39 protein-coding genes and 1 pseudogene (2 of these 40 running past the window's edge) are annotated in these 57,671 nt (G+C 52.4%); 17 read left to right on the top strand and 23 right to left on the bottom strand.

Annotation, left to right across the window (positions count from 1 at the left end; genetic code table 11):
• Positions 1-389, bottom strand: partial view of a PaaI family thioesterase gene (locus TURPA_RS21495; protein ID WP_014802286.1) — the 5' portion only. Its footprint begins 250 nt before the window's first position; 389 of the gene's 639 nt are visible here — the first part of the coding sequence; its start codon is at positions 387-389; the stop codon falls past the left edge of the window.
• A gap of 86 nt (positions 390-475) precedes the next feature.
• Here TURPA_RS21495 and TURPA_RS05440 point away from each other — a divergent pair, with 86 nt between their 5' ends.
• Both TURPA_RS05440 and TURPA_RS05435 read left to right on the top strand, forming a co-directional pair.
• On the top strand, positions 476-1,294 hold the full coding sequence (locus TURPA_RS05440; protein WP_014802285.1) for a TrmH family RNA methyltransferase: 819 nt from the start codon (positions 476-478) through the stop codon (positions 1,292-1,294).
• A gap of 84 nt (positions 1,295-1,378) precedes the next feature.
• Positions 1,379-2,656: a response regulator gene (locus tag TURPA_RS05435; RefSeq protein ID WP_014802284.1), complete on the top strand. Its 1,278-nt coding sequence runs from the start codon at positions 1,379-1,381 to the stop codon at positions 2,654-2,656.
• Here TURPA_RS05435 and TURPA_RS05430 read toward each other — a convergent pair.
• The 5 genes from TURPA_RS05430 to TURPA_RS05410 all read right to left on the bottom strand — a co-directional run bounded on the left by TURPA_RS05430 (position 2,653) and on the right by TURPA_RS05410 (position 9,439).
• Positions 2,653-3,240 carry a TetR/AcrR family transcriptional regulator gene (locus TURPA_RS05430; protein ID WP_014802283.1) on the bottom strand — a complete coding sequence of 196 codons (588 nt, stop codon included), beginning with the start codon at positions 3,238-3,240 and terminating at the stop codon, positions 2,653-2,655. The genes TURPA_RS05435 and TURPA_RS05430 overlap by 4 nt on opposite strands.
• Before the next feature lie 14 nt (positions 3,241-3,254).
• Entirely contained in the window at positions 3,255-3,950 is a 696-nt protein-coding gene (locus TURPA_RS05425) for a hypothetical protein (RefSeq protein WP_014802282.1), read from the bottom strand.
• A gap of 282 nt (positions 3,951-4,232) precedes the next feature.
• Positions 4,233-6,665 (bottom strand): transglycosylase domain-containing protein, encoded by a 2,433-nt coding sequence (locus tag TURPA_RS05420; RefSeq protein WP_014802281.1) that lies wholly within the window; start codon positions 6,663-6,665, stop codon positions 4,233-4,235.
• A 6-nt stretch (positions 6,666-6,671) separates the two neighbouring features.
• Positions 6,672-8,795 (bottom strand): adenylate/guanylate cyclase domain-containing protein, encoded by a 2,124-nt coding sequence (locus TURPA_RS21490; RefSeq protein WP_014802280.1) that lies wholly within the window; start codon positions 8,793-8,795, stop codon positions 6,672-6,674.
• Positions 8,792-9,439 (bottom strand): GNAT family N-acetyltransferase, encoded by a 648-nt coding sequence (locus tag TURPA_RS05410; protein WP_014802279.1) that lies wholly within the window; start codon positions 9,437-9,439, stop codon positions 8,792-8,794. The genes TURPA_RS21490 and TURPA_RS05410 overlap by 4 nt, the downstream gene beginning before the upstream one ends.
• Positions 9,440-9,645: 206 nt before the next feature.
• Between TURPA_RS05410 and TURPA_RS05405 the strand changes: the two genes are divergently transcribed.
• From TURPA_RS05405 to TURPA_RS05370, 8 genes are all read left to right on the top strand, one after another.
• Positions 9,646-11,193 carry a porin family protein gene (locus tag TURPA_RS05405; RefSeq protein WP_014802278.1) on the top strand — a complete coding sequence of 516 codons (1,548 nt, stop codon included), beginning with the start codon at positions 9,646-9,648 and terminating at the stop codon, positions 11,191-11,193.
• Position 11,194: 1 nt separating this feature from the next.
• Positions 11,195-11,920 (top strand): LamG-like jellyroll fold domain-containing protein, encoded by a 726-nt coding sequence (locus TURPA_RS05400; protein ID WP_014802277.1) that lies wholly within the window; start codon positions 11,195-11,197, stop codon positions 11,918-11,920.
• Positions 11,921-11,959: 39 nt separating this feature from the next.
• On the top strand, positions 11,960-14,071 hold the full coding sequence (locus tag TURPA_RS05395; protein WP_014802276.1) for a glycoside hydrolase family 97 protein: 2,112 nt from the start codon (positions 11,960-11,962) through the stop codon (positions 14,069-14,071).
• A complete protein-coding gene (locus TURPA_RS21485) occupies positions 14,068-15,261 on the top strand; it encodes a GGDEF domain-containing protein (protein ID WP_014802275.1) in 1,194 nt (397 codons plus the stop codon). Before TURPA_RS05395 ends, TURPA_RS21485 begins: the two co-directional genes overlap by 4 nt.
• 40 nt (positions 15,262-15,301) lie before the next feature.
• Complete coding sequence (locus TURPA_RS05385) at positions 15,302-17,434, top strand: penicillin acylase family protein (RefSeq protein WP_014802274.1); 2,133 nt, start codon at positions 15,302-15,304, stop codon at positions 17,432-17,434.
• Between the two features lie 192 nt (positions 17,435-17,626).
• Positions 17,627-17,836 carry an addiction module protein gene (locus tag TURPA_RS05380; RefSeq protein WP_014802273.1) on the top strand — a complete coding sequence of 70 codons (210 nt, stop codon included), beginning with the start codon at positions 17,627-17,629 and terminating at the stop codon, positions 17,834-17,836.
• A complete protein-coding gene (locus tag TURPA_RS24315) occupies positions 17,836-18,138 on the top strand; it encodes a type II toxin-antitoxin system RelE/ParE family toxin (protein ID WP_014802272.1) in 303 nt (100 codons plus the stop codon). The genes TURPA_RS05380 and TURPA_RS24315 overlap by 1 nt, the downstream gene beginning before the upstream one ends.
• Before the next feature lie 123 nt (positions 18,139-18,261).
• Positions 18,262-21,348, top strand: coding sequence for an adenylate/guanylate cyclase domain-containing protein (locus TURPA_RS05370; RefSeq protein ID WP_014802271.1), 3,087 nt, complete (start codon positions 18,262-18,264; stop codon positions 21,346-21,348).
• Here TURPA_RS05370 and TURPA_RS05365 read toward each other — a convergent pair.
• Positions 21,345-23,189, bottom strand: coding sequence for a hypothetical protein (locus tag TURPA_RS05365; protein WP_014802270.1), 1,845 nt, complete (start codon positions 23,187-23,189; stop codon positions 21,345-21,347). The genes TURPA_RS05370 and TURPA_RS05365 overlap by 4 nt on opposite strands.
• A gap of 142 nt (positions 23,190-23,331) precedes the next feature.
• A complete protein-coding gene (locus TURPA_RS05360) occupies positions 23,332-23,703 on the bottom strand; it encodes a sulfite exporter TauE/SafE family protein (RefSeq protein ID WP_014802269.1) in 372 nt (123 codons plus the stop codon).
• A 269-nt stretch (positions 23,704-23,972) separates the two neighbouring features.
• Here TURPA_RS05360 and TURPA_RS05355 point away from each other — a divergent pair, with 269 nt between their 5' ends.
• Positions 23,973-24,602, top strand: a complete 630-nt coding sequence (locus TURPA_RS05355) for a hypothetical protein (RefSeq protein WP_041948325.1) — start codon at positions 23,973-23,975, stop codon at positions 24,600-24,602.
• Positions 24,603-24,670: 68 nt separating this feature from the next.
• Here the strand turns inward: TURPA_RS05355 and TURPA_RS05350 are convergent, their stop codons facing one another.
• From TURPA_RS05350 to TURPA_RS05290, 12 genes and pseudogenes are all read right to left on the bottom strand, one after another.
• Complete coding sequence (locus TURPA_RS05350) at positions 24,671-25,888, bottom strand: DUF445 domain-containing protein (RefSeq protein WP_014802266.1); 1,218 nt, start codon at positions 25,886-25,888, stop codon at positions 24,671-24,673.
• A complete protein-coding gene (locus TURPA_RS21480; RefSeq protein WP_014802265.1) occupies positions 25,885-27,753 on the bottom strand; it encodes a PP2C family protein-serine/threonine phosphatase in 1,869 nt (622 codons plus the stop codon). The genes TURPA_RS05350 and TURPA_RS21480 overlap by 4 nt, the downstream gene beginning before the upstream one ends.
• A gap of 86 nt (positions 27,754-27,839) precedes the next feature.
• The gene (locus tag TURPA_RS05340) at positions 27,840-29,957 is read right to left on the bottom strand and encodes a hypothetical protein (protein ID WP_157210406.1); all 2,118 of its coding nucleotides are present in this window, start codon (positions 29,955-29,957) and stop codon (positions 27,840-27,842) included.
• Positions 29,958-30,046: 89 nt separating this feature from the next.
• On the bottom strand, positions 30,047-30,991 hold the full coding sequence (locus TURPA_RS21475; protein ID WP_157210405.1) for a hypothetical protein: 945 nt from the start codon (positions 30,989-30,991) through the stop codon (positions 30,047-30,049).
• Between the two features lie 50 nt (positions 30,992-31,041).
• A complete protein-coding gene (locus TURPA_RS05325; RefSeq protein WP_014802262.1) occupies positions 31,042-32,139 on the bottom strand; it encodes a hypothetical protein in 1,098 nt (365 codons plus the stop codon).
• On the bottom strand, positions 32,127-34,646 hold the full coding sequence (locus tag TURPA_RS05320) for a hypothetical protein (protein WP_014802261.1): 2,520 nt from the start codon (positions 34,644-34,646) through the stop codon (positions 32,127-32,129). Before TURPA_RS05320 ends, TURPA_RS05325 begins: the two co-directional genes overlap by 13 nt.
• Positions 34,643-37,657, bottom strand: a complete 3,015-nt coding sequence (locus TURPA_RS05315; RefSeq protein ID WP_157210404.1) for an NHL repeat-containing protein — start codon at positions 37,655-37,657, stop codon at positions 34,643-34,645. Before TURPA_RS05315 ends, TURPA_RS05320 begins: the two co-directional genes overlap by 4 nt.
• 70 nt (positions 37,658-37,727) lie before the next feature.
• A pseudogene (locus TURPA_RS23975) lies at positions 37,728-38,609 on the bottom strand (metal-dependent hydrolase).
• Positions 38,610-38,616: 7 nt separating this feature from the next.
• Complete coding sequence (locus TURPA_RS05305) at positions 38,617-42,447, bottom strand: P-loop NTPase family protein (protein ID WP_041948320.1); 3,831 nt, start codon at positions 42,445-42,447, stop codon at positions 38,617-38,619.
• Between the two features lie 107 nt (positions 42,448-42,554).
• Positions 42,555-43,337 carry an enoyl-CoA hydratase/isomerase family protein gene (locus TURPA_RS05300; protein ID WP_041948319.1) on the bottom strand — a complete coding sequence of 261 codons (783 nt, stop codon included), beginning with the start codon at positions 43,335-43,337 and terminating at the stop codon, positions 42,555-42,557.
• Between the two features lie 55 nt (positions 43,338-43,392).
• A complete protein-coding gene (locus tag TURPA_RS05295; protein ID WP_014802257.1) occupies positions 43,393-44,892 on the bottom strand; it encodes a Kelch repeat-containing protein in 1,500 nt (499 codons plus the stop codon).
• 215 nt (positions 44,893-45,107) lie between these two features.
• A complete protein-coding gene (locus TURPA_RS05290; protein ID WP_014802256.1) occupies positions 45,108-49,127 on the bottom strand; it encodes a hypothetical protein in 4,020 nt (1,339 codons plus the stop codon).
• A 263-nt stretch (positions 49,128-49,390) separates the two neighbouring features.
• On the opposite strand from TURPA_RS05290, the gene TURPA_RS05285 reads away from it, so the two are divergent.
• Positions 49,391-50,200 (top strand): enoyl-CoA hydratase/isomerase family protein, encoded by an 810-nt coding sequence (locus TURPA_RS05285; RefSeq protein WP_014802255.1) that lies wholly within the window; start codon positions 49,391-49,393, stop codon positions 50,198-50,200.
• 96 nt (positions 50,201-50,296) lie between these two features.
• Positions 50,297-51,379, top strand: coding sequence for a helix-turn-helix domain-containing protein (locus TURPA_RS21460; protein ID WP_014802254.1), 1,083 nt, complete (start codon positions 50,297-50,299; stop codon positions 51,377-51,379).
• 64 nt (positions 51,380-51,443) lie between these two features.
• Here the strand turns inward: TURPA_RS21460 and TURPA_RS05275 are convergent, their stop codons facing one another.
• Positions 51,444-52,184, bottom strand: a complete 741-nt coding sequence (locus TURPA_RS05275) for a hypothetical protein (protein WP_014802253.1) — start codon at positions 52,182-52,184, stop codon at positions 51,444-51,446.
• 219 nt (positions 52,185-52,403) lie between these two features.
• On the opposite strand from TURPA_RS05275, the gene TURPA_RS05270 reads away from it, so the two are divergent.
• Genes TURPA_RS05270 through TURPA_RS05255 form a run of 4 tightly spaced genes read left to right on the top strand, consistent with a single transcriptional unit; the run spans position 52,404 to position 56,347 of the window.
• Entirely contained in the window at positions 52,404-53,501 is a 1,098-nt protein-coding gene (locus tag TURPA_RS05270; RefSeq protein WP_014802252.1) for a helix-turn-helix domain-containing protein, read from the top strand.
• Between the two features lie 22 nt (positions 53,502-53,523).
• On the top strand, positions 53,524-54,468 hold the full coding sequence (locus TURPA_RS05265; RefSeq protein ID WP_014802251.1) for a lysophospholipid acyltransferase family protein: 945 nt from the start codon (positions 53,524-53,526) through the stop codon (positions 54,466-54,468).
• A complete protein-coding gene (locus tag TURPA_RS21455; protein ID WP_014802250.1) occupies positions 54,452-55,534 on the top strand; it encodes an AI-2E family transporter in 1,083 nt (360 codons plus the stop codon). Before TURPA_RS05265 ends, TURPA_RS21455 begins: the two co-directional genes overlap by 17 nt.
• A 36-nt stretch (positions 55,535-55,570) precedes the next feature.
• Positions 55,571-56,347 carry a menaquinone biosynthetic enzyme MqnA/MqnD family protein gene (locus tag TURPA_RS05255; RefSeq protein ID WP_014802249.1) on the top strand — a complete coding sequence of 259 codons (777 nt, stop codon included), beginning with the start codon at positions 55,571-55,573 and terminating at the stop codon, positions 56,345-56,347.
• A 25-nt stretch (positions 56,348-56,372) separates the two neighbouring features.
• Here the strand turns inward: TURPA_RS05255 and TURPA_RS05250 are convergent, their stop codons facing one another.
• Both TURPA_RS05250 and TURPA_RS05245 read right to left on the bottom strand, forming a co-directional pair.
• The gene (locus TURPA_RS05250; protein ID WP_014802248.1) at positions 56,373-57,077 is read right to left on the bottom strand and encodes an SCO family protein; all 705 of its coding nucleotides are present in this window, start codon (positions 57,075-57,077) and stop codon (positions 56,373-56,375) included.
• A protein-coding gene (locus TURPA_RS05245; RefSeq protein ID WP_014802247.1) for a toxin-antitoxin system YwqK family antitoxin crosses the window boundary here: on the bottom strand, positions 57,074-57,671 show its 3' portion. It continues 26 nt past the right edge of the window; the window shows 598 of its 624 coding nt (coding positions 27-624); the start codon falls outside the window, past its right edge; it ends in the stop codon at positions 57,074-57,076. The genes TURPA_RS05250 and TURPA_RS05245 overlap by 4 nt, the downstream gene beginning before the upstream one ends.

The raw sequence follows: 57,671 nt of genomic DNA, 5'->3' as shown, positions 1-57,671 counted from the left end.
CGCACGAAAACGCCCGTCGCTTCGCAGTAGACCGTATCGTCTTTGTAGATGCGCGCATTCACCATCGCGCGCCGCGTTTCGAGCCGGTCGATCTTTGCCTCGCAGAGGTAGTGGCCCGCGAGCGGCACCGAGCGCCGGTACTTCACCGAAAGATTCGCCGCGAGCACCGGCAGGCCATTGTACCAGCACGCGCTGCCCATGGTTTCGTCGAGAATGCTCGCGAGAAATCCGCCGTGTGCGTGGGCTTTTGGGCCTTCGGCCCCGGGGTGAGGATTAAACTCCGTGACGAAAGATTTATCGTGACGCAAATACATCCGCACTTCTGAGAGTGTCTTGTTCGAGAGAAAGGTCGAACTCCAGTGTCTGGGAATTTCAATCGCTGCGCTCACGTGGCAATGTAGCGAACGTTACAGGGGTGTAAACCTGGTGAAGCCCGTTGACGGTATGAGCCAGAGCTGGTCTCTCAGCAAGAAACATGGCGAAGCTGCTCATCAGTTCTATCGAATCATTCGACACACCTGAACTCGAACCCTACCGCACCCTGCGCCAGGTCGATGAGCACGAGCAGGCGGGCATCTTCGTCGCCACCAATGCGAAAGTTGTTCAACGGCTTCTCGCAAGCCGCTTCGGGGTCATTTCTGTGCTGCTCACGAAAGAATGGTTTGCAGCAATAGAATCAGCGCTGCGCAGCCGCGTCGAAGATGAAATTATCGTGTACATCGGCGACAAAGTGCTCCTGGAGAAAATCACTGGCTACCACGTGCACCAAGGCGCACTCGCCGTTGGCAAAATTCTTGCGCAACCGAATATCGACACCCTGCTCGCGAGCTCTTCTCGGCCGCTGCTTGTCGCCGCCGTTGAGGGTATTGCGAGCGCCGAGAACCTCGGTGCGATTGTGCGCAGCTGTGCCGCGTTTGGCGCGCATTTTCTTATTGTTGGTGAAACCTGCGTCAGCCCGTTTCAGAGACGTTCAGTCTCAGGCTCTATGGGTAGCATATTCGAAATGCCGATTGTGCGCAGCGAGAACCTGCTCGCGACCATAAGCCGGTTGCGCGCCCACGGTGTACGGTGTCTGGCGACCGATCTGAGCCCCGATGCAAAGAAGCTGTCAGCGGTAGATCTCTGCGGCGACGTCTGTTTTGTTTTTGGTGCAGAAGGGCCGGGCCTCAGCGACGCGGTGATTTCTGCGTGTGACGAGATCGTTGAAATACCCATGCCCTCGCACATGAATTCGCTGAATGTCGCAGCGGCGGCAGCCGTATTTCTGTACGAAGCGGTAAGGCAACGCGAATGAAGCTTCTCAGCCGATTGTGATTTGACTGCGGTTTCGGTAAAAAAGCTCGCATTGCTGGCGCAGAATAGCATTTCGGCCAGCCGTATGCACGCGACATTCATGCCCACCCGAATGCACCGCGCGGTGACGTATCTGGTCGCCCCTCTTTTGCTGAATATTGTATTCTTTATTGTTTATTTGCAGATTGGCATTCATGTATTTGATGCCGCAACCCGGGTGTTGGCCGAAACTGAGCGCAGGCTCGCACTGCAGTTGTTGCGCCTCGGCGGGTTCGCCGTCCCTATTTTGTACGTTTTGATACGTACACGACTTCTCAGCCGTTCCATTTCAGGGCACGAAGTTGCCCTATTGATCTTCTCTGCCTGGCTACTCGCAGGCACGGGTGATATTTTGCGCCTGATGACCGCGAACATCATCAGCAATCTCACCGCAATTCTGCACGGCGTGAAAATTGCCTCATTTGCCATCGCTGCGCTTTTTGGCACAGCGATGGTGGTTCAGTACTGCAAGCGCAAAATTCTCAAAGAACGGCATCTGTTTTTAGAACGCTCGACAATCCTCATTTTGTTTAGCGTCGCGTACGCGGCCGTGGCGCTCATGGTTCTCGCGGTGCACATCAGTAACGCCCAAAACCAGACGGGTTTCTACGCGGGAGCGGCGGCTGTAATTGCGATGCTGGTCGCGCTCAATATATACGGATTTATACTGTTCCGATCATTTTACGCTTCGCTCGGCCAGCGCGCATTTGCCGTGAAGTCTCAACAGTTGCCACTTGGCACACCACCTTCGGCTTCAGCCGAAAAACTGCAGGCGGCCTACGCAGAACTTTTTGCCGTGATCGAGCTTTTGGGTGACAAGAACCAGAACCGGGCAACGCTGCAGAGCCGGCTGCGCCAGATTGGGCTTGAACTCAAGCGTCAATCGCTCGCTGCCGAACGTTATGCCGGGCAGGTATTGCAGCAGCCAAGGCAGACAATTCGCGTCATCGATCATACCCGACCAGCCCGCTTTTTAATCATCGACAGCAATTCCGTTAGCCGACGCGTGCTTTCAGAGCACCTCACGCCGCACAGTGAGTGCCGGGCCGATACCGCAGAAAGCGGCAAAGATGGTCTGCATGCGAGTCTGAGTCTGCACTACGATGTCGTGTTTATTGGGCTCGATCTCAGCGATATGTCAGGGCTTGAAGTGGCGCGCATCATTCGCGAAAACGGCAGCGGGGCGATTCTTGTCGCCTGCGCCGATGCCGGCTGCGCACTCGAGCCTGACGCATTGCTTGCAGGCTTCAATCGTTATGTCGAGCGGCCATTTGATCAGCATGAGATTGCGCTGCATCTCGAAAGTATATTCGAGCGTCGTTAGCGCTTTTCCGCCGCCGATTTGGCAACCGCTGCAAACTCAGCTTTGAGTTGCCTTAGATATTTCTCGTCGCGCGAGGCGCGGTAAAGCATCACGCAGCCTGTGTGAACAATCAGAATTTTTCGTGCAACTTCGGCGGCGTACCGGCCCTGAGGATAAAATTTCTGGTAGGCCATTTCTTGCACTCTGAGCCACTGAGCCTCTACCTGACCAAGCGTTACCTCAAAATACGGACGTTCGTCTCCCGCAAGCTCGCTCGCAAATGCGGTAAAAGGGCACCCGTAAAACTCACCGCGCCGCGCCAGCATTATCAGCGCAGTCGCCCAGCTCGACAGGTATTTATCCAATGAGCCGGCACGGGCCAGCAGACTGTCGAGCATTTCGAAGAGCATGTGGGCACGATATTCAATGTAGGCATTGCCGAGCGCATTTTTCGATTCAAAATGGTAATACAGCGCTGGTTTCTTGACGCCGACCACGCGGGTGATTTCATCCATACCGGTGTTGTTAAAGCCGTGTCGGTAGAAGAGCGCACCGGCTTTCTCAAGAATAATTTGCCGTGTCGGTGATGGAGCAGTCGCTTTCATGCGGACAAAGTTATTCAGGCAGCGCCGCGGTCTTTGTCAAACAAGAACGCCGCCCGTTCAGCATGGTGTGCGCGCATGTAGTCTCGGTATTCACCAAGCTTGAAGGCGAACGGGTAACGGTCACGGTTCCAGAAGTGAATTGCTTCGCCGATCTGTTGCCATGGTATACCGATGCGGCGATGGTATTTATAGACCAGCATCTCCATGTCGGCGATGCCTAAAAAAGCATTTTCGTTTCCCGCAAAGTCTTGCGTTAACCCGCGCAGCAGCAGGTCAAAAATAAAAATCGATTGCGTGCGATCGATCTTGAACTCCACCAGTGCTTCTTTGTTGATAGCCGTGCGCCAGCCGTTGAAGACATGCGTTACTTCGCTCGCGCCGAGGTCTTGTACTGTCTTTCTCAGATCGAGTCCGTACGCCTTTTCGGTGGGCAGCGGCGCCTCATGGCCGCCGAGTTCACGCACGATAAGCCCCCAGGTACCGACGAGTTTGCCAGAGGCGTGCCTCACACCGCAAACCCGCGCCCGCGAAAAGTTTTCATATGCAGCCGGAGCTATCTCTTCCATGGGTACCGGGCCGAAAGCTTCGTTATAAACCGTGTAGACATGGCGATTGAACTCTTCAATTGCATCTTGACCGAGCAACCAAAGCTCAAGCTCGCCAAAGCTTTCTAATCTTTCTGATGTTTTGCCTGAAAGTCCTGTCGTCATAAAACCTCCGCGGTTGGCTAATTTGGATTCACTTTATACCGAACGGTATGTATATAACGGACCGTCAAGCGAATTCGCACTCTACGTTGCCGGCCAGAGTATTCCCGATTACTGAATGCGGCTACCCGTTTCCCAAAAAAGGAAACTGTTAGCAGGCTCCCGGAACCGAAAAAGCGAAAAGCAGCAAAGTCGCTTGCTTGCAAGCGACGACGCGCTTTAGCAGTCGTTTGCTCTTGCAAACGACGAGGCTTTTCGCTTTTTCGGGAGTTTTTCCGGAGCCTGCTAGTTATATAAATCGGGAACTTCGACCGGGTTCTCGTCAAGCTCAACGGCGCCGATGCCCCCGAGTTCTGCCTTCGGTGGCGCAACTGGCGCCGTGGCATCTGTGCGCGTGCCCACCACGGTCGTTTCGGGCGGCAGAGAGGCGATGTATGCGCTCGTGCGCTCTGCAAGTTCAGTTTCATTTTCTGCAAAATACACCTGACCGGCAACAGGAAACTTACACGGGTATTCGGGTTTCAAGATGAGCCCGAGCTCACCACAGATGTCGAGTTTTACAAAACCCGATTCAAGCGGTGGCAGAAATTGCCGGTTCTCGGGGTGCAGCTGCACATATTGTTTTGAGAAGTCTTTCCACACTGCGCCTGCGGTGCCGCTGCCCGAACCCGCGAACGGCGCACCCCGTTCATGCCCGACCCAGATGACGCTGATTTGTTGCGGCAGAGCGCCGACAAACCATGTGTCGCGAATGCCTGAGCGGTTGTTCCACTTCGCTTTTGCCGCAGAGGGAGATTGCACCGTGCCGGTCTTGCCGCCTGCGATGCCGCTCACTTCTTTTGCCGTTATGGGCATCGTGCCCTCGCTCGAAATTACGGCCTGCATCAGGTTCAGCACCATGGCGCAGGCTACCGGGTCGAGCAGGCGCTCGCGCGGCTTAGTTTGGTCAGCGGTGTAAATCGCATTGCCGTCGAAATCTGTGACTTTCAAAATCATCACGGGTTCAACTGCATAACCGCCCGAAGCGATCGTCGCATAGATGCGCGCGAGTTCAATCGGCGAAAGTTCAATCGCACCCAGAGCCATGGCAAGATTTTTGCGATCGCCGACGCGCTGCGCCATTTCTGCCTCGGTAAGGCCGGCTGCGCGCGCCATCGTGTCGGTGAACTTGCTCATGCCGATCTCTTGCAGCAGCGTTACCGGAATCGTGTTCATTGACAGCGCGAATGCCTGGCGGGCAGTCACTTTGCCCTTGTAACCTTTGTACCAGTTCTTCGGCGAATACCCGCCGATCTTGATGGCCTTGTCTTCGACGATCGTTGATGGGTTAATAATCTTTTCTTGCATCGCCAGGGCGTAGACCAGCGCCTTGATCGTTGAGCCGGGTTGCCGGTAGATTGAAAATGCCCGGTTTATCGGCGACGAACTCTTGTATTCATAACCTCCGACCAGACTTTCGATGTAGCCGTTCTCAGGGTTGAGCCCGACATAACTGCCGTTGATGCCGTCTTCGATCAGTTGTACCGTTTCAGCGCCGGCTTTGTTGTTCTTTGCCAGTAGTTGCTGCTTTTCTTTCTGCAGCGTTTTGCGAATCTCGGCCACCCGATTGCCCAGCAGCTGCGCGGCTGGCTCTTGCGTGCGCACATCGAGCGTTGTGTCGACGCGCAGCACGCGGGTTTTCAGGTCGTCGGTCGTGTAGTTACGGTGCAGAAACTTTTCGACCTCATTCAAGAAATCGGGCGCGCGGTTGAGTTTGAAGTTGCGTGCATAATAGTACTTACCAATTTTCGACGAATAGAGAATTTTTTCTCCCGCGGATTTTTCCAGTACTGAATGCTCTTCGCGAAACTCGCGCAGCATGCGCTCGACATCGACTCGCCTTGACTGCTGTACAACATACGGGTGTTCAGCCATCAGCTTGAGCACAAGCTTTTGCCGGGCCAAAGCCCGTTGCATTGAAGCCGCAGGGTTATAGACCGACGGGGCGGGCACAATGCCGACCAGCATCGCCGCTTCGGCGAGGCTCAGGTTGCGCGCAGCCCTGCCAAAATAGCGCCAGCTCGCATCTTCGAAGCCGACGCTGAGCATGCCCAAATAGACTTTGTTCAGGTAGATTGCCAGAATCGTGGGTTTGTCATATTTACTTTCGAGAAACCATGTGCAATAGAACTCCGACAATTTATTGAAGATGCTGCGTTTGCGAATTTTCGTCGTGTCGTTCTGCGACTTTCCCTGTTCGGCGGTTTCGACCTCGCTCAGAATAAGCTTCGCGAGCTGCTGCGTGATCGTGCTGCCGCCCTGAACGTCGCCCGAACGCAGCGAAGCGAACAGCGCACGGGCGATCGATTTGAATTGTACTCCGCCGTGGTGGTAGAAATTGCGGTCTTCAGATGCCAATAGCGCCCAGACGATAGCCTCGTGCTGCTTGAGGTTGTCGGCGCGAATCTCGCGCTGCCCCGCGCGTTTCATTTCGCCAATCAGTGTGCCATTGCGGTCGAAAATCTGCAATGGGGTTTTATCGCGTTCTGTGAGCTCGCCCTTCAGTTCGGCTTCAATCGAGCCCAAAACCTGCAGGGCCATCGCCTTGCGTTGGCTCCACGAAACATAGGAGCCGACCAGCAGCGCCGTTGAGCCGACGAGCGCGATTGCGGCCGCGGCTATGATTATCTTCCATTTTTTGGCGAGAGCCCAGTTGAGAAAAGCTTTTAGTCTTTCCATAAAGGCTTATTTTGATTTGTGTGAATGAGTGCCATCCCAGTCGGCAGCCAGTTCGGCAACCGCGAGTTCTTGGCAGCGGCGAACGTAGAGCTTTGCTATCTTGTCGCCGCCGACAGTTGCGTCGATTTGACCGAAAAGACTCTGCGCCGATTTAAACTGGCGCGCATAATATTCTTGCAGCGCAGTCGCCCAGCGGCCTTGCATCGCTTTTTTCTTTTCGCGCACGGCAATGTTATCCGTTGCGAAACACTCATAGATCGTCGTCGGGGCGAGCTTACCCTTAACCCGTACGCGATCGATTTGCCTGAGGTCAAAAGCTGAGGGGTCGCTAAGTTGCCCCACCACCTTGTCGGTTACAATCATATCGACTTTGTAGAGTTTTGTGAGGCCCTCGATGCGGCTCGCGAGGTTTACTTCGTCTGATAGTACGGTGCCGTCCATACGCTCAGGGTTACCGACGGTGCCGAGGGTTAGCCGTCCGTAATTGAGGCCGATGCCGATGCTGATCGGCTTGTAACCGGCTTTAGCTCTGTCACGGTTGTATTCGACGATGTCTTCGAGCACCGCGATGCAGCCTTTGACGGCTGCATCCATATTGCCATGAAAGAGCACCATGATCGCATCGCCGATATATTTGTCTATGTAGCCCTGGTGCTGCGAGAAAATGGGCGCGAGTCTAAACAGGTATGAGTTTACGAAACGAAACAGGTCGTCGGGCTGCATCGTTTCAGCAAGCGTCGTGAAGTCGCGAATATCTGAGAACATGACACCCATGTCTTTCTGCACCTGATCGCCGAGGCTCACCTCGGTGATTGATTGCTTGTTGAGCTGCTGCAAGAATTCGAGCGGTACAAAGCGCGCATATGCCCGCGTCAGCAAAGCCTGCGATTCGAATGCCTGTCTCTGCGCTTCTTCTTTTTCATGCCATACTTTCGATAGTTGTATCGCGAGCGCCATTGCCATCGAAAATATCAGCACAAGAAAGCCAATATCTGACATCTTGATAATGGGTAAAAAATCGAGGTAAGACAGCCCTTCGGCGGCCACGCACAGAAAAAAGAGTAATCCCCCCGCTGCGACAACGCGAGAGGCAGCGACGCCATTCTTGTAGCCAGACCAATTGAGCCAGATAAAGCGAATCATCGCGACAAGAATCAGCACGACGTGCGCCGGCAGCTGGTAGATGACATAGAAGCCTTCCATGCCTGGGACAAGAAAGTGAACACCAAACAGCAGTGCGCCGAGGCCGCAGGCGATGTCGATCGTTCGCAAGAACCAGTCTCGCTTTATGGAAAAAAAACTGTGGCCGAAGTGCAAGAGTAGGGTCGGGAAAAGAATCACCGTTGTGTGCATGAAGATCATGTTCGCAACATAGTTGTCGAAAAATTTATAGACCATTGCCTTCATGCCCAGAGTAAATGCACCCTGACAAATCGCCAAAAGGCCGAACCATAGAGCTGCATCTGCATCGCGCCGGGCGAAATAGAGAATCAGGTAATAGAGACCGATAACAAAAAAGGCCCCTGCCATGAGCGAAAAGAGCACGAACGTCACAAAATGTCTCTCATAGATAATCTCTTTTGGGCCGAGAAAAAAATCCAGCCCGGCAAAACCACCGCCTATGCCGCCGAGACTCGCGATTCGTAGCGCGAGCACGTTTGTTTTGGGTGGCGAGGCCAGTAATGCTGCGGATAGCTCAAAGTACTGAACATCTTCGCGCACATGCTCTGCTTTGCCCGTGCCACCGATTTTGCCGACTGTGCCGATAAGTTGACCATTCAAAAAGAGTTGGTACGCTGCGGTGAGTGCCGGCAATGCGAGGCCGATATTTTGACCTGCAAGTTCTGGTGCAACGGTGAAGTTCTTGCGGTACCACGCTACGCCGTCGTATTCAACACCATAGAAGCGCCATTCGCGTTCGAGCGGCAGCGTTTTCCATTTTCGATCGTCAAAGTCGGGTTTCGCGTAACTTGCTGAATCGCTTGCCTCGAACTGCCAACCGCTGTTCATATCGATCATCTTGCCTGCAGTGACATGCACCGGCGCGGGTGGCTGTGTTTCTGGCGGGTTGTCGGCAAACAGAGACCCGACGCACAGAATGACTATCAGAGACTTATTGCTTAATTTCATCGTTTCCTCTTTTTCGATTTTTGCGGGCTGCGGCGCATGTGCCAGATAGTCTTCAACGTATTGCCCTGCAGAATTTTATACTCTTCAACGCTTTTGAATCCGAATGCCTCATAAATCGGCAGGTTGACGATATTCGAATTGTCGAGCCAGCAATCTGTGCCGGTTTCATCTGCTTCTTTTAGCACAGGTTCAAGCAAAGCGCGGCCAAAGCCTTTGCCGCGGCTCTCGGGTGCGACCGCGAACTGCCAGAGATACCAATAGTCTTTGCCCGAAGAGAGTCGGGTGCGGTTCTTGCGCGTAGCCGCCATAATGTTATTGCTTCGCCACGCAGACGTTAAACCCAGATGCAGCGGCGCGGTCAAAACACCTGCCCTGATTTCATCGAGAAATGAGATCTTCTCGCCGGGTTTCAACCACGCAGCGACACCCTGCAGCGGGCTGCCAATTTGGTGCGTGACACCTTGCCGCTCGCAGATACGCAGCATGAATTGCATCATCCAAACGAGTCGGCGGTGGTAATGCCTTTCTTTCGGCAGCAGATAGTGATAGATAGGATCTTCAGCGAACGCGCGCGCCATTACCTTTGCCGCGTCTGCCCGCGCATTTTCTTCAAGTGACCTGATCTGAGGCTTAGCCTTCGCCATCGGGACGCAGTCTCAGAACACTGCTCAGCTTGCAACCCCTTACAGGTTCCTCAAGGCGGTATCCATGAGCAGACAGCAAGAACCGAAAAAGGGGAAAGCAAGCCGTTTCGGCTTCTCTATGCATCGTTTTTTCGGGCAAACGACTGGCTTTTTTTACCTTTTCGGGAGTTTTTCCCGACCCTACTACCGCTGGAATCGAATTCTGAATGCTGTTTGACCGCGCATGGCGCGCAGCGGCGGTTGCTGCACCGACCATGAAACTGCTCATCATTAGCATGGCAATAGTGTCAGTACAGGCTGCCGCCCCTGTCTTTGCTGAGACACCCCCACCTGCAAAACCGAGCGAACTTGCCCGAGTGGCAATTCTCGAATTTCAAGACAACACGGGCCAGAAGAACTATGGCTGGGTGAAAACATCACTGCCCGATGCAATCAACAGCTCGATGAAAGACCAATTCGAGTTTCAGCGCGCCGAGGTGACCGGTGCTAGCAAAAACCTGGAGAAAGCGAAGCTGTCAGCCGGCGAGGTCGATGCGCAGAATGTGAACGCGTTTGCCGAGCAACAAGGTCTCGACATCGTCATCTTTGGCAATTTTCACTACGAAGCGAAAACCCGCATGGCGGTCTTCACGGCCGAGGTCTACCACCACAAGGGCAAGCGTGTGATTGGTACGGTCGTACAGCAGAGCAAGCTCAACAACGACGTCTTTGGTACGATCGACACGATCAGCAAAAAGATCGTCGAGCACATCTACCGCTTCAGCCTTGACCTGACCGAACAGCAGGTCGTCGCCAAAACAGAGCAGAGCGTCAGGCTGCTTGTGCTCGTGCCAACCTGGACGAATGACGCTCAGAAAAAGGCGGCCGTAAGCGAGCTTGAGGTGCAAAAGAAAGAGCTCCGCAAAAAATACCCCGCAGAATTTCTGACGATCTTTGAATTCTTCAACGTTAAAAAGACGCCAGCGGCCGACCAGCAGCAGATCGAAGGTTTTGCGAAGTCGCGCAACGACGGTGCCATCTCAGAGTGGCTGAAGGCGCAAAAGGTAAAGAACGCAATGATTGTGTTCGTGAGCGACAATAAGGTGAGCCTTAGGCCCGTCGTCGAAGGTAACAGCAAGCCACCCGTCACCTATGCGGTCAGCGCGAGCGCTGCCGAGAAAGCCGGCACAATCGACGCCGCCGTCACGGCCAGCGGCATGGGCGTCAATCTGCAGAAGACGACACTCAAAAAAGACCCCGGCATTCGCGACCGTTTCTCGCTTGCGGGCGGCATGTTTCTGCTCGCGCCGATCGGTACCGGCAGCGACAAGATGAGCGCAGCCCCGGGGCTCGAGATTCAAGCACTCTATCGTGTGGTGAACCTGTGGGCATTTCAACTCGGCGCGGCTGCTTCGCTGCATGGTTCTTGGCAGAAAAGCTATCTTAAAACCGGTGATGAGGATTTCACCCTGCAACACTACACCGCGCTGGCTGGGCCTGCGCTCATTGTACCCATGCCTTTTTACCGTTCGCTCGAAGTGCAGGTGCTGCTTCTCGGTGGCGCTGCCTACAGCCATCTAGAGAAATTCAAATACGTCGATACGCCCCTGACCTTCAGTGGTGTTAATGCAGCAGTGAGCGCGCAGACCGAGGTGCGCTGGCATATTCTGCTCGGTGTCTTTGTCGGTGTTGGCGCAAGCTACCACCGCATTTTCTATTCGGGTACCGACATGTCTTATCTCAACACAAGCCTTAGGGCGGGGTATAGGTTCTGATATGAGACCAGCAACACTGATGCGCAATCGCCTCAAGAAGCTATTCGCGCTGCTAACGCTCGCCACTGTTCTTCACTGCGGAAATACGGGTGTCTATGACGAAGCGCTGACGACTTACTACCGTGTCGTGCGCCCGGGTCTCAATGAATGGTATCCGCTAAATGGAAATTTGTCTTCGCGTATCGGCAGCGCCGATGGTTCAGCGACCGGTACCTATACTGCTGGCATAAATCGTGCGGGGGAATCAGGCAAGGCGGTGTGTGTGACCGCGAGCGAAATCAATTTTGCTTCAGCGAACTTTCGCACGAATCCCGGTACGGTGAGTGCCTGGCTGAAATTCAATACGACCGCGAGTGGTTCGCTTTTTCAGAATGGTAGCGAGATAACGTTGTATCAGGGTTTTAGGTTTCGTCAAAATTCGCCGGGAATTGGCATGCATTATGGCAGTGGCGGCGGCGGTGGTTCTTCGGCGTACAATGACGTCACGGCGGGTACTTGGTATTATCTGGCATTCACATATGGCAACGGGCGGGCTAACTTTTACATTGGCTCGTATGGCGGCAGCCTATCCAATGTTTTTTCGAGCGCCGGGCCTTATGCACCGAGTGCTTTTCCTTTACGGTTCTTCAATGCCGTAGCAGCAGATGCTTGTATCGACGACCTCGTCAGTTATGGGCGCGAACTATCGGCCGACGAAGTGAAAGAGAACTTTCTCACCCTCGAGTGAACCTCTTGACCGCCGCGGTGGTTCTGCACTGAGCGGTTCATGAGTTGGTGCGTGCGGGTTTACCATATGCTGGTCATGTTTACGGCGCTTGCGACGGCGCATTGTGCCACCGCGCGGCCCGACCCGGTTAAAGTATCAGATACTTTGTCGGTTGTACGCGAACTGGTTTCAGACCACTCTAAGATAGCAGTCGAACTCGTCGAAGCAAACCTGCATTCCGACCTTGATTTCTACCCTGACCATCGCGGCCTGTATTACAGGCTTGTTCACAACCAGGTGCCAGTTCTGAACTGGTCGCCGTTAGGTCTTGAAACCGACAGCCAAAGTTTTGTCTCAGACCTGAAGATTCGTGACGTTCAGAAATCCACCTTCACGCACGAATACGATCTGGCGCACGGCAAGGTGTCGCATGTCAAAAAAATGGCGGAGCGTTTTCTGCTGGCTGTTGAAAATCCGCTGGGGCAAAAGCTCACGCTCGAGTTTGTGTTGCAGCGAGATGCGGTGGCGTTTCGCTACCTCGTGCCGGGTAACGGCACAGTCACGATTCGTCGGGAGCTGACGGGTTTTCGTCTACCGGCGAAGAGCGCAGGCGTCATGCAGCAGTACCAAGAGGCGAGCAAGGTTTCGCCAGCGTATGAATACTTTTACGAAAAGGTAAAGGCGGGCGAGACCGACGACGGCAAAGCGTCGATACGAAAAATATTTCAGCTACTCGTGGGCTTTACGGGGCTTGTGATTTTTGGCAGCGATGGCTGGGCGATGCCTGCGCTTTTTGAGACTCCTGAAAAAAAGGCGCTGCTCATTACCGAGGCAGGTGTCGACGCGAACCACGCGGCGATGCACCTCACGGCAAAACCGAGCCACAACCTCTACACGCTCGAATGGCCATCTGAGAAAGAAGGCAATGGTGTGGGGGATTCACTGCCGCAGGGCAGTCTGCCTTACAAGACGCCATACCGCACGCTGCTCTGCTGCGACCTCAAGACAATTTTCGAGAGCACGGCGATCACCGATCTCGCGGCACCACTCGACAAAAAATTCGGCGGCAAACTGCCTGCGTGGGTGAAACCCGGCAAAGCCACGTGGGATTGGCTGAGCTACGTTGCGACCGGTGATGCCGCACGGCAAAAAGAATACATTGATGCCGCGTCGCAGTTTGGCTGGCAGTACACGCTGATCGACGCCAACTGGAATAAGTGGAACAACAATAACGCAGAACCTGTGATCAAAGAGCTCGTGGCATATGCGCGCGAACGCAACGTTGGCCTTTGGCTCTGGTACAACTCAGGCGGGCCGACCAATAGCGTGACCGAAGAGCCGCGCGATGCCCTAAGCGAACGCGAAGTTCGCCGCCGCGAATTTGCGCGCCTGCAGAAACTCGGCATCAAAGGCGTGAAGATCGACTTCTGGCAGAGCGATAAGCAGTCGATGCTGCAGCAATACCTCGACACGCTCGCCGATGCAGCCGAACATCAACTCATGGTCAATTTTCATGGCAGCACGATGCCGAAAGGCTGGCAGAGGCGGTATCCGAATTTGATGACGATGAAGGCGGTGAAGGGCGCCGAGTGGTACCAGTTTCCGGTTTTTCGCGGGCCGAATGCGCACGACAGTGTGTACTACGCCTTCACGCGCAATGTCATGGGCCCGATGGACTTTACGCCACTCGTGTTTGAGCAGGCATACAAACAGCAAAAGATCACGTACGCGCATTCGCTCGCACTATCGGTCATTTTCGAATCGGGTGTGCAGCACTTCGCCGACAATGCTGACGATATAAAAAAAGGATTTCGTAAGCTAACGGGAGAATACCCGTTTGTCGGGGCATTCTTGCGCGAGGTTCCGGCCGCATGGCAAGAGACGCTCCTCTTAGAGGGCAATACCGATTCGCACGTCGTTGTCGCCCGGGTTCATGAGGGTGTGTGGTATGTTGCCGGCGTGAATGGGACCACGAGTGATATACACATTCGCCAGCCCTTTACCTTCGGCGTCTATGGCAAATACCGCGCCGAATGGATTCGCGAAGATGGTTCGGGCGATACGCTGCGCTATACCGAGACTGAACTGCATACCGGCGGTACGCAGTTCATTGAAACGGTCATCAGGCCCCGTGGTGGGTTTGTGCTGAAGCTGACGAGGGTGCCTGGGTGAATTCGCCAGATTTTCTGAGCCTGAAACAAGCCTTAGTCATCTTCTTCGTGCTGACGTTGCTGCTGAACCTGTTCGGCAGCTTCGTCACCTGGCTGGCTACCAAGACAAGGGCGACCCGGTGGTGGGCGATTTCGGCGTTGCTGGCGCTTTCTGGGCTCTTGTTTCTCGTCGTTCATACGCAATGGCCTAACCCGGCTTTCATCTTATTGCAGAACCTTTCATATGCTGTCTCGCTCGCGCTGGTCTCAGCGGGTATGCGCGACTTTCACGGTCGCAAATATTCCCCGAAGGCCGATGTCATCGTCATCGGGCTTTCGCTCGTGGCCGTTGCCGGGGCGATCTGGATTAAAGACAGTTTCGCGCTGCGGGTCGCCATCAACTCGGCACTATTTGCATACTATGCATTTTTGGCTGCCAGCATTCTTTGGCGGGGTAAAGGGTCGATCAAGGCGATCTATACCTTTGCGAGCGTTTCGTGGTTCTTGTATGGCCTCATCAACTTAGTGCGGGCGGCGCTTGCTTTCGCCGGTATCGGCATCGACGATTCGCAGCCGTTCGTCGGCGTCACTTATCTCATGGTCTTTCTTTTCGGCCCTGTGTGCATTACCGGCGGTTACATCGGCCTCATTATGCTCGTTGTGCAAAAGCTACTCGACGAAAAGCATGACGCGCTGCGCGTGGCAGAAAAGCTCGCAAACGAATACCGGGAACTATCAGATCATGACCCACTGACGAATGCGCTCAATAACCGTAGTTTTTCGCAGAGTCTCGAACGCGAACGCGCGCGCTGCGTGCGCGAAAACCGGCCACTCAGCGTGGTAATGGCAGATCTCGACCACTTCAAAATTGTCAACGACACCTATGGCCATAGTGTCGGTGACGCGACGCTCAAGCAGGCTGTCGCGCTTTGGCGCTCGCAGCTCAGGGCTCCCGACCTTCTCGGTCGCGTCGGCGGCGAAGAATTCGTCATTATTCTGCCTCATGCAGATCTTCAGCATGCGGCGCGTGTTGCCGAGCGGTTAAGGCAAAAGCTTGAGGCACAAACAGACGGTTTACCCGCAAAAATCACCGCCAGCTTCGGTGTCACGCAGGCAAGACAAGGCGAGCCAACGCATGACCTGCTGCGTCGAGTCGATGCGGCGATGTATGGCGCCAAGGCGGCGGGCCGCAACCGTGTTGTCGCCGTTTGAAATCCTTTACGCCGGGTGATGGTGAAACCACCTTTGCTCAATGCCTACCAGAAAAACATCGTTTACGACCGACACCAACGGCATACCGCACATAGACGCCACCGATGCGCGCGACCTGTTTCGCCAGCTTGGCGTCGTTCATGCCACCGAGCGCAGTGTGCAGATGATCTTGATGCGCATTCTGGGGCAGGGCCGCGGCTCTGAGCTGTTAGACTCGAGCGACATGATGCTCGGTATAGACACGTTCTTTCGCCGCATGAACTGGACGAAGGGCCTTGCCGCAGAGATTCTGAAGCTCAGCGCAGCCGAACAGGCCCAGCTTGCCGCATATTGCGACGGTATCAACAGCGTGCTCACGAAAAAGACGCCGTGGGAGTTCAAGCTGGTCGGCTATCGTTTCGAGCCGTGGCTGCCCGAGCATTCGATTCTGATCGCGCGCATGATGGGGTACCTCACGCTATCGCAGTCGCAGGGCGAAGTTGAAAAACTTTTTGTCGAACTCGTGCAGGCGGGCGCGAGCGTGAAACATCTTGAAGAGCTGTTTCCCGGCCTTTTGCAGCATGCGGATTTAGAACTGATCAAGAAAGTTCAACTGGAACACAGGCTTGTGCCGCCCGAATATTTATGGCAGCTTGGCCTGCCGCGCATGATGGCGTCGAATAACTGGGTGATTGCGCCCGGCCGCACGCAGTCAAAATCTGCGATTCTCTCTAATGATCCTCATCTTGAAGGTAATCGCCTGCCCAACGTCTGGCATGAGTTCACCTGGAAATGCGGTAATCGCAGCGGTGCCGGCGCAGGCGTGCCGGGCCTTCCAGGTATGATGGTGGGCCGCAACGAATCGGTCGGTTGGGGCGCGACATACACGTTCATGGATTCCGTCGACTCGTGGATAGAGAAATGCCGTGGCGGCAAATACCTCGACCACGACAAAAAGTGGAAAGCGTTTTCGATTCGGCGCGAGATCATTAAACGAAAAAAGAAACTGCCCGGTGAGGCAGTCTTCTATGAAAACCACAGGGGAACTCTCGAAGGTGACGCGAGTGGCGCAGCAGAGAAATATATCCTCAATACCGCCTGGTCGGGCGCTGCAACCGGCGCCGCTTCGCTCAAGGGGGCGATGGCGATAGTTTTCGCGACCAGCGTTAAAGAGGCGATGGCGATTGCGGGCAAACTCGAGGTGTCGTTCAGCTGGGTGTTCGCCGACGCCGCCGGCAATATCGGCTACCAGATGTCGGGCCTGATGCCGAAGCGCCGAAACGGCTGGAAGGGTTTTGTGCCAGTGCCCGCGTTCAAGAAAAATTTCGACTGGCAGGGCTTTGTGCCACCTGAGCAGTTGCCGCGGCGCTTTAACCCGAAAGAAGGTTATATCACGACGGCGAACAACGACCTCAACAGCTGGGGCAAACAGAAACCGATCAACATGCCGATGGGTGACTATCGCGCAAGGCGGATCTCTCAAGTTCTCGGTTCGGCGAAAAACCACAATGTGGCTTCGGTGCAGAAACTACACTATGACACGTATTCGCTTCAGGCAGAAGAGTATCTCAAAATCTTGCGACCACTTTTGGGTGAAGCACAGCACGAACAGATTCTTGCTGACTGGAACTGCCATTACGATTTAGACAGCGTCGGCGCGAGCGTTTTTGAGGCATGGTACCGAGAACTCTACAGCATTGTCTTTGGCCAAGGTGACGACAACGCGGCCGACCTCATGTGGCGCGAAGGGGGCATCTTTATCGACTTCTACCAGAACTTTGATCGCATTTTACAGGCGAAGAAGTCGGTTTGGTTTAAGGGTCTTTCACGCGAACATGCATATAAAGAGGCGTTGGATAAAATTAAGGCACACACCTTCAGACCGTGGGGTGAGACCAACCGCTTCGTGCTAAAGCACTTGCTCTTCGGCGGCAAGTTTCCTCGCTTCATCGGCTTCGATTACGGGCCTGTACCGATTCGCGGTGGCCGCGCGACCGTACACCAGGGGCAAATCTACCGCTCGGCGGGGCGCGACACTTCGTTTATACCGACGTTTCGCTTTGTCACCGACTTCAGCGAGAGAGCGCTACACTCGAATTTGCTCGGCGGACCGTCAGACCGGCGGTTTGGTAGGTTCTACACAAATGAGGTAGAAAGCTGGCTGAATGGGGAGTATAAGCAGCTTCGGTTTTAACGGGCTGCGGTATTGCGACGCGGTATTTTTGCCTGCTCAATTTTACGCAGGCAGACAAGACGCGGCTCTTTTTCTGACCGGAAAGCAATCACCGCTTTGGTCAAGAAAAGGGCTCATTTTTGATGTTCGTTGTTGAGACCTCATTGCCAGAAACAAGCTTGACGTTCGCGAGCTACCGAAAGAGATCGAACCATGCAGACAGAGCAGGCAATTGCCGATGTATTACGCCTGGCGCCCAGTGAGAGGGCGAAAGTGATTGAGATTCTGCAAGAAAGTCTGGATGTCTCAGACGCTGCGATCGATGAAGCTTGGCGAAAAGAGGCAACCAACCGCTTGGCAGCCTACCGTGCAGGTAAGGTACGAAGCGTCCCAGCTGAACAGGTCTTTGCTCGTTATACGTAGTGGCGTTAGAATTTCTTGAACCAGCGACTTTCGAGGTGGACGAAGCCTTTAGGTTTTATGAGGGGCAGCGTTCTGGACTTGGTTTGGACTTTATCTTCGACCTGAGGGCCTGCCTCGAGAGAATTGTCAGGTATCCGAATGCCTGGCAACCCTTTGAGCTTGAAACCAGACGTTGCCGACTGACGAAATTTCCGTACGCGGCGGTATACGCTGAAGAGGCCGATCTAATCCTGATCGTCGCCGTCATGCATTTGCACCGCGAGCCAGGTTATTGGTCTGATCGAATCAAGAATAATCGCTGACCAGACCCGCCGCAGCGACATAGAGAATAGACTCAGAGGCGAATCAGAATAGACTGCCGCTATGCGATGGCGTAGCCATCGCATAGCGGTATGGGTACTCTTTTCGCTTGCCGCAGTCGGTGAATGTCCGTTCAGGGTCTGCCGCCGCAAATCGGTCAGGGAAAAATTCTGGAAATCGTCAGGCTCATTGTTCCAGGGATAGATCCCACACCCGATGCATGGGAATACTTCTGGTATCACCTGCCCGTCGCCTTACCCGGCCTGTTCAGTTTTGCCTTCTGTACCTTTTTCGCCTTTTCAGGTTTTTATGTCTGGCTGCGCGACCGGCACAACTTCTTCATGCTGAACTTTACGCTCATGTCTCTGGGCATGGGCGCGCTGGGGCTCGTGCTCGCGCTGCGGGCGCTGGTGCAGAACCTTGAACTGCTGCTAATGCTACACCGCATAGTCTATCCCGTTGCGCTGCTGCTGACCGGCGGTGCGATGGGGTTTAACTACCACCTGATGGAGCGGCGGTATACGGCAATTCGCGTGACCACGTGGTTTCTGTGGTTCACGATTGCGCTGGGAACCTTCGGGCTGATCACCGGACGCGGCTTCACCGGGCAGTGGCACCATTACTGGTTTGGCAGCTACCCGGTGGGGTCGATCTATCTGACTCCATGGGGCATTAGCGGAGTGCTGGGGCTTTTTCTCGTGGTGATACCCTCGATGATTGTCTTTCGGCGCACTGGCAAAAACCTGTTTCGCGACCCAATCGGCATCGGCGTCAATCTCACTTGTCTCACGATTGGTCTGAACTTGCCGAGCCTCACCGGCGTGCCGCTGTTTCCGGGGGCGAACTTCATGTTCGTGCCCATGGCGCTGATCGCGTACGGCGTCTTCAAGAAAGACTTCTTTAGCCTGAACCGCCTGCTCTTCGAGAAGCGGCTTCTATATTATCTTATCGCATTTCTGATCTCGGTATTCTTGCTCGGCACCGGCATTCTGCTGATGCTGACGTTGCCGCCAAAGGCAAATTCTGCCGTCTACACGAACCCTTTCACCTTTGTGCCGGTACTTTCTGGGCTCATCGTTTTCAGTCTGGCGATCTACCTGGCCGGCAGTAACCCACAGAGCAAGGTGCATATGATGGGTGCACTGTCGATGATGCTCACGGGCTTTTTTACGATCTTGCTGACTGTCGAGAGCCTGCGGCTGCCGTTACTCATAAACCTGCGGCTCGAGCAGCTCATCTATCTCATCTTTGCCTTCACGCCGATTGTGCAATACCGGTTTATCTACCTGCTGCTTGATCTCGAAACCGATTGGCGCAGCCGTCTGATCGATATAGTCTCGCTAATCGCTGCGCTGCTTACCCTGACTCCATTCTTTATCACAGATTTTTACGAATACGGTGGCATCGTTCGCACCGCAGGCGCGAGTTTCGGCCTAACTCTGCTGAGTCTCGTGGGTGCATATTCGCTCGCTCTGATATCGTGGCGCTGGTTCAATTCGCGGCGCCGGGCCGACCGTAGCATCGTGATTATTGTGGCCGCGCTGATGCTCGGGGCAGCGTTCATGTTGACGAATGTTCCGGGAACGCAGGGAGTGTTTTTCCCCCCCTTGGGAGCATTACAATTCATACCGGCAGGCATGATAGTCTTCGCGATTCTGCGTTTTCGCGCCATCGTGATACGCGGCGAAGCGACGCGAATCGCCAACCGTTTTCAGATTTTGAGCCTTATCGGCGTCAGTTTTCTTGTATTTATCTATTCCAGAACCCTGACCGACGGCCTCGAGACTATTAAAATCTGGAACCACCTTTCGGTGATCGGCGCGTCCCTTTTACTTGGCTTCAGCATGCTGCTATTCGTTCTCGTGCGCCCTGTGGCCGCAGCGATGGACGACAGCTTTCATCTGCTTGATGAGAAGAAGAAACAACTCGAAGAAAACGAAAAGAACCTGCGGGAAATCGCCGATGTCTCGCGATCGGTTTATGCATCGGTGAATCTGAATGGCATCATCGACCTGATGTTTGCCTATGTACAGCAACGCTATGGCATCGAAGGACTGTGGCTGACCTTTTGCGATAGTGCGACCAGCCGCATCTACCATGTACGCCACAACGCCGAAGAGAAACTGCCGCAAGATGCCCTTCAATTTCTGGAATCATTCAGCGCCCCACTGGCACCTGATACAGGTTCGCTCTACCACACCTGGCGGCGTAAACGCACCACATACATGCGAAGGCTTACCGATCGCGAAAAGATGTCAGAACTCGATCGTACACTGGCACAGAAGTTGAATCTGCAGGGTTATGTTCACGTACCATTGGTGCTGCAGAACGAGGTGATCGCCGTGCTCATGGGCATGAACTTCGGCAAAAAACTGCATCTGCCCCCGAAAGATTTGCGCTCGCTTGAACTGTTCGCCGGCCAGATCGCGGGTGCCCTGTCGACAGCCCGCCTGCTCAAAGAAATAAGTCAGGAGAAGAAAAAATCCGACGAATTGTTGCTCAATATTTTGCCGCGCGGCGTCGCCGAGCAGCTCAAAGAACGCGGTGAAGTGACGCCACAGTTTTACGACGCGGTCACCATCATCTTTACCGATTTTGTCGGCTTTACGCAATCCGCGTTGTCGATGGTGCCGGCTGAACTGATCGAGCAGCTCAACCGCATTTTTTACCAGTTCGATGCAATCACGCGACGGTACCGGCTCGAAAAAATCAAGACCATCGGCGATTCATACATGGCAGCGGGTGGCCTGCCCGAAAAAAACGCAACGCACTACCTCGATGTTTGTCTGGCAGCCCTGGAAATTCACAAGATCACCGAACAGATCATCGTCATGTCGGGTGACAGCAGCGCGCCCGCATGGCAGCTGCGTATGGGTATACATACCGGGCCGGTTATGGCTGGCGTCGTCGGCCAGTACAAGTTCGTTTACGACATTTTCGGCGACGCAGTCAATGTCGCCAGCCGCATGGAATCGACAGGCGAAGCTGGCCGCATCAATATTTCAGCCGACACCTATCAACGCGTGAAATATTTCTTTGACTGCGAGCACCGGGGCCGTATACACATCAAGAACCGGGGGGATATCGATATGTTCTTTTTGAATGGCCTGAAACCGAAGTATCTCAACCAATACGGAGCGCCGAACGATACCTTTCGCGACATTTACGAGAAGATTCGCCACGGCGCACGCATCGAACCGCGCCGCCGTTAAGGTTTCGCCGCCCAAACGAGAGCATTTCGTATCACCTGACCGAACCTGTGGTTGATGTCGATGGTCGTGCGGCGTTCGCCCGGGGCAAAGTAGGCGACGCGCCCGACGGTCGAATCTCCCGAAGGGTTGAAGAGCTTCACGAAGCCCGAAGTGTGCATCTGCCCTGTTTGGGCTGCGTAGCTGTTCGAGAACAGCGGGTTGACCTGGTTCTGCCCCCGGCCGTAAGTGGCCGTGCCGATGAACTGCATGTTGTTATAGATTTCGTCGTAAATCGCAAAATTCTGGTAACCCGAAAATGCCGTGTTGAATGCATTTACGATGGAACCTGTGGGCCAGCTGCCCGGGGCTGCGATCGCCGCTGCCGAATAACTAATGCCGTACGTGGTGACGAAATGCCCATGGTTCGTGGCGATCAGGTTAAAGTTCTGCAGGCTCGCGCTCCAGCCGGCGGCTTCAGAAACGACGCCAAACAGAGAATCGCGCAGAATGTTTTTGTTGTTGCTGCCGCCGTAATTGGTGTCGTTGTACATGGCGTGGTGCAGGCCGAGCACACCCCCGCCGCCGTCGGCGTAATCTACAATCGCGTCTTGTACCTGAGTTGTGACACCACTCGACCAGTGTTTGAAGAAGAGTACCGCCTTGAACTGGTTTAAATAAGTGAGTACTGAATTCTTGTCGTTGATGTTAAATGCACCGCCCGTCGAAGTCAGGTTCACGCTGGTGACGGTAAACGCGAAGTTGTCGTTGGGAGAATCTGCGTTCAGCACTGCCGCGACGTGCGTGTAGTCGGCCGGTAGCTCAGAAACTGTTTTGGTGTAGTTGCAGGGCACGTCGTTTGTGCCGAAGCCTGCATCGCCGAACGCGCAGTTTGCTGTGTCGAGCGCGCCGCCGTGAAGAATCAGCACCGACTGATTCGCTTCGGCGGCTGACTTTGTTGGGTATGAATCGAGAATGTTAATGAGCGTGCGCGTGCCATGCGCGACAGACTGCGGGTACCAATCGGCCTGCGTGATGATTTTGAAATCCGCATTGTCATTGTGCGTAAACGCTGTATTCGGTGACGACACGACGACTTTGTTGAGCGTCGGGTCACGGCGCGTAACGCTGAGTGTGGTGTAGTCGGTCTGCGTCTGCGCCTCAGGGTAGCCTGCTGCCTCTTGATTTTTCAAGAGGCTGATGCCGAGGGCTTCTGCTCCCGAGGCATTTGTGCCGGGTATTCTGAAGAAGACAGGCAGACTCGCGGCGTGGCATTGAAAGTAGATGGGCTTGCCGTTTTCGAGCGCATTCAGCGCGAGGGAGTTCAACTTTTCGGCTGCAGCCTGCACCACAGCCGCAGAAATGGTGCCACCGGGGCCGGTCTGCGTCGGGTAAGTGCCGTCGACGCGGTAGTCGAGCGACCCCGTACCACCGGCCGACACAAGCGCGACATAGCCCGACATGTCGGTCACATCTTGTATGCGTCCATTAACGGGTATCGTCGCGGGCGTTGCATTGTACCCAGACTGCCAGGCCGAACCAAAGTAATTTTGAAACTGTGCGGTAAATGCGGCATAACTCGAACCCGCGAGCGAGTTCGCTGTGGCTTCGATATCGCCCGATGCTGTATAACTTTCTGCTGAGCCCGTTGCCGCCGAGCGCACGTCGACTTCGAAACCCGCCGCCCGCAGGCCTTCGTATGCAACCTTATATTCTGAATAATAGGTGTTGCCATACGAGACGAAGAAGAGCACCTTTCGGCTCGTCGCGGTGCTTGTAGTGTTGGTCCCGGCAGAATCGCTCAGGGTCTCGTTGTTGCCACGGCAGCCCAAAGCCGCTACGGACAGAACCAACAAAAGAAGCATGTGGCTGTGTCGTAGCTGAAAACCCATCGTTTCGAGTCAAAACCGCGTCGTGCAGAGTGTAAAGTAATTTCGCCAGTCGCATGCCCCTAAACCTCGCTGAAAAGTTATTTCGGGCACATACCCCGGCTTGTTTATTAAAACCTCAACCCTTACCGAAAAACAGACGCACGCCCATGGCGACTAAGAACACCGCGAATATGCGCCGCATGGTCACCTCAGGTAAAGCGAGCGCCAGCCTCGACGAAAAAAAACTGCCAACGATAAACGCCAGCGCGATGATGACACCATACTTCAGATTTACCGAGCCTGCACGGTAATAGTTGATCGTCGCTGCGATGCCGATGGGTGGCAGCATGACTGCGAGGCTCGTGCCGACGGCGGTGTGTGGGTCGAGACCCAACAAGAGCACCATGCCGGGTATCATGATTAATCCGCCGCCTATACCAAAGATACCACCGAGCGCACCGGCAGAGAGGCCGATCGCGAGCAGAATCAGGAGGGTGTTAACAGGCATGGCGAATAATTCAGTGCGTGTCTGGGTTGACCACAAGAAATCATGCCGAACGTCATGCCCGCGAACGCTTCGGCGGGGCCTGGACCAATTCAGCCGATTTTGGTTGCGATCTTTTTAAGCGCATCTATTGTATTGCGGTACCATAGGGTGTAGGCATTAGCCTGAATATTTCTCATTGACCGCTCGTGTGTAGCGAGGTACTGTAGGCTGTGCGGTACATCTGCCATTTGGTTATGCTTTTCGGTTTCATTCTAAGTGAAACGGGGTGTATGGATATCAATCTCAAGGGCCAGCTTGAAGACCCGGGGCTAACGGGCACCGAAAAGTTTACAGATCGCTTGATTGTTTTCGTTTCAGATTCAGTCACGGTTGGTAACATGGAGGCGCTTTCTGCATCGGGCTGTTTAGGCATTGGCATTCAGCGGGCTGATTGCTATTGCAATAGCAAAGCCCGTGCATTTGGCAGACGTATGAATTCAGGCAGTCGTTTCGTTGCCTGGCTTTCAGAAACCGGCGTGCCCGATAACACCATGCTCTGCCGCATTCTAGGTACAACAGGCAACAGCTGTGCGCCCGCGGGAAATTTTACCTGGTATGACACGAATTTTCAACCGATCGTATCTGACATGGCCAATCTGTTTAATGCAGCGCCGGCATTCTCGAATGCCATTCGTCTGACCGAGGCTGGCGCAACAGCGCCAATCGGGACAGATGACGTCTGGACAGGTACGGCGCAACAAGGTACTGCACTGACGCTCAATTGTTCGAACTGGCAGGCGAACACAAACGCCATTCAAGGTGCTGCGGGGCAATCGAACATGACCAATTTTGACTGGACCAATAAAGCCAGTGGACCATGCGACTTAGTCAAGCGCATCTATTGTTTCGCAGTTCCTTAGTGAACCTGTTTTGCCAAACGTGCCCGCAGCTCTTGCAAGACTATATCCGCCTTGCGAGAACCACCACTTCAGTGAGTCATCATGAAAACCTGAAATTCGCCGACTAGAAAGCCCAAAACGGCGCCGACGGTAATTAGAATCCATTCATCTTGCTGAAAAGCCGGTCGTAAGACACCCTCGAACTCTGTTTCGGTCAAATCTTTCATTTTGGAAACAATCGTATTCTTGATATCGAGTGCGTTGCCTACATAATGTTCAATGCTCTTGAGTGTTTCGGGCAAACTTGCTATGAGGCGCTGTCCCGCCTTATGTTTAGCCGCCTGATAATTCTCACCGCCAACCGCAATCACGACCAGCGGTTTGGCGAATCCGACCTGCTTGTCTATGAGAGACTTTACATGGTTCATGATCATTTCGATAAGCCGGTTCGACAGCGGTCCGGTTAAAATTGCTTCAAGTAAATTCTTAGGTGTTAAGATTTCGTCTGCAACCAGCGCTCCATATTCGGCTGCTACCTGTTGCCGGCGTTTAATAAAGAGACCCTGCCAGTTGATAATACCAAAGTATTTCGTCGGCAACCTCGGGTAGAAAATCATCTTCAGTGCCAGCCAATCCGTAAACCAGCCTGTAAAAAGTCCGAAAAGTGGCATGATAATCGGCGAATGCGTGAGCATCCAGGTGGCCGCCTGAATCAGGCCGATGGCGAAGCCAAAATAGATGCCCGAGCGAGCGATAAAGCGAAACTCTGGCTTGCCTACTTTTTGGAAAATGCGGTTCAGTAGCGCTGGATCGCGTGTCATCGTCGAAACAATCATAGCCTTCGTATCAAAAATCTTATCCAGATCGCGATCCATGTCGCGCATAATACCCTTGATGACATGCGGCACTTCGTTTTGGATATTCAAAATCAACTGCCTCTTTATCTGATCGGGTAGGGCCTCCCAAATGCCGGGCTGTAATTCGCCGATGATGTCATTTGCAATCAACTCTATGTCATGAGTGAGCGGCTCTTCGACAGCTGCTATTACTTCGCCCGGATCAAGTTTTTGGTAGAGTTCGCGCGCCGATATCAGTCGCGCCAGCAGCGTATCCGCAGCAATGGATGCCATTTTTTCGGCTCGACGGGGTATGATTCCCTGCCAGCCTAAATACGGCCGAATCCCAAAAAATTTGATAGGCTGAAACATCATGCGAATCGCAATGAGTTTTGTCGCGTAGCCGATAAGTGCAGCCACCAGCGGCATGGACAGGTAGAGCCAGAAATGTGTCCGTAAATCTTCGATCATTGTTCTTTACCTGCTTGGAGTTTTCTTGTGAGTTCTCGCTTGCCGAGTTTTTCATATACCTCAGACAGATGAGAGTTAATTTTCGAGTCTCTAACCCCTCGCAAACGCATACGTTCGAATAGGTCAGCCGAAAGAGAATAGTTTTCAACTCTTTTGTGCGCAACTGAAGCCAGATAGATGATGCCTATATCATCGCAAAACTTCAAGAATTCTTCTGACCACTTAACCGCGAGTGAATAATGTCGTACCTTGAAAGCGAGGCGAATCAATACCCGAAGCATTTTATTATCCCGAACTTGTAAATCTGCGATTTCGTTTAACAGGTCTTTGGCGGCAGAGATGTTTCCTTCATGTATGAATCGATTCACGGCTCTCGCAAGCTGTAGCGTCTTTTTCAGCGCCGGTGATTCAGGCGAGCTTTGTGTAATCCCCGAAAAACCGATTCGCATCAAAGAGACATCGTCTTTGAGTTCACCTGCTGCAGAAATTTCTGCAAAGCAGGCCCCGATCTCACCCTTTGCGCGCTCAATGTGGCGCAGAAAAAGGGTTTCATCTGAGTTTACCGACATTGTTCCGTCAGGCATCTTTATATAAATATCATCTCTTCCGTCTGAGCCCAGAAAGATCACATCACCTGCTTCGAGCTTAAAAGTGGATATCATTATATCCTGCGCTGCAGCGGGGGTGCCGAGCTTGCGAAAGACATGGGGTGTGGGAATAAAAGTAGCTTCGGCATTTCGGTAAAGTACTGCATGAGGATGTTCAGCGTTGATAAAATAAAGCATGCCGGCTTCATGGTCTATGACCCCCAGAATGGCCGATACGAGCATAGTGCCTTCAAGACTTTCAAAAATTTTGTGCAATTCAATAAAAGCGCTCTTGAGCCAGCGTTCGGGATACATATTGTAATACTCAGACACGACCTTGGTTCTTTCAACGATGGATTCGAAGACGGCCCCGAGAACCAATGCTCCGCCAGCACCCTGCATCGATTTGCCCATCGCATCGGCATTGATAAAGACCGAGCATTCGGCACCTTTGAGCGTCAAAGTATGAGCGCTGGAAACGTCACCACCAAGCTCGTTCTGCTTTCGCCGAAACTCGAATTGCTTAAACTGATGATGTAGAAGTTCGATGGTGATCGCTGCATTTTTTCGGGATTTATTGCGCAGCAACGGCTGTAGAAGCAAAGAAGTGAGATAGTAATCACCGTCTTGCTGATTTTTCAACTTCAAAATTGTTTGGTTGCTCTGTTGTAGATTTAATTCTCGCAATATCGATTGGACGCGTCGAATATAGTCGATTCGCCCAATCAAGTAGAGCACTGCTACATAGATAACCTGCGTAACTCCCATCAGTTTATAGCTGTTCTTTTCAGATTCAAAAACCAGATAATATTGTAGCGGCCCCGCCCAACAGAGTGCGCAGATTAAGAAGCTTCGTTTCGAAGGCGCAAAGGCAAAGGCGCCGGCCCCTAAGACACCAATACAGATGCCAAACGCGATTGTCTGTAGACCGGGATCTCGCATCAGCGGTAGTTGCTTGTAAAAACCAATACCAGCAGAGAGTAATGTCAGCGCAACGGCCAGTTCACCACAGGCGAGTCGATTTCGATCACTGCCAATGAACCTGTACCCGTAGAACAGAAAAATCAGCGTGAGAATCGCTATTGTCCACTGCGTAGCCATCAGAATTTCGAAACGCTCAATGCCCATGTCTGTTACGATGAGCAGACAATATCCGACCCATGCGCCCAGTAAGCCAACGGACGCGAAACGCACGTTTTCGTACCATTCGCCTACAAGGCTTGATTCGACATGCAGCCGGTGCTCTGCGTCAATTCGCGGTATTTTCAGTGTAATCATATGTACCCCTGCCTGAGGTAGATCTTACGAAAATAGACCGGTATCGGCTCTCAACGGCGGTACAGGGGTATCCAAACGGACTTCATTTACCAACCTCCGCCCCACGCGATATTGTTGGCGTCACAGTGCGTCTTGAAGTTTATCTCGGCAGTCGGTGAATGCGCAATGAAGTGTGACTCTACCCCGGTTGCAGGGTCTTCAGTATGGGGATAGACAATAAGGCCATCGCCGCATGCGATACCTATCACAAGGTCTGTGATGTTCCTGTACGGGGTTGTTAAGTTCATTAGCGTGTTTAGATGCGACGCATTCTCAGATCTGTTGATGATCGTCGCGAGGTGCCGGGGCCCGATGGCGGGAAACTGATAATTAAACCCCTCAGGATTATAGCGCACACCAAAGGTAATAATCCGCACGAGAGCTTCTCTGCGCGAAATATTAGCGGTCGCGCTATTGTAGGCCATATCGGCGCTGCTGCCGTTAAGAATGTCAATTAAGCGGCCAACTGCCGGCGATTCTGAACATGGCACTGGCTCGTCGCAGGCGCTGAGGTCGTTGAGCAATGTTGCCATCGCTGCGGTGCCTATGCCCGCATTGCCAATCGCGTCCGTGGCAACTATCCCGGTCTGAGGGGCCATGATCGCCGCGATGGTCAAATGTACCGAGCTGGGTTCAATGACTGTCTCCGTTTCTATCGCGGGCGCTAATCCTTGAATCAACTGAATGAGTCGCGGAATTCCCTTTTCTTCGTTGATAATATTGAGAAAATCAACGAGATCGTTAAAACTCGCCGGCTGGGTTCGCAAGATTGCGTTCAGAAAGCCGACCAAATTTGATGAGTTTGTCGTCTCGTTGAGAAGTCTCGGCAACTTGTTTTTCTCATCAATATTATTCAGCAGTTTAACAAGCGATCCGCCGGAATCGAGGCCTTTGAGCAGATTGACAACTTTGCCGATCCCTGTAGACGTATGACGTGAATGAAGAGTGGGCACATATTTATACCGGTCCACCGCCGGTGTAAAAGGTGTAACGTTGTTCAGCAACGCACCCAGATTCTCGGACTTATCGACGTCGAGCCGGCCAATGAGATCAGCAAGAGTCTGTACACCTGAACTTTGCTGGCCGCCAAGCTGATTGATGATGTAAACCAGGTCATACGTGCGAGTTACCTGATTCATGATTTTGGCCAGCTTCTTGCCGCCAGCTTCAAGGTCATCGCGTAAGAGGCAAGCCTGTGACCCGTTCGCTGGTGGATTCAGGGTATCATCTGGCAGTGCATTTGTGTGCTGAGAAGTTTTCGCGACGCTATTGACAAGTGCTGCGACATTTCCGGGGTTTAACTCTTCAATCAGATTCACCAGGGACAGTGCATTGGAGAGATTGTTGATCATGGCAGCGAGCGTCGTAATCGCAGTGTCGTTTGGGCAATCGCGATTCACTTCGGGTTCAGTGTTTTGCATCACTGTGGTCAGATTGATCAGGTATGCTCGCTGCCTGTCGTCATCATTTTCGTCGATCGGTCGCACACCGTTGATAAGTTCGAATATCTTGTTGCCATCGGTTAGCTTGACGAGAATGCGCAGAACGCTGTCCATATTACCAAGCCTGATTCCATCGTCTATTTGTTGAAACGAAACAGGGACAGTACCCGGTGTGTTGAGGTCTGGATCAAGGCGATCGATAAAGAATATGATGTCGCGCGTGTCGTGAATTCCGTTGAGAAGCTGAAAGATCTTTTCAACGCCGCCGATGTATACGATCAGGTATGCGAGTTTTTCGAGATAGGCATCTTGAGTGCTTACTGCCGGGCCGAGACTGTTCTGGTTTACGATCTCAATGAGTTGACCAACGTCATTCGTTCCATTCACCATGCTCACGAGTATTTCGAGATGATTAAATATGTCGAGGGTGCACCGTGAATAAGACGGCGGTAACAGCAGATCAAGCGGTGGGTGCGCCTTGTTGCAGCCCATGCGCTTGATATTATACGTCAGTCTCAAGATTCGGGCCGAATCGACGTCTCGCACAAAGCGTATGAGCTTGTTTGTTTCGCTGCGGTCGAGCAAATAGAGCATATCTTCAATAAAAAATCCCGGTGCCGTCGTATCTAACGGGTTGTGCAGAAGTTGGTTGATCTTCTCGGTGCCGACGGCGTGTACAAGGTAGGTGGGTAAAAGGTCTGAAGATTGCTTGCGTGTCCGCACATCGTCGCCTTTGCCGACGCATGCTGCTAGCAAGATCGCTGGCAACAGGAATAAGAATCCCGGCAGTCTGGTTTTCGATTTTATGTTCATCATTTAAGCCTCGCGCTATATCCTGCTGTTATGAGAATACCGCCCTGGTCGAATCGGTAACGCACTTCTTCGTTGATGTTGCGACGGGCGATCGTGTAACCAAGATTGCCGGCCGCGTCTTTCTCGGTTTCGTTCCAGTAGCCACTGCGCGTGAACGCCGCATTTGTTTCATGCCAAACATAAGAGAATCGGATGTCGACGAAATGACCGTCCTTTATGTGCACGAAGGTCCCGAGCGAAAGGGCCGTCTTAAGGCCGAGACCGTCGATTATTGTGTCTTGATAGTTGGCATTTGCGTTATAGATTCGCGAATTCACGATGAGATCAGTGCTGGTCATCGTGATCTTTCTCTTGCCGCTCAGTATGCCGAAACCCGAGGTGATTCCGGTATATATATCCATGAAAACCGCGGCTCGTCCGGAGTCTTTACCGATTCTCGGCCACTGGTAATACAGCGACATTTCTGGCACAAGGCTGAAAAAATTCTCTTCGGCAGAAATTTGTGCCTGATAGTTCATCGTTTGCAGAGCAGGATCTGCCGTGACTCTATTCGAATACGTGACTAGACCTTCAAAAATTTGTGTATCTCGGCCCATCTTTGGATAGTAAGACATACCAGCCCCGATGCGAAAGTTTTTGCTCTTGCTGAGAGATTTTATGCTGCGAAACCCTGGAATCCTGTCAAATTGAATGGTGGTAGCAACTTCTATATTCAGAACGGGTGCAGATTGGTTCTGCCTGATGACAGGTGTCTGCGCGTTTGAAAAATAGGTTTGTTCTCCTTGAAAAAATATATGCGAAGCCACGAGGTCTGAGCGGGCTTGAGATATAGCTGTCGATTCGCGCATTATGTGCCAACCAGCGCGTACGTTGAGAAACCACGGAGTTTTGTAAGCAATCAGCGACCCTTTTTCGTCGATAGCATCCGTCCACGCTGGCTGCATAAAAGCGAATGTGCTCCCGATAATCAACATTGGCATGCTAATCCAGGATTTCATAACAAGATGCCTGCCTGGAGAAATACGCCGAACATTTCGAAGCGCGTCGTATCTTTACTCTGAAAACCCAAGCTCGTCGTGGGAAAAGTAGCTGAAAGCGTATCGCCTAATATGACATTTCCCGAGCCTTCGACGTCTCGATGCAGATTAACAAAACCATAGCTCATGCCGAGCCGCACTACGCTCTGAATGGTTTTGAACCGGGGTGGCTCGAGTGCAACGAATAGCCGAATGATTGGCCCCGGATCTGAGATCGCCGTTGACTGGGCGATGCCTTCAATCACGCGTGTTTGGTATCCTTGCAGAGCGGTGCTGCCTGAAAGTACGGTGTCATTTCTGCGCGCAGAAAATGTCAATTGTTGTTTTGCTGAAATGAAGACGACCCCGCCGCCGCCGCCGAGTTTCAGGTTGCCAAACCGAAATTTCGTAATGTTGTAGTTGTAATAGAAAACCGGAGAAATCAGCCAGATATTTTCATTTACATTAATCTTAAGATCGTAAGCCCCCTGGCCTGTTGCCTGATCGACAAAACCGAGTTTAGCCATCGGGCAGGCGTCTAATTCTGCATCAGCACAGGTTCGATGCTCAGAGAGGCGCATATTTGAACTTTCTGCTATCGTGTTAAGCGGTACAACTCCTGCAAACGAGAACTCCGACTCAAATGAATGATTTCCCCTGGTGATGCCGAAACCGATATTTCCTGTCGGTATGAAATATGTTGGAGCGCGCGAAATGCGCTGAGAAGATTGCATGCTAAACGAGGTATTCAGTGTCAGCAAAGGCAGGTTTATATTTTGCCCGGCGAATAGACTTTCGATTTGCCCGATGGCCCGCCCAAAATCCTGGCCTAGATTAAAGTAGCTTGTGGTGCCTGAAAGATGCAGGTACCATTCGCCTTCATTCAGAAGATGGTGTTTGCGTTCAGAGGCCATCGGTTCGACGAAATCTTTGATTTCGTTCGTCTGCTCTAAGGGCCTCAGGTTTTCGCCGGGCGGCTTGTGCGGTGGCTTGTTTTGTGCAAACAGACTTGTTGCAGCGAAAATGGCAAATACAGATATCTGAATTCGCACCGGAATGGTAATCATGGCAGCCATTTTTCGGCTGCGCCCATGGCGGCGCAGGGGGTGTAGAAATCAGGAGACTGGACATGGCCTGCCACGAAGGGATCGGGATCCCCGACCCTGTCGATGCAGCCAACGAACGCCAATTTCTCCATTAAGTCATTGTCGTTGAGCAATATAGTCAACGAATCCAATACCTGAGGGGGAATCGGATCTGCCGCTTTATTGATCATCGTGGCCAGATGTATAGGGCCCAGACCAGGAAATGCGATAGGGCCGACTGATTCATCGGAATAAACAATGCCAGAACCAACGGTGGTATTCAACAGTCTGACGAATGCTTCTCGTTTTGAAATTCTTCCCTCAATTGCCGGCACATAGGTTACTTCTGCGTTGACTCCCTTAAGCACTCGCGCGAGACGTTCTGCGGTTGCCTCAAGGTTGGGTTCTTCTTGCAGACTCTTGATGAGCTGTGCGACAGCCGCGTGGCCGACGCCCTGCGTATGCGTTGATTGTGTACCCATCAGCTGGGCAAGCAGCGTGAAATCGGAGGGTATATTCGTTAAACCGGTCAGCGTTTCCTGAGCACCGCCGCATTGCGTGATATGCGTCAATATCAAACGAAGTTTTCTGGGATCATACGACTCGTCGTCGAGGCCTGCTATGACAAGCCCCAGATCTGCACCTGAAGCATAAGATACCGAGGTCAGTTCGGAGAACAGACAAACCAGATTTGTCGAGTTCGCATGCGGGTTAATGATTTCGAGCAGGCGGGTTATATGCTCTGCAGACGACAACTCATTGATGGCATCGGCGATGTCTTCGCGCGAGCTCGCATATTCGATCAAGTTGACGAGCTTGCCGAGCCCCGTTGCTCCCGAGCGTTGTCCCGCGGCTGTGTCGATATTGTGAGATCCCGTCACGCCATTTATCAGCAAAACCACCAGATTCATTTTTAAAATATGGAATCTATTGATCAGTTGCGTGAGTTTTATTGGGTTGGGGACTGTCTCAATCAGGTAGGTTAGTCTCTCTGTTTGTACATCGCAAATCAGCGGCACCAATTTGGGCACAGATGAATCTTTCAGCACGCGAATGAGGTTTAGAATTCCGTCCGCCGGTGAGAGGGTTTGCAGAATTGTCAATACCCGGTTGATATGACTGTTCGGCACCTGCTTGAGTACCTCAGCCACCTGAGATCTGAAGTCGGATTGATCGCTTAGGGTACCGCCCAGACCGTTGCCCTGAACACCATTGACGAATATCCGCAAGCGGCGAAAATCCGCGAGCGGTATAGTTTCGACGAGATTCGTAAGGTTCTTAATGCCTGTGCTGTCGGTGGCGGGGTTTGTGAGCAATTCGAGCAATCCGTTGTCTTCGGCGTTTGTCAGATCGGTTATTCGATCCATGTCTTGCAGCAGGCGTACCAACTTTATGGTCCCGTCCCCTTCCGGGAGATTATTGATGAGCCAAGCCAGTTTGCTCGCCTCAACTGCTGTGTCAGCGGAATCGCCGCCCGCTTCATTTAGCAGTGCGACCAGACGAGCCATGCCTGAATCCGGGCCATGGGGGGTCGAAAACTCGATGTTAAAGTTCTGGATACCACCCGGCTGGTTAACTGCCATATTTGCCTCAGACCAATCGAGTCCGCTTTCAATTAGATTGACCAGAGCATAGAGCTTTGCCCGGCTTGCATGGCTCGGCGACCGCATCAAGTATACATCGTTGATGAGTCGTGCCAATATATCAGCTGCGGAGGTATTGATATTATTGAGTATATACACAAGTCTGCGGTAATTACCAGAACCGGCAGAGGCGATATTCTCAACCACATCGACGAGATGGTTCGGCGAGTTGACCCCAAGTAATATATGAGCCAGATTTCCTTTCACGGCATCTGCGCTCATCTCATTGATGAGCAGATGAAGAGTAGATACCGGGTCTAAATGTGCAATGAGTATCGCAACTTTGTCTATTTTTCGTTCATCGTTCTCGCCATTATTTCCATCGATCATGGTGCGCGTGACTTCCATTGCGTTAAAGAGTGCGACGATTTTATCATTCACCGCGGCGACGTCGCTGAGGCCATTCACAATAGCAGCGAGATCGGCTATCGTGTCATAATCTCGTGGCTCTTCTCCGTCAAATCGGACTTCGGCCATAAAGTCGTCGACGCGCACCATGAGACGTAGCAGACGCGCCACCCCGAGACCAGAGTTTTCATAATCATTGCCTATGAGCGCCCCTATTCGCGTGACGTCGCTGATCGCTTTGAGCAGCTCCACGATGTTCGACACCCCGGCGCCCGAGGTGAGCTGGTTCAGTTCGCGACCATTGTGCGTTAGCAGATAGTTTGCTTTTTGCTCGCCAATTGCCTGAACCCACTGTGTCGGTGTGTAAACGACACCAGCATCTGCCGCCTGTTTTTTTCTGAATTCAGTAACCTTGCGCGACCGAGCACATGATCCGAGCAGGCCGATTATCATTAGCCAGGAAACAATGCCTGAGCGCAAGAAACGACGCTGATTGAATATTCTCATGGTTCACCTGCGCAGTTTTTGTTGAAAGTTGTCTGCTCGTCTTGCTGCCACAGACAGTTGAAGTTCCAGCGAGAGACCCGCGCGCTGTACGTGGCCGTAACGAGCAGGTAGTCCCGTGTAAGCCCCGAAGCAGATGCGGGCATGAACAGCACCGCCTGCGGGCTATAGATGAATTCGGGAGGAAAAAGCTGCGAGGTGGTTAATCCTGAATAGTCATAGGCATTTGCGGTGCTTTGCCAATTCAGAAAGCCCGCGCCCAGCCAACCCCGGCTTGCGGCAGCCCAGCTAATATTTGTCGGGTTAGCTTTTTCGTGAGTTCGCAAGAGAATGCGCGAGATACGGTGGTTCGCCGTATCGGCAACGAATAGGTAGCGATGCACCTGATTGTCCAGGCCTTCGATTTCGCCGAGGTACACCGCCGAGGGAAACTTAAATCCCGATTCAGCATTGGTTTGGTTTGTTGGGCCATCATGCCAGCCGACCGTGTTGCCGCCGATGAAAACGGAATGTACGCTGCCCGTATGGTCTGCTTGCACGCCATTCTTTAAATACCGGGAAATGCGGTGGTTATTGGTATCGGCGATGTAGATATACGTCTCGTCATGCGTGATGCCGGTCGGTGAATGCAGAAAATTGCGGGTAGAGCCTGTAGCGCCAGTGGTTAAGGTAATTGAGGTGTTCCATGCATCGTAACCGTTGCCGATGAAGCCGGCGAACTCGCCCGTCTCAAGATTACGCCTTACAATCCGCGAATTTCCGTAATTACTCACGTAGATATATTTTGTTGTTTCCGATTCGTCAATGCTGAGGCCAGCTGGATAGTAGAACATGTTCACCTTCAGTGGCGCCGCTGCGAGATTATGCGCAGAAACGGGTGAAGCATTTTGTCCCACAGAGCAATATGGGTGCGACCTGCCTGTCTCGCACTGCCACCGATCACTCGCTTGATCGCCCAACCAGGCGACAAAGGCTCCGTCTGCGCTGTAGAGTACGAGACGGTGGTTATCGGTGTCGGCGACAATAATGTCACCATTCGTCGTGGTCGCAACTGCCCTGGGCGCGTTGAACGAGCGGCGGCAATAATTCTGGTAGGTTCTGTTCTCCAGTTTAAAGGTATCGGGGGGCTCAGAATCTCTTGCGCAGTTCGAGTTTTCCGACGGGGGAAGCGGGTCACCCAGTACACCGGCAAAACTACCAGAGGCCATCTCGTAGCGTGCGACTTTATGATTCAAATAGTCGGTCGTATAGAAATATGTCTTCGACCGGCCTGCATGCGCAATATTCGTCGCCAAGCCAGCGGTGCGCATGAAGTAATCAACTAAATTGCCATTGGCTGCCCCAGGGCCGCCTTGCCAGCCCGATTTACCTCCGCCCACCCAGGCGGCAATATTGCCTTCGTTGAGATTGCGCGGCAGATTGCCCGGCGATTTGCAGCTTCCCGTGAGCTGGTCATTGATAACGATAATGTGGTAAAAACTACGCAAGACACCACCACTGATGACATTTGCTGTGAGCGAAATATTGTCTGTTGCGCTATACTTGTGCAGCTCGATATTCTTCAGAGAGCTGTTCGCATGGTAAGCGACAACGAATTTGAGTCCTCCATCGGCCCCAATTTCTGTCGGTTTAAAGGTTTCACCCGCCAGTGTGTAATAATGATAGATCTGAAACGACAATGGCGGTAAGCATGTGGTCGCGGCAAAGGCTGCAGGCAGTGGGGCCTGATTCAGCGCTGGTAAAAATGCCACACCGCTTTCGCCAAATTTATTTATGCCCGCCGAGGCAAAGCTCAACGATTGTTTCAGGGTTTGTGGACTGCCGGCATTGACATCGCGTGTTGTGCCGGCTTCAATATACGTTTGAAGATTAAATCCCCCTGAAGCTATGTACAACGAGACTACGAAATCATGGTAGAGCGTGCTCATGCCGCCGGCGATTCCAGACGAACCGATCAAAGTATTGAGCGAAACCATGTCGCCGTTATTGCTCACGATCTGCCTGGTCACCTGACCGGCGTTTGCCAGCGACCGATGCCGCAGGTAGTTCATGAAGAGGTTCGCACGCACGTAACCGGGCTTTTCGCTTTCTCCCTGAATCCATTGGCTCAATGTAACTGGCGTTTTGAAGGCATATTGAACGATCGGGTCTGAGAAGTCGGCGAGCCTGAGTCTTTGCGACGCAAAAAGGCCTGCCGTGAGCATCGGCGCATTTTCGGCCAAACCTTCAGCAAGAAATGTGGGCAGGCGCGGCAGGTTACGATAGACATGCCGAAAATAATATGTGAAAAGATGCGAACATTCATGTAACAGCATTTCGCGAAACAGATTCTGCGACTTCAGCAAGTCGCCAGAGAATGCATCACCGTTGAGAAAAGGCTTCACGTCGGCATAAACCATCGGCAGCATATTTGATCGGCCCGCATGTTCTGCGAGGGTTTCGAGCGAAACTGAGTTGATCAGCGAGGTGTCGCTGAAAAGTGCGCTGGTGTACGCGTCGTTAAAAAGATCGCGTGGCGCAAAATACCCCGAGATGAAGCCAGATGACCCACCTGCGTAATCATCTTGAATATCAAGAGCAAGAATGACGATGCGGCCTGTCTTTTGTAGGTCAGGAAAGACACCATCTCCATAAATCTGCTTCAGGTTTGACAGTTGCGGTTCAAGAAAATCAAGATACAATTTCGCCGTGGAAGAGTTCAAGATTTGCTGGGCGGATTGATCACCGTAGAGAACAAAATGTGCGGTGGAAGCCAGTTTTTTCGCTGACTTCTGCGAATACGCAGCTAAACCCGCCGGAGCATTTGCCCGACGGTCTTTTATCCAAAAACTGTATTCGACTGGCCCGCCACTTGGCCCTGAGCCAGGGGCGTTTGACAACAGCGGTGCCTGAGAAGGCGGCAAATCGGGGGCCAGCTCGATCAGGGTAGAACCGGCGTTGGCGCAGCTCAGAGCGCACAGCAAAAGCCCAAGCAGTACTGCCTGCGTGAAAAATCTCAAGTTTCTTGTTCGCATCGGCTTTATAACGCAACGGAAAGCACTTGAGTGCCAAATGGCATGTCCGAAAGTATCCGCCTGGACATAATTATGCATTTTGTCCTCCAATGGCTTCAGAAAGACGGTTGAATATGGTTGCGGCGAGATGGTAGTTATCTTTTTGCCAAGGATGAAAATCGCGGCTGAAGTATTCGAAGAACTTTACCATGGTTTTGGGCAATAGCTGGTGCTCGCTAATCAAAGCCTCATAAATGGTTTTCCATTCCGAAAGCTTGAAAATCGATTTATCCTGCCACATCATATAAAACGTATTGCCAAAAGTGAGAGCGTACAGGGTTGCAAACGCTCCCCACATTGCGATGACCCTCGTTGAATACCGGGAATCAACTTGCTCCAGCAGGTCGAACGCAACGGCTTTGTGTTCAATCTCTTCAGCAGCATGTCACTCGAAAAGTAGCCGCATGTGCGGATGCATCGTTTCGAGAAGTTGTGGGTTCTCAAGGCCGATTTCGGCAAAAAGAGCGGTGAAATGCTCTAACCCGGCAATCGCCGCGTAGTTAAAATTGTCAGGCAAACTTTTTTCGATTGTATCGAAACCGACTTTACGCAACAGCCAGACGGCCGGTTTTATGTTATAGCCTTGGTTTTCAAGGGTTTGCCAGACTTTTTCATGCTGCTTGGCGTGTTGCATCTCTTGAGCAATGAAGCCGAGAATGTCTTTGCGGACTTTCATGTCTGTAACACTATCTAACGATTTTTTTGCCCAGCGTATAAAATAGAGTTCCATATCGGGAAAAATAATCGTCCATGAGTTTAGCAGATGTGTGAGAAAAGCGCTATTCCCGAACCAATGTTTTGGTAGCGTGTCGTCGAACCCAACCGCAATGCGGTGAGGTTTAATCTGAATATTCTTGCTTTGCGGTGGCTGAAGTTGGCTGACTATTCGCAGGTGTAGGTTTTCTGATTCCATTATTGCCTCAATTGGGGGCCTGGCCCCATGGGCCTGAGATTGCATTGTTGCTACCCGCATCATTCGGGTTTACATTCGGCGCGACATCGCAGTCGGCGGGTGTACTTGCGGCTGTATCCGGTAGTGTTGACGAAGGCAACAATCCGTAATTCAGACCCAGCTTGTCATAGATGAGATTGTCCAATACACGTCCGGCAAACACGAGATTGGTTCCCGGCGCTGGATCATTGGGGGCGAATATTAATCCAAAGTCCAATATACTCGAATGCGGATTCAATGCCCAAACAGGATAGAACCCACCCGACAGGTACACCTCGGGCAGGTAACCGCGGCGATTTGCATTCCAGTCGACAACTCCATGCGCCCAACCCGCATTATAGTGAACTATGCCCCGCGAGTAATTTGTGCCTCGGCCATAATCGGTCGTGCACGCATTCAGGGAAGATGCCCCGTAATTATGCGTGTATCCCAGCTGGTGGATTGTAACGCTTTCCGATGGTGGAATAGCGCCGCTGCGCGAGAGGTCGTTCGCGACAATAACTTGGCTCGTGAGTGCAGTGCCACACCCAACGGCTGCAGTCATCACCCGCGGGCCATATTTATTGACAAGAAAGCTCAGATGAAAGCCTCGTTCGATATTGAGAAATGCGGCCATTCGGGCAGGGCCAACGCCGCGATAATAGTTGCATCCTGAATTAGTAGCGCGTCGATCTGTCTTGTAATGCTGGTAGCAGGTATAGCCGTAGTATATGCCCACACGCCATTCTCCGCCGCAGGCATCCGTTTCTTCGGCATAACCCTTGTCATAGGGAACCTCGCCAAACCATTCGACACGTCTTTTCCACCGTGTGCCTCGGCCGATTCCCGTACCGTAATGCACAAGCCGGGCAATGTCGTCGGGATGCATCGTGTTGATCATGTAGATGAGCGACCGCTCGACGGCATTCGGTGCGGCGCTTCCCGTAATCCCGACCGGGGGGCCTGCAGGCAAGTTCAGGTTATTGAGATGAACGAGCATAACTTCACCGGGAATCAGATTAACCAAGCGACCGAGAGCCCACTCATTGAGACCACCGTTCATGAGCAAGATCACTTTATTCAGATCGTTGATATCTCCAACCAGTACGGCCAACCCGCTTGCGTTGTTGAGTCGCAGCATCACATTCGTGGCTCTCTTGCGCCAGTTGTCATACCCGGTGCCGGTACACGAACCGCTGAGTTCATTGATATATTGTTTGGGCCAAATATGGTCTTCGGCGCTCGCAGGATGCAGGCCGCATTTATTCACCTGGTTTATGAGCTGCACAATGTTAAGTTGCTTTGCAATGGGGCGAGGCGAGCCATTCGGATGATAGGCTAGCCTGTTCATGGCATCGACAAAGATGAACATATCACCTATTGCTTTAGCTGGCTTGTCGCCATTCTGCGTTGAATCGCCTATTCCGTTCAGTATATGAACCATCTGCGTCATGTCAGCGGGCGCAATTGCCTGTATCAAGAGTTCCAGATTTGTGAGTCTGCTCGCGAGATCGGAAACGTATTTAATTCTGCGCGCGGTGGCTACGAGCTGTGTCAGCTTCGGGAACTGGCTCTGGTCTACGTAGTTCACCATCGCCGCCATGATGGCGGGGCCATCGCCGGTTAGACTGTTCGCAAGCGTCGTGAGGCGGCCAAAATGATCCCCCGAACTTGCTGTATCGCCGCCTGCCGTGTGGTCTGCACCGCCGTCACTTAAGTCGAAAGCATGGTTGTATCTTGGCCAGGCTTGAGATTTCAGGCTATCTACCAGAGCGTAAAGGCGCTGAACCCCTGATGCCTGTGGAGCATTCGGATCTAACGCGCTCAAGAGTAGCGCCAGATTATGCGAGCCGCCTCCCGCAGCGATGTCATTAGAGAGGCGAACGATTTCGTTTTCGACGGTCATCGAACCGCCAGTGATGACGAGGGATAGAAAATCCGCGAGCTTCTGCCCTCCAGAGGCCGATGGCAAATATGACGTGGATACTCCCGGTCGAACCGTGTAATGCACAGGCGATAGCGTGTTGAGAATTGTGCTGAAATGGCTCACGTCTGAAACGAGTCTGATGAAACTAACAAGATGGGGCACTCGATCAGCCGCCAGATTGTCGAGCGTGTCGATCAGTGACCAGGTCGCGCCGGGCGTCAGAGCATTGATCACCGCAAAAACTTTCGGGGTATCTTCTGCGTAAAGGCGGTTGATAAAACCCGCACCCTTGTTCAGGTCGGCTAAGAAATTTGCTATTTCGGTGAGCTGGCGGGTGCCGGTAGGCGAGATACCGTTGACGATGCGGCGCAGAACATCGACATTCGTGATGCCGTTTATCAGCGTCACGAGCCTCGGGGTTGCATTCAGGTCAGCGGGAAAGTGCGCTCGCTCGATCAAGGCAATAAGGTTCGTTAGCCCTGAGGAGCTCAGAGCCTGCCCTGCACCAACGGCAGAGCTGAGAATCTGCGCAAGCGTGCCGGTCCCCTGCACATCTATCTGATTGAGCAACACGGCGATTTTTTCGGCTGGGCTGCGGTCGGCGCCCTGCGAACCGGGGGCGACAATATTTGAGATCGCGATATATCCACCTGAGCCTTTGGCGATAATTTTGAGGTGGCAAATGCCTGCAGAAAGGTTGAGCGAGATCGCATGGTTGCCGGCAGTGGTGCGTGTCTGATTGTCATTCGTACATCCGGTGATGGCTGCGGAGACCTGAGAGCCGCCAGCGAGCGATTCGATGTTCAAATTGAAACTTAATGTGCCGGCTGCGAGAAGGCGCAGCTTGGTATGCAGAACTGCGTACTTCGCGGCCGGTGTTGGTGCCATATGAAAATTCAAGAAACCCGTACCAGACGTGAAATACCAGTTTCCCGTTGAGGAGTAAGAGGTGTACGAAGCCCAATTGTGTACCTGAGAAGGCACTGCCCAGTCCGGGGTGCCCGCATAGTTGTCGCTGTTCGACAAGGCAATACCGTTCAACGACAAGGTATTCATCATCTGGCAGATATGATCGATATTCACCGCTGCATCGTTCAAGAGCTCGATGACGCGATCTATGCCAGAGTGATTCAGTGTGCGAATTAGGTTCGCGACATTGACGACCCCGGCGCCGACCGTGGCGGCAGGCACACCATCGTCGATGCCGTTGATGAGGTGAGCGAGTCTCGCGATGTCATGGGTCTCGTTGAGCACCCTCAATAGCTTAAGTAGGTTCGGGGTATCGAGGTTGTACGTTGGCTCGGGAGTGACTATGGCATTGAGCAGCTTAGGGATCACATTTTTCGTTTCATTGGTCAATGCCACGAGCAGCGCAAGGCGCTCGATTGCATTGAACGCCTGAGGGTCTGCGGGTTGAGATGCTATGCCGAGAATGACGCTCTTGATCGAAGAGGCGCTGTCGACGTTATTGACCAGCGTGTATATCTTGCGCAGCGTGTCGTTAGGTTCTGCCAAAGCAGTATATTTTCTGCCTTCACGTATGTGTGCGTCGACCGAGTTGATCAGCTGAACCAGCTTCGTCGACGATACTGCGTCGGGTGCATTCAGAATCTGTGAAATGCGGTTCACATCGGTGACGGCATTGACGAGCGCTATCGCGTTCGACTGCCCGACACCGTAGAGCAGTAGCTTGAGATCTGCGTCTGCCGCACCGCCAAAAAGCGCATTATATTTTTCTTCGCCGATGGCGCCGCGAAATGTGGCCTCATTGAACGCATGGTTTTCATCATTTTGTTTGTTTTTCGAGTAGCTTGTGTTGGAATTGAATACTCCACCAGCGCAATAGTTGAGCCCTAAGGCCACCACAATGATCAGAAACCGGCGTTTTTGCATACGTGTAATAACGCTCACCGAAGCCCGTCCGTGCCATTACGGGAGTCCAAACGTATCCGATGGGACTTATTTACCGATTTCCGGGGTATTCAGGCACCCGTTCGCCGTTAAGGATTATTGAATTTCGGTCTCCGCTTTTCAATAATCGAGAGCAGCGCTTCGTCGAAATTTGCCCCCATCAATTCTTCAAAATCACCGAGACTGGGGTCGTTTTCGAAAAGAGCCAGAACATCACGGCGCAGGTTCTTTTTGACAGCTCTGAATCCCCCCAGAGGCTTCTGAAAGAGGCGCTTCATAAACCGCTCACCCGCGGGCATCAGGTCGGCCAACGGCATGATTTCGTTCACGATGCCGAGCTTCAGTGCTTCTTGTGGTTTTATGGAATCACCCATCTGCACGAGTCGGCTGAGATTTTGTTCACCGGCGTGCAGGCGCAGCATGGCGATCATGGCAGATGGAATCGATATACCCAGCATCACCTCGGGAAAAGAAATACGTGCTTTGTCTTCATTCAAGAATCGCCAGTCAGCCCCCATCATAATAACCGAACCGGCCGCAAGCGCATATCCGGTCAGCAGAACAAGTTCGGGCTTGCTGAACGCAAATACGCGGTGCGTCGTCTTGAAGAGTTTATGGAAGGTCATCATTTTGCCGGCCTTGTCAAGCGAATGCATGTAGCGCGGGTCGAAGCCGCTACAAAAACAGCTGGGCGAATCTGAAGTCCAGATTACCCCCCAGACATCGTCGTCGGCTTCAAACAAGTCGTGAGCGAGAATTATCTCGTTCAGAAAATCTGCGTCGAGTTCGTTGTTTTCGCTTTTGGCCAGATATATGTAGCCGATATGGTCTTTCTTTTCAAGACGCAGAAATTTGAAAATGCCGGGTAGCATCGCGCTTACAGCCGATTTCGTTGATAGGGTGGTTTGCATCAATTTTCCCTGGCTGTTATGGAACCCAAACCCAGGCGGCTCCGATGCCCGAGTTATTCATATCGCCTCCTGAAATTGCGGTCGTTGCATCTGCGCTCAATGCAACGCATTGACCCTCTCGGGTTGATTCAGAGCTACCTGTGCCAACAAGTTTGTTGCCAATCTGCGACCATGTGGTAGCAGTTCGCTTGAAAACCCAAATTGCCCCTTGGTCAGAATTATCGCTATATCCCCCGAGGATTGCAGTATCACCATCTGCGCTCAAAGCCACGCTATGACCTTGTGACGCCCAAGGCTCACTGGTGGTGCCGACAATCTTGTTGCCCTGTTGCGACCAGGTTGTGCCATTTCGTACGAAGATCCACGCAGCGCCTCGATCGTTATCGTCCGTGCGCCCACCGACAATTACCGTATCGCCGTCGGCACTTATGGCCACGCTGTAACCCTGCTGTGCCACGCCTACATTTCCCAGGCCGACGAGTTTTTCACCCTGCTGCGACCAGGTAGAACCGTTGCGAAAAAAAATCCACGCAGCGCCTTGGCGCAAATTGTCAAAATATCCGCCGACGATCGCCGTATTTCCATTTGCGCTTAAAGCAACGCTTCTGCCCTGAAATGCTGCACCCATGTTGCCGGTGCCTACGAGTTTTTCACCCTGTTGCGACCAGGTAGAGCCATTGCGTACAAAAACCCAGGCAGCCCCTTGAGATTGGTTATCGCCTGGGCCCCCGACGATTGCGGTATTGCCATCTGCGCTCAGGGCTACACCGTCGCCTTGCTGGGGTGAATGGCCACCCGTACCGACGAGTTTTTCACCCTGTTGTTGCCAGGTTGCGCCTCTGCGAATGAAGATCCAGGCGGCGCCATGCGCACCATTGTCGTGTTTACCGCCAACAATCGCGGTGTTGCCGTCTGCACTTAAGGCGACGCTGGAGCCTTGCGATGCATTGCCGACATTTCCTGTGCCTACAAGCTTTTCGCCTTGCTGTTCCCAGTTTGTACCGCTTCTGGTGTAAACCCAGGCAGCCCCCTGAGACCCATTGTCGCCATAACCCCCGATGATTGCTGTGTTGCCGTCGGCGCTCAAGGCGGCGCTGTACCCAAAACGCGTTTCGCTTGAAGTTGCCCCACCGACGAGCTTTGCGCCCTGCTGACGGGCAATGGGCGCGACTTGCGCCACAGTGAAACTGGCCGATTGAGTGCCTACGGTCGTCGTTGCTATCAGCGGGCCGCTTGTTGAGCCCGGCATCACCATGACCCGAGCCATATTCAATTCTTTCGTAAGAATTATGGCCGCGGTGCCATTGATCGTGACACCAGATAAGCTTGCGAGATCAAAGCCAGTACTGGTGATGGTGAGCAGGGTGCCTGTCGGGCCGGTCGCCGGATTCAGTGAGATACCGGGTGCAACTTGAGTTGCTGTCTCTGTCGTAGCAGAACCATCCCTTGACTTTGCGCAGCCCAAGAAAAGGGTCGTGAGAAATGCCAGACCGCATATCAGGTGTGTTATTTTCATGTTCTTGGCTCCTCAGTGTTTGACTTGCGCGACTCACCGTCTGGGCTCGTCTGCAATTTTGAGAGACTATCATGAAAATTACGCGCTGTCGACCCAGCGTATCCGCTTGAGTACCAGGCGGATAAGTCTGTACCAGAATAATCAGGCTGTCCCTCTAAACCAGATCGAAGAGAGCGCGCCATGCACCAGGTTATTTACCTCTTTCACCCCATGGCTCAGCTCGGCGGGGGGCCGCCGTCGCCGACAGCGTTGGTGGTTCCGGTAAAAGTGTCATGTTCGGGCACAACGTCGCAATCGGCGGGAAGGTAATTGTTCACTGGACTCAAGAGATAAGAGCCCATCCAAAGCCACTGTGCGCCCAAGGAGCCGTGTAATTTTTGGTCCGTTACTGTGTTCCAAAAATTCGGATCAACGTGCATTTCAGGATATTCAAACCCCGCACCATTATCCCTATTCTGCGGTGGATCGCTCGGCGAACTCCACGGTGAGTAAATTGAAGTGACATTGGGAAAATAGCCGCGATTTTTCAATTCCCATTTTGTTGGGTCATTTTCGTATGGATGGACCCAATTCGATATGTAGCTATTAATTTCGCCGCGATATTCAGTCGAACAAGCACCGTCACTTGACGCGCGATAGGTCAGCCCATAAAAAGTGCCGTTGGGTCGAAAGATTGTTTGTTCTTCCGTCGACGATAGAAAGGTTTTTTTCTTCGCTCCGCCAATAAATATGGTTCCTTCAATCCCTTGTTGCGTTCCCGGCGCTCCGGCCAAACCGCAACTGAGAGCCGCGGTGACGGTCCGCGGACCGAACTTGTTAATGCGCCACAGCATGTTCGCACCGTTCTCAATATTCAAGAGCCGTGCCATGCGTTTTGGGCCTGCGCCGTGGTAATAGTTGCAACCTTCCGGCGAGTCTAGGGTTCGTTTGCGATCCAGTTTGTACTGGCGCGCTACATGCCAGACCAATTGATCCGGGTCTCCTTTTTCCTTGGTGCAGTCGGCCGGCGTCCTTCCCCATTTGTCGAGAAAACCACGATGTCCACCGGGGTAGTATACACCGCTGGCATAGTAGAGTATACAGGCAGAGACAGCGGTGCCCTTTCCGATTCCCGTACCGAAGTGCACCATGCGGGCGATATCTTCGGGCTCAAGCGTATTGACGATGGGTACCAGAGAACGGCTGATCGCATCGCCATAACCCGCCCACGCCTCGTTGGTGGCGGCGCCGTAAGAGAGATTTTCCAGATGCGTGAGCATCACCTGCTCCGGTACCAGGTTCACGAGGCGGGTGATGCGGCTAGAATCCCTCACGCTATTCATGAGTAGAATGATCTTATTTACATCTGTGATATCGCCGACCAGCACCGCCAGTGCTTTCGCATTTTCGAGACCAAGCATCACATTCGTTGCGCGCTTGAGCACGTTATCCGAACCATTTTGCACACAATCCGATGCACTCTTTTCGAGAATGAATTTGGAGCTATCAGGCAATTCTTCGCCTTCGTGAGCGGCTTTGATACCGCAATACGTCACTTCGTTGATTAGGCGAATGATTTGCTGCTGCTTTGCGGGACTCCGTGGAGAGCCGTCGGGCTTAAATCTCAATCGATTCATCGCATCGGCAAAAATGTACATATCCCCTGCCAATTTGATTCCATTGCCTCTCTTGGTCGAATCGCCGATACCGTTCAAGATCTCGACCATCGCTGTCATATTGACGAGGGGTATTGCGGACGTAAGCAGTGCATAATTGTGCAATTTATTAGCCATATCTGCAACATACTGAATGCGCCGCGCCGCTGTAATTAGCTGTACTAACTTTTCGAAATTATCTGCATTGTACGGCGTATAATTCACCATCGCGGCCATGCTCGCCGCACCATTTTGGTCGATGGCGTTAGCGAGCGTGCTGAGGCGACCAAAATGATCGTTAGGGTCGGCAGAATTTCCGGCAGGGCCGAAGTCTGACCCATTTTCAGAGAGTTCGAAAGGGTGGTTATAATACCTGTCAGGGTCTGGCGACATCTTGCGCAGGCGGTACATCAGGTCTTCTATTCGCGCGAGGCCATCTTGAGTCGGCGCGAAAAATGACAGACCGTCGATAACCTGAATTAGCCCCTTGCCCTGTGAAGTCACAAGGTCATCGGATAGCCGTACCATGTGCCGCTTGACCGTGAACTCTGTATCGGCCCGCGCGATAATCTTGTTCAGAATACTTGCCAGCTTTCGCGCACCGGACCATTCAGATTTGACTTCCGTAAAGTAATGAAAAGTGCCGCCGTCGGGATGCCGTGTGTAACTCAGGGGTGACAGACTCGAGAGAATATTTCCGTAATGATTGACGTATTGCACGCCACCGACTAATTCGACGAGATGAGGAATATTTTGCACTGGCATCTCGTTTAACACATCGAGCAGGGAAAAACTGCCGTTTGCGGTCAGGCTATTTAAGATTTCGGGAACTTTGGGCGCAGCGACCGTGTCCAGACCGTTCAGAAAGGCCACAATCTTCGGCAAATCATTGTCAGCAGTAAAATTAATAATTTCGCCCAGCCGAGCGACGCCGTTTGCGTCCGCACCGTTCAGCGCCGATACGAGTACGGCTACTTTGCTCAGAGAATTAACGACTGTGGTTAACCGGCAAGGTTCTGCAAGCGCAGCAGGGTATTGGGTGCGCTCAAGCAGTGCTAAAAATCTTGAGGTGCCCGTCTCGTTTAAGCCCGAAAGTATCTGGGCAACCGAGCTTACTCCGGTGATGTTGATCTGGTTGAGTAGAATCGCAACTTTTTGCACCGCAGAGCGCTCGGCACCCTGCATACCCGGCGCCATGAAATTCTGCAGGTAAACCGTGCCGGGCGTTGACGTGGCACGGACTAAAATTTTGAGATCGTGTAAACCCGCGTTCACCGAACACGAAACGGTGTCGGTGTAATTCGCGGCATATGGTCCGAGGGTAGCACCATCGCAATAGACTAATACGCCTTCGTTGGCGGCTAACATCTCTGGTTTGCGCAGGGTGAAAGAGATGTTGCCCGCAACGGTCGTGCGGATGCGGGTGCGGAGAATTGCCACCTTACCATCACCGAGGCCATTCAGGTCGTATTGCAAGGCCGCCCCATACTGTGACGCCGGATTATAATTCCATTGCTGCGCGACTCCGGGGGTACTCCAACCTACCCAGCTGTGAACACCCATGGGTAATGAGCCCGCTGCTGCGGAAGAAAAATCGTCATTGTTTGGGCGTGCGAATGCAGATTGGGTTAGGCCATTGACGACTTGCGAAAAGCGACTTATACTGACTTTTTCGTCATTCAACAAGAGTATTGTATGCGTAATGCCATTGTCGTCGAGGTTTTGAATTAGGCCGATCACATTTTCGACACCCGCAGGCGAAATCGTGTTCATGAGGGCCGCGAGGCGTAATACGTCGTTGCTTTCATTTATGATGCGTAGCAGTTTCGTTATATTGAGGTCGTCCAGTGCCCTTAGTAAATCAATCGCGTTGAGCAAACCTAAGCCTATAGGCGCTTCGGGAACTCCTTCGGCTATTCCGTTCAGCAGTTTTGCGAGGTTGCTCAGGTCTTTGGTCTCGTTCAGCAGCCGCAGCACCTTTGCCAGGTTTACCGCATCAAGACTCTCATCTGGGGTCACCATACGGTTGAGGAAAATCGCAATGGTCTTTTTTTCTTCATTGGTCATAGCCACAAGCAGCGCCAGGCGTTCGGTTGGGCTGAAGCCGTGCGGGTCGGCGGGCTGTTCAGTCATACCTTTAATAATCTTCTTGAGAGTCGTCATGCTATCGACATAGTTCAAAAGCACCGAAATCTTGCGGAGTGTATCGTTGGGTTCTGCCAATTCAGCATATTTTCGTCCATTACGTATATGAGCATCTACCGCGTTGATTAGACCCACAAGGGTCAGCGCCGAAATCGCCTCTGGGGCATTGAGGATTTCTGAAATTCGGTTCACATCGCTCACGGCATTCACCAAATCAATTGCGTTCGACTGCCCGATGCCGTATAGGAGCAGTTTTAAGTCACCGTCAGCACTCCCATTGAAAAGTGCCTGGTATTTCTCTTCACCGATGGCGCTGCGGAATGTGGACTCGTTAAACGGGTGATTCGCGTCATTTTTTTTATTTTCCGCGTAGTTTGTTTTAGAATTAAACATGCCACCCGAGCAATAGCTTAGGCTGACCACAAACATCAATGTCCAAATTAGATAGATTCTCATGCAGATAATAACGCACAAAGGCATTAGACTGTGCCAATACATGAGTCCAGACTTATCCGATGGGACTAAACTCTGGTTTCTTGCAGTTAAGCCTGTGACGAAAGGGCCAAGTCGCCCTACTGGTGCAGAAAATGCAGATTTGACTCATGCGCAAAAGGAGTGCAATCGTATACGCTCACGGTCTCAAATCATCCGCAACGGCGACAGACGGCTTTTTCTGTGATAAATCCTCATTGCTAAATTGCGGTAACAGGGAGAAGCTTATGCTTAAAAAGTCGGATATTACAACTGCTCGGTTTGCACATGAAGAAGAAAGGTATGTTCATCTTGAAATTGAAACTCGTGCTAATATCGGCTTCATTCGTCTGCGCGAAGGTTCAGGTTGGACGATAGACGAACAGCTTTTGACTGAAATTGCCCTCGTGCATGAACGCTTCGAATACGATGAGAATATTCATGGCGTTATCTGGTCGACACACCCGAGCGGCGGTGCGTTGGGTGCGCTTGACAAAACAAAATTGTCTGTTATGGATACTGAAGTCAGGCTTCGTTTGTATCGCTATTTCGCAAGCGTCACGCGGGCAATCTATGCGTTTTCGAAACCTGAGTTATTTTTGGGATATGGGCCTGTTTCAGGTGCCGGGGCTGTGCTCATGATGGCCTGCGACTGGCGGTTTTTGAGTTCTGAGGTGCGCGGGGTTTCTTTCGTCGACGTCATGCCTGGCTTGCAGCTGACCAATGCTATGGCCCAGACAATCGCATCAGGCATCGGGTTGGAGAACTTCAAGTCTCTCATTAGATCGGGTTGGGCGCCACCGCATGACAGTCTCAAAAGATTGGGTCTGGCGAATGACATTTTTCAAACAGATGTGCTTGCGGAAAAAGGTGAAATTTTCATGCGAAGGTTAATCCAGAATCCTTTGGATTTAATGCGTTCGCGAAAGCTCAGTCTGCGCAGGGTGGGTTTGAATTTTTTTGACAAAGATCGCAGTCTCAGTGACGCCGCACTGCGAAAACTTCATGCCGAAAGCAGGAGATTGTCAAATTCTGAAAAGAAATTTTTTGCCGCCTGAATGCCAATGAAAGCCTGCGTATACACATGTGGGTTTCTGGTCAAGGCTTCGATAGACTTGACGCTGAAACCCTGCGATGCTCGAGGTCTCTAGTCTATGAATGCTTACCTTACAATGCTCTTATTCGCTTCGGGTGTTTGTCTGCTCATCGCGCTTGGGCAATTATTTCTCGCGAGAACAGGAAAGAAAAAATATATCTGGGCGGCGGCATATTTCTTCGTGGGCCTCTGTTTCGTTTTCGCTTATTTGGTGCACAGTGACCGGTTATTAGAGTATCCGCATATATACGGTCCGCATCTGGTCATCATCTTTCTGCCGGCGATGATGTATTATTTCTATTTCAGATTCTGGCTATACCCTGATTTGCCTCTGAGAACTTACTGGCATCTGATACCTGCAAGCATTGCATTCGTCATTGCAGCGCCTTTCTTGCTTGAAAACGAGCAGGCCAAGCAGGCGGCGATTATTTCATATTATAAGAATGGAGTATTTAGCTGGCGCGAATATCTGTTTGAAATCGGACTGCTGAGCAACGTCATTTATTCCGGTCTGTTAACCTGGGAGGCTCGAGTTCTGCATAAACATATTCATGTTGCAGGACGCAGTATTTTTGTTTTAACCGCGCTATGCGCCGCAATCAGCGTTGTTTCTGTATTAATAATCATGATTGCATATGCAATCGGCGATAGAGTGCTCGAGTCGTATGGAATGGTAGGTTTGGTTGTTGCGGCCGCCTTTGGCTATTTTTTCATGCAGCGCTCGTCGCATATCAGCGAAGAGCTTTCGGCTTCGGTTGAGCAAGAGCGCTATAGAAAGACCCGCTTAAATGGCGTCGATTTGAACAAGATAAGACAAGGCTTACGAGAGTTAATGGACGAACAGAAGCTTTATACTGATTTTGATCTCAGTCTGGCTCAATTAGCCGAAGCACTGGGATTAAATGCCCATCAGCTTTCTGAGTACCTGAATATCCACGAAAAGAAGAAGTTCTCTGATTATATCGGCGAATTTCGCATACACGAAGCAAAGCGCCTACTTGTAGATGAAGGTGGCGAAAATCTGTTGCGGGCCGGGCTCGCTGCGGGTTTTAGCTCGAAGTCATCATTTAATTCTCTGTTCAAGAAGGCAACGGGGCTCACTCCTGGTGAGTATCGCGATCAATTCAAAAAACGGGGATAAACAATTTCTGGCAGCGAGAGCAGCCGCAAAGTTGTCTATCCCAAAGTGTCAGACTACATGAATTTTAGAAACGGTATCCGAGTGTGATATTCGGTACAATATTCTGAACAATTTTGTCTTCGAAAATGGCGTAGTAGCGCACGCCGATATCTGCGGTTACATTGCCAAAGTTTACACCATATGCCACAATAACGCCCGCAGACAGCGCTGAACCTTTTACTTTCGTCGTGGTGGTTCCATCAGTACCAACTCCGAAGCCCGAGAGCACGCTTGTCGTCTCTCCGAATCCGAGTGAGAGCCCCGCACCTGCGCCGATTTTGAAACCTGAAACTTCGTACAATGCCTGCAAATGTACTGGCAAGTAGGCGATATTTGCGTCGATGTTCGCTTTCGCCGCCCCTTCAGTATTGGCCCAGGCAAGCTTGTACACCTGTAGGTATGCTATCCCGAGGCCGTATTGAAAGTCGTTGCCTAGCCAGATGTCTGCTCCCGCGGCAATGCCCCCTTTGGTAACAGTGGAGGTTTTACGTGCTGTGAAGTTGCTATCTGCTTCAGTCACACTCTTGTCAATGCTGCTAAAGCTGTCGCTGTTGGCCACGTTATAGCCACCCCAAATGCCTAAGCGCATCCCTGAATCTGCCGAGGCGGCAGCTATGGGGGCCTGAGCTGGTGCCGGTGCGTTCGTAACAGCAGGCGCTGTTACCGGTGCATTAGCAGCCGCATTTTTAGCATTGGCCTTTTTTGCCTGCGCCATCACGCTGGATGCACTGGCAACACACGCAAGAATCATCATTGTTTTTTTCATCGTTTACTCCTGAAAGTATTTGCTTCACTTCTCGTGAAGCGAGTGATTCTTAGCACAATTCAGATTGCAAATCGACCGAACGTATCCGTTGAGACTCAACTTTTTACGAACGGACTGTCTGATTTATAATAAGGTATTTAGAAACCCAAAACGGCGATTCTGCCGTGTTTGCGCGTTATGATTGACGACGGTGAAGAGGCCCGGCGCAGAGACTAACTTATGCCTATCGATCTTTTTTCCCTATCTTTCTTCGTCGTTGCGGGTATATGCCTCTTGATAGGTCTGGGGCATTTGTTTCTGGCTAAGGCTGGTCGAAAAAAGTATTACTGGTCAGCTGCATATTTTTCAACCGGGGCCATGATTTTCTTCTCGTTTCTGATATTCTCTGACTTGCTGATGCAATGGCCGCATTTCTATGGTCTGCATATTCCAATTAGTTTTTTGCCAGGATATTTCTACTATGCCTATTTTCGCAATTGGCTGAACCCCCATGCACGAGAAAGGCACGAGTTCTATCTCGCCCCCTTTCTGGTAGTCACAATAGTTATGGTGCCATTTCTTTTTAGTGGCGCAGAAGCAAAGCGGACGGCAATTCAGGCTTTCTATGTATATCATCAGATCAGCTGGCGAGAAGGACTCTTGCTTCTTGGGCTGGCCTATAATATTGTGTTTCCGATGCTGATTCTCTGGACAATGTTGCATGCATACACTCAAATTAAAGGCGCAGGTCGTAGTCTGCTGATACTCGTGCTGATGTGCGCGGGCATAAGTATCGTTTCTTTAGTGTTGATTATTCTTGCTCACCTGTTCACGAGCGTTGCTTTTATCAAGATTTCCGCGGGTGGGCTATTGATTGCGGCCTGTCTTGGTTATATATTCATGCAGCGTTCGGCGCATACGACCGCTTATCTGCAGGAAATTGAAACCGTACGCTATGCCAAGACGCGTTTGGCCGGTCTCAAAATCGATGAATTGGAGCAGAAGCTGTCAGATTTAATGCAGAATGAAAAGCTCTTCACAGATTTTGAGCTTACCTTAAATACCGTTGCTCAGCGTCTTTCTTTAAAACCCCATCAGCTTTCTGAATATCTGAACCTGCATGCGAAGCAGACATTTCGTGATTTTATTAACGTTTATCGGGTCAAAGAAGCAGAACGACTGCTTGCAGATCCTGAAAATGAGAATATTTTGCAGGTTGCCTACCAGGCAGGTTTCGGTTCAAAGTCGTCTTTTAACTTGATTTTTCGAAAATTGACAGGCAAGACTCCTTCAGAGTACGCGCAACTGATGCGAACCAATACGGAATCGCCAAACTGACCCAAACCTCTAATTAGACCCTATGGAAAAGCTTCCGTGGGAAGACCAGTTCATGCAGAGCGTTGCTGCCATTGCGGCAGGGGGCGAGACTGAAGAACGCGCCAAACAGCTCTTGCAAGACTATATCCGCCTGGCGAGAACAACGGCCATGCCCGAGGCGCTCGACTTTGAGCACCACCCTGAACTCGCCGCGACGGCGTCGCCGTACCTGGGCCGCGACGAAGAGATTCACGACCTGATGCTTGCGATTGTGACGCCGATACTCAGTCGGTTCAAGGTCACGGGTCTCGAGAATTTTGAGAAGGTTATACCATCGCTCACGACCTGCGGCGTGACGCTGGTGGCAAACCACCTGAGTTTGTTCGACGCAGCAGTCGTGTACGCTTTGCTGCACCGCGAGCCACACCTCAAGCAATATGCTGAGAAGATTTTCTTTATAGCTGGCAGACTCGTCTTTACCTCTGACTACAGTCGTGTCGCGGGCCGCATGTTCCATTCGATGCTGGTGGCGTCGCCGCGTGACATGGCCGAGAATGAGCCGATTAAGCGCGAGCTCGCACGGCTCAACATTCGCTCATTCAAAGAAGGTAAAGAACGGCAGCGGCAGGGGCACATTCTCGTCCTCTACCCCGAAGGTACGCGCAGCCGCGACGGCAAGATGGGGCAGTTTCACGGCGCTCTCTACAACTACCTCGAAGGTACCGTGGTTTTGCCGATTGCGATTACCGGCGCTGACAAGATTTTGCACTCGCACAGTTTCACTTTTGAACTTACCGATGGCAGCATGACGCTGGGTGAGCCGATTTTCGTAGCGCCTGCGGATGCAGCACCGCGCGATATCCTCAACCTTGATGCCGATACACTGCCGAAAGAGACGCGCAAACAAGACGCGATGGATACCATCGGCCGCAAGGTCGCCGCGATGCTGCCCGAACAGATGCGGGGTGTTTATGCCAGCGCGCCATAGCGCACAAACTACTGTGCCTGCAACGTCGCACTCTGCGCCCACGCAGGTTGAGCGATGGGAAAGACTTAAGGTCGCGAGCCTGCTCTTTATCGCTGCGAGCATCTTTCTCGCGATCGCATACCTGACGCGCGATATTATCGTGCCCTTTGTCATCGCTGTTTTTCTGAACTATGCCATCTCGCCGGTGGTCAAGAAGCTGCAAAGCTCGCTGCGAATTCCCAGACTGGTTTCTACGGGCCTCACTGTCGCTTCAGCCCTATTAGTAGCAGGATTAATTGTTTTTCTGGCGGTGGTTTCGCTGTCAGGGGCTTTTCGCAGTCTCGAACAGTACCATCACCGCATTCTTGATCTCTTCAACGAAAGCGCACTGCTACTGAACCGCTGGCTGTTGCCCGTGCAGGTTACCATCGACCCGGCGACACTCGCGGCCTCGCTCAAGAAATTGCCGTTTCTTGCCTGGGCGCGCAGCGTATCTTCAGGTGTGCTCGAGTTCTTCGGGCAGACGATTCTCGTCGCTCTGTTTTTTGTCTTTCTCGTCGCCGGCACACGGCTCAAGCGACATGCGGCCGATCGCCCCGGCAGCATGTCTTACGCGGTGAACGACAAGATCGCTCGCTATTTGGGGGTGAAATTCTTAACGTCGCTCGTCACCGGCATTCTCGTCGGGGCGGTGCTCGCGATTCTTCAGGTCGATCTCGCCGTGCTCTTTGGTCTGCTCGCGTTTCTCTTAAATTTTATTCCGAGTATTGGGTCGATTGCCGCGACGCTGTTGCCTCTGCCCGTTGCTTTCTTGCAATACGGCACCGGCTGGCATTTTGTGCTGGCACTGGCCTTACCGGGGTTAATCCAGTTTATTATCGGTAACCTCATTGAGCCGCGTATCATGGGCGAGTCGCTGGGCCTTCACCCGGTCGTGGTGCTGCTGTCGCTGTTGCTCTGGGGTTTTCTTTGGGGCATACCGGGCATGTTGCTCGCGGTGCCCATCACGGCCGTGCTCAAGATTGTGTTTGAGCGCAACGAAATCACGCAGCCCCTGGCGCGCGTGCTCGAGGGAAAACCTCATTAGCCTTTACCCTGTGATGAGAAGGTCGGTTTTTCCTCTGTGGGCGAAATACCGCCGTTACGAATTGGCGTCGTCGACTACCTGAACGCCTACCCCCTGTGGGCTGCTATGGAAAACCATAGCGGTGTTAAGCTCTTGCGCGGTGTGCCCTCATTTCTCGCAGGGGAGCTGCACGCGGGCCGGCTCGATGCCGCGCTCATCTCGTCGGTTGAATACCTGCGGCACCCGCAGGGCTTTTATTACCATGACTCGCTGTGTATCGCCGCAACGCGCGAATCGAAATCGATACGCCTTTTTATGCCCGAAGTCAGCAAACCTTTCGAGGCAGCGTTGCAAAATGTGCAGACCATCTTTACCGATGTCTCTTCACGCAGTTCGGTCGCGCAGCTACGCGTCATTCTCAATCACTTGCACGTAAAACCGGCTCTTGTCGAGGTCACGGGTGCGGCAGATCGTATTGCGAGGCTTCGCCAGGGCGAGGCATTGCTGACGATCGGCGACACGGCTCTCGCGCACATGGCCGAACCTTCGTACGACCTGCAGCAGCAGTACTTCGCGCTGTTTCAGTGCGGCTTTGTTTATGCGCTGTGGGTCATGCGCGAAGATAAACGCAACGTGCTCGAGCCCGTGCTCGCAGCGGCGCATAAAGAATATAGTGAGGATCTACCTCTCTACTTAGACCTTGCTGCTAAGCGCTTTGGCTTTTCGCCCGACTTCACGCAAGCCTACCTCATGGAGACGATTCAGCATACATTTTCGCCAGAGCGCAAGCGCGACCTGGATTTTTTCGCAGAAAGGCTAAAGAATATGCCATGAATTGGGCCACTGAAAGTGGCCCAATTCATGGCTCACCGCGGAGAGTTTCGAGTTCAGTGATCAGCCTGCCCAGATCACCCATGCCCTTCGCGCGGTAAACTCCGCGCAGGTATGAATCTTTATCGAGCAGATAGAAGTTTTCGGTGTGCAAAAAGTCGCGCAGGTCGCGGTTGATGTCTTTGGTAAAAGTGTCGGCATTGAAGGCAGTGCGCGCCATTCTGAAGACGTCGTCTTGTGGGCCTGTGAGAAAAATCCAGTTGTCGCTCTTTATGGCATACTTGGCACGAAAGGCTTTGATCACGTCAGGCGTGTCTTTTGCCGGGTCGACTGACACCGAAATTATCTGCAGGTCGTCTTGTTTCTTGATGAGCTGCAAAAGGCTGCGCATATTCGCCGTGAGCATCGGGCAGATGCCATGGCATGAAGTGAAATAAAAGTTCACCAGAACAAATTTGCCCCTGAGAGATGAAGTCGCTAAGGGCTTGTTCTCATGCGTGGTGAACCCCATCGAGGGCATTGCTTTCAGATCAGCAGGCAGCGCCGCTGCGGGGGCATTCTTTGCCGGCCACCAGGGTGTCATGAACTTGCCTTTGAAATACGGCAGCACACCGGCAACAGGTTCGTAATAGGCAGTGATATCGGCGTCACCCGGTGGGTTGGCCTTGCATGCAAGTGAAAGGCTCATGAGCACTACGGCGAACGACTGCAACACCACCCCGCAGAGTTTCACAGCGGAACATCCTTCTCTGTTAACGACTGATTCTGTTGCAGCTTCGCCTTTTCTTGCGTTACCGGGTTGCAGAGTTTGCTGCCCGGCAGGCCATACGCTGCGCCTTCAGCAGTGAAAGCCTGGCTCGTGTAAATCTGGCCCGTCTGGCGAAAGATTTTTGAAACAAGCAGTTTCCCTTCGGGGCTATATTTCTTGTATTCAAACACCTGGCCATTGTCGTGGTAGGTGAACTGGTCGCCGACATATTCGCCGTGCGCGAACGTGCTGACAAATCTCAGATTGCCATTCGCGTGCCAGCCCTTGTGTGTGCCGTGTTTTTTGCCCTGCTCATAAACGCGCTCTTCGACCAGTTGCTTGTTCTTGCGAACTGTGAGACGGCCATGCTCCAAGCCATTTTGATAGGGCGTCATGCGGATCTCAGAACCATCGCCGATGGCCTGCCTGAGAATACCGCTGAACGGCTCACCGGCGAGCAGAAGCCGACCGCCTGAGACACTGATGCGCGGATCAGAACCTTCGATTGTCTTGCTGCAGGCTGCGGGGCCACCGGCGAGCAAGAGCAGCAGGCCGCAAAGAATGGCGTGGCTGAATCGG

The sequence above is a fragment of the Turneriella parva DSM 21527 genome, assembly GCF_000266885.1.
Lineage (GTDB): Bacteria > Spirochaetota > Leptospiria > Turneriellales > Turneriellaceae > Turneriella > Turneriella parva.
The sequence above is the reverse complement of the archived record's forward strand: the minus strand, read 5'-3'. Positions and strand labels throughout refer to the sequence as shown.

Coding starts and splice junctions, on each gene's coding strand:
- TURPA_RS05440 (WP_014802285.1), top strand. CDS start 476: ATGGCGAAGCTGCTCATCAGTTCTATCGAATCATTCGACACACCTGAA.
- TURPA_RS05435 (WP_014802284.1), top strand. CDS start 1,379: ATGCACGCGACATTCATGCCCACCCGAATGCACCGCGCGGTGACGTAT.
- TURPA_RS05430 (WP_014802283.1), bottom strand. CDS start 3,240: ATGAAAGCGACTGCTCCATCACCGACACGGCAAATTATTCTTGAGAAA.
- TURPA_RS05425 (WP_014802282.1), bottom strand. CDS start 3,950: ATGACGACAGGACTTTCAGGCAAAACATCAGAAAGATTAGAAAGCTTT.
- TURPA_RS05420 (WP_014802281.1), bottom strand. CDS start 6,665: ATGGAAAGACTAAAAGCTTTTCTCAACTGGGCTCTCGCCAAAAAATGG.
- TURPA_RS21490 (WP_014802280.1), bottom strand. CDS start 8,795: ATGAAATTAAGCAATAAGTCTCTGATAGTCATTCTGTGCGTCGGGTCT.
- TURPA_RS05410 (WP_014802279.1), bottom strand. CDS start 9,439: ATGGCGAAGGCTAAGCCTCAGATCAGGTCACTTGAAGAAAATGCGCGG.
- TURPA_RS05405 (WP_014802278.1), top strand. CDS start 9,646: ATGCTGTTTGACCGCGCATGGCGCGCAGCGGCGGTTGCTGCACCGACC.
- TURPA_RS05400 (WP_014802277.1), top strand. CDS start 11,195: ATGAGACCAGCAACACTGATGCGCAATCGCCTCAAGAAGCTATTCGCG.
- TURPA_RS05395 (WP_014802276.1), top strand. CDS start 11,960: ATGAGTTGGTGCGTGCGGGTTTACCATATGCTGGTCATGTTTACGGCG.
- TURPA_RS05385 (WP_014802274.1), top strand. CDS start 15,302: ATGCCTACCAGAAAAACATCGTTTACGACCGACACCAACGGCATACCG.
- TURPA_RS05380 (WP_014802273.1), top strand. CDS start 17,627: ATGCAGACAGAGCAGGCAATTGCCGATGTATTACGCCTGGCGCCCAGT.
- TURPA_RS05370 (WP_014802271.1), top strand. CDS start 18,262: ATGTCCGTTCAGGGTCTGCCGCCGCAAATCGGTCAGGGAAAAATTCTG.
- TURPA_RS05365 (WP_014802270.1), bottom strand. CDS start 23,189: ATGCTTCTTTTGTTGGTTCTGTCCGTAGCGGCTTTGGGCTGCCGTGGC.
- TURPA_RS05360 (WP_014802269.1), bottom strand. CDS start 23,703: ATGCCTGTTAACACCCTCCTGATTCTGCTCGCGATCGGCCTCTCTGCC.
- TURPA_RS05355 (WP_041948325.1), top strand. CDS start 23,973: ATGGATATCAATCTCAAGGGCCAGCTTGAAGACCCGGGGCTAACGGGC.
- TURPA_RS05350 (WP_014802266.1), bottom strand. CDS start 25,888: ATGATCGAAGATTTACGGACACATTTCTGGCTCTACCTGTCCATGCCG.
- TURPA_RS21480 (WP_014802265.1), bottom strand. CDS start 27,753: ATGATTACACTGAAAATACCGCGAATTGACGCAGAGCACCGGCTGCAT.
- TURPA_RS21475 (WP_157210405.1), bottom strand. CDS start 30,991: ATGCAGCCAGCGTGGACGGATGCTATCGACGAAAAAGGGTCGCTGATT.
- TURPA_RS05325 (WP_014802262.1), bottom strand. CDS start 32,139: ATGGCTGCCATGATTACCATTCCGGTGCGAATTCAGATATCTGTATTT.
- TURPA_RS05320 (WP_014802261.1), bottom strand. CDS start 34,646: ATGAGAATATTCAATCAGCGTCGTTTCTTGCGCTCAGGCATTGTTTCC.
- TURPA_RS05315 (WP_157210404.1), bottom strand. CDS start 37,657: ATGCGAACAAGAAACTTGAGATTTTTCACGCAGGCAGTACTGCTTGGG.
- TURPA_RS05305 (WP_041948320.1), bottom strand. CDS start 42,447: ATGCAAAAACGCCGGTTTCTGATCATTGTGGTGGCCTTAGGGCTCAAC.
- TURPA_RS05300 (WP_041948319.1), bottom strand. CDS start 43,337: ATGCTACCCGGCATTTTCAAATTTCTGCGTCTTGAAAAGAAAGACCAT.
- TURPA_RS05295 (WP_014802257.1), bottom strand. CDS start 44,892: ATGAAAATAACACACCTGATATGCGGTCTGGCATTTCTCACGACCCTT.
- TURPA_RS05290 (WP_014802256.1), bottom strand. CDS start 49,127: ATGAGAATCTATCTAATTTGGACATTGATGTTTGTGGTCAGCCTAAGC.
- TURPA_RS05285 (WP_014802255.1), top strand. CDS start 49,391: ATGCTTAAAAAGTCGGATATTACAACTGCTCGGTTTGCACATGAAGAA.
- TURPA_RS21460 (WP_014802254.1), top strand. CDS start 50,297: ATGAATGCTTACCTTACAATGCTCTTATTCGCTTCGGGTGTTTGTCTG.
- TURPA_RS05275 (WP_014802253.1), bottom strand. CDS start 52,184: ATGAAAAAAACAATGATGATTCTTGCGTGTGTTGCCAGTGCATCCAGC.
- TURPA_RS05270 (WP_014802252.1), top strand. CDS start 52,404: ATGCCTATCGATCTTTTTTCCCTATCTTTCTTCGTCGTTGCGGGTATA.
- TURPA_RS05265 (WP_014802251.1), top strand. CDS start 53,524: ATGGAAAAGCTTCCGTGGGAAGACCAGTTCATGCAGAGCGTTGCTGCC.
- TURPA_RS21455 (WP_014802250.1), top strand. CDS start 54,452: ATGCCAGCGCGCCATAGCGCACAAACTACTGTGCCTGCAACGTCGCAC.